This is a genomic window from Stenotrophomonas sp. SMYL8 (genome assembly GCF_036320065.1).
GTDB classification, from domain to species: domain Bacteria; phylum Pseudomonadota; class Gammaproteobacteria; order Xanthomonadales; family Xanthomonadaceae; genus Stenotrophomonas; species Stenotrophomonas maltophilia_A.
In genome coordinates this window covers 1-44,886 of sequence record NZ_JAWIRR010000019.1, presented here as the reverse complement: position 1 = coordinate 44,886, position 44,886 = coordinate 1, and the positions used below count along the sequence as shown (strand labels likewise).

The 44,886-nt window shown below is 68.3% G+C and carries 36 protein-coding genes and 2 pseudogenes; 17 read left to right on the top strand and 21 right to left on the bottom strand.

Features of this window, described 5'->3' with window-relative positions; translation table 11 throughout:
- Positions 1 to 95 precede the first annotated feature (95 nt).
- The 5 genes from V3B25_RS15030 to V3B25_RS15010 all read right to left on the bottom strand — a co-directional run bounded on the left by V3B25_RS15030 (position 96) and on the right by V3B25_RS15010 (position 4,437).
- The gene (locus tag V3B25_RS15030) at positions 96 to 1,523 is read right to left on the bottom strand and encodes an amino acid permease (RefSeq protein WP_329810908.1); all 1,428 of its coding nucleotides are present in this window, start codon (positions 1,521 to 1,523) and stop codon (positions 96 to 98) included.
- Between the two features lie 177 nt (positions 1,524 to 1,700).
- Positions 1,701 to 2,390 (bottom strand): suppressor of fused domain protein, encoded by a 690-nt coding sequence (locus V3B25_RS15025; RefSeq protein WP_236494398.1) that lies wholly within the window; start codon positions 2,388 to 2,390, stop codon positions 1,701 to 1,703.
- Between the two features lie 5 nt (positions 2,391 to 2,395).
- Entirely contained in the window at positions 2,396 to 2,824 is a 429-nt protein-coding gene (locus tag V3B25_RS15020; protein ID WP_201117706.1) for a hypothetical protein, read from the bottom strand.
- Entirely contained in the window at positions 2,821 to 3,450 is a 630-nt protein-coding gene (leuE, locus tag V3B25_RS15015; RefSeq protein WP_005411716.1) for a leucine efflux protein LeuE, read from the bottom strand. Before leuE ends, V3B25_RS15020 begins: the two co-directional genes overlap by 4 nt.
- A gap of 15 nt (positions 3,451 to 3,465) precedes the next feature.
- On the bottom strand, positions 3,466 to 4,437 hold the full coding sequence (locus tag V3B25_RS15010; protein WP_201117705.1) for a LysR family transcriptional regulator: 972 nt from the start codon (positions 4,435 to 4,437) through the stop codon (positions 3,466 to 3,468).
- A 91-nt stretch (positions 4,438 to 4,528) separates the two neighbouring features.
- Here V3B25_RS15010 and V3B25_RS15005 point away from each other — a divergent pair, with 91 nt between their 5' ends.
- Positions 4,529 to 5,536 (top strand): zinc-binding alcohol dehydrogenase family protein, encoded by a 1,008-nt coding sequence (locus V3B25_RS15005; RefSeq protein ID WP_049420932.1) that lies wholly within the window; start codon positions 4,529 to 4,531, stop codon positions 5,534 to 5,536.
- 121 nt (positions 5,537 to 5,657) lie between these two features.
- Here the strand turns inward: V3B25_RS15005 and V3B25_RS15000 are convergent, their stop codons facing one another.
- The gene (locus V3B25_RS15000) at positions 5,658 to 6,263 is read right to left on the bottom strand and encodes a glutathione S-transferase N-terminal domain-containing protein (protein WP_201117701.1); all 606 of its coding nucleotides are present in this window, start codon (positions 6,261 to 6,263) and stop codon (positions 5,658 to 5,660) included.
- Positions 6,264 to 6,307: 44 nt separating this feature from the next.
- Here V3B25_RS15000 and V3B25_RS14995 point away from each other — a divergent pair, with 44 nt between their 5' ends.
- From V3B25_RS14995 to V3B25_RS14985, 3 genes and pseudogenes are all read left to right on the top strand, one after another.
- Positions 6,308 to 7,867 carry a DNA recombination protein RmuC gene (locus V3B25_RS14995; RefSeq protein ID WP_201117700.1) on the top strand — a complete coding sequence of 520 codons (1,560 nt, stop codon included), beginning with the start codon at positions 6,308 to 6,310 and terminating at the stop codon, positions 7,865 to 7,867.
- A gap of 72 nt (positions 7,868 to 7,939) precedes the next feature.
- Positions 7,940 to 8,335: pseudogene (locus V3B25_RS14990) on the top strand (hypothetical protein); the annotation flags it as partial.
- Positions 8,336 to 8,475: 140 nt separating this feature from the next.
- On the top strand, positions 8,476 to 9,021 hold the full coding sequence (locus V3B25_RS14985; protein WP_010487473.1) for a glutathione peroxidase: 546 nt from the start codon (positions 8,476 to 8,478) through the stop codon (positions 9,019 to 9,021).
- 84 nt (positions 9,022 to 9,105) lie between these two features.
- On the opposite strand, the gene V3B25_RS14980 is transcribed toward V3B25_RS14985, so the two are convergent.
- The 6 genes and pseudogenes from V3B25_RS14980 to V3B25_RS14955 form a co-directional block, all read right to left on the bottom strand.
- Positions 9,106 to 10,119 (bottom strand): VacJ family lipoprotein, encoded by a 1,014-nt coding sequence (locus V3B25_RS14980; RefSeq protein WP_049420935.1) that lies wholly within the window; start codon positions 10,117 to 10,119, stop codon positions 9,106 to 9,108.
- A gap of 1 nt (position 10,120) precedes the next feature.
- Complete coding sequence (locus tag V3B25_RS14975) at positions 10,121 to 10,432, bottom strand: STAS domain-containing protein (RefSeq protein WP_032128488.1); 312 nt, start codon at positions 10,430 to 10,432, stop codon at positions 10,121 to 10,123.
- Entirely contained in the window at positions 10,422 to 11,084 is a 663-nt protein-coding gene (locus tag V3B25_RS14970; RefSeq protein WP_010487479.1) for an ABC transporter substrate-binding protein, read from the bottom strand. Before V3B25_RS14970 ends, V3B25_RS14975 begins: the two co-directional genes overlap by 11 nt.
- A 56-nt stretch (positions 11,085 to 11,140) precedes the next feature.
- Positions 11,141 to 11,605 (bottom strand): annotated as a pseudogene (gene mlaD, locus V3B25_RS14965) (outer membrane lipid asymmetry maintenance protein MlaD); the annotation flags it as partial.
- Positions 11,606 to 11,664: 59 nt separating this feature from the next.
- Positions 11,665 to 12,414 carry an MlaE family lipid ABC transporter permease subunit gene (locus V3B25_RS14960; RefSeq protein WP_005414955.1) on the bottom strand — a complete coding sequence of 250 codons (750 nt, stop codon included), beginning with the start codon at positions 12,412 to 12,414 and terminating at the stop codon, positions 11,665 to 11,667.
- Positions 12,414 to 13,202 (bottom strand): ATP-binding cassette domain-containing protein, encoded by a 789-nt coding sequence (locus V3B25_RS14955; protein ID WP_049462908.1) that lies wholly within the window; start codon positions 13,200 to 13,202, stop codon positions 12,414 to 12,416. Before V3B25_RS14955 ends, V3B25_RS14960 begins: the two co-directional genes overlap by 1 nt.
- Before the next feature lie 189 nt (positions 13,203 to 13,391).
- Here V3B25_RS14955 and recC point away from each other — a divergent pair, with 189 nt between their 5' ends.
- From recC to recD, 3 genes are read left to right on the top strand one after another with little or no spacing between them, the layout of a single operon-like run.
- The gene (gene recC / locus V3B25_RS14950) at positions 13,392 to 16,739 is read left to right on the top strand and encodes an exodeoxyribonuclease V subunit gamma (protein ID WP_329810907.1); all 3,348 of its coding nucleotides are present in this window, start codon (positions 13,392 to 13,394) and stop codon (positions 16,737 to 16,739) included.
- A complete protein-coding gene (gene recB / locus V3B25_RS14945; protein ID WP_329810906.1) occupies positions 16,736 to 20,416 on the top strand; it encodes an exodeoxyribonuclease V subunit beta in 3,681 nt (1,226 codons plus the stop codon). The genes recC and recB overlap by 4 nt, the downstream gene beginning before the upstream one ends.
- Complete coding sequence (gene recD, locus V3B25_RS14940) at positions 20,413 to 22,293, top strand: exodeoxyribonuclease V subunit alpha (protein WP_329810905.1); 1,881 nt, start codon at positions 20,413 to 20,415, stop codon at positions 22,291 to 22,293. Before recB ends, recD begins: the two co-directional genes overlap by 4 nt.
- 366 nt (positions 22,294 to 22,659) lie before the next feature.
- On the opposite strand, the gene V3B25_RS14935 is transcribed toward recD, so the two are convergent.
- The 6 genes from V3B25_RS14935 to V3B25_RS14910 all read right to left on the bottom strand — a co-directional run bounded on the left by V3B25_RS14935 (position 22,660) and on the right by V3B25_RS14910 (position 28,340).
- Positions 22,660 to 23,058, bottom strand: coding sequence for a hypothetical protein (locus V3B25_RS14935; protein ID WP_329810904.1), 399 nt, complete (start codon positions 23,056 to 23,058; stop codon positions 22,660 to 22,662).
- Between the two features lie 94 nt (positions 23,059 to 23,152).
- Positions 23,153 to 25,192 (bottom strand): FUSC family protein, encoded by a 2,040-nt coding sequence (locus V3B25_RS14930; RefSeq protein ID WP_201117695.1) that lies wholly within the window; start codon positions 25,190 to 25,192, stop codon positions 23,153 to 23,155.
- A gap of 3 nt (positions 25,193 to 25,195) precedes the next feature.
- Positions 25,196 to 26,656: an efflux transporter outer membrane subunit gene (locus V3B25_RS14925; RefSeq protein WP_049421033.1), complete on the bottom strand. Its 1,461-nt coding sequence runs from the start codon at positions 26,654 to 26,656 to the stop codon at positions 25,196 to 25,198.
- A complete protein-coding gene (locus tag V3B25_RS14920; protein ID WP_032973896.1) occupies positions 26,653 to 27,570 on the bottom strand; it encodes an HlyD family secretion protein in 918 nt (305 codons plus the stop codon). The genes V3B25_RS14925 and V3B25_RS14920 overlap by 4 nt, the downstream gene beginning before the upstream one ends.
- Positions 27,567 to 27,776, bottom strand: coding sequence for a DUF1656 domain-containing protein (locus V3B25_RS14915; RefSeq protein ID WP_010487502.1), 210 nt, complete (start codon positions 27,774 to 27,776; stop codon positions 27,567 to 27,569). Before V3B25_RS14915 ends, V3B25_RS14920 begins: the two co-directional genes overlap by 4 nt.
- Before the next feature lie 108 nt (positions 27,777 to 27,884).
- Positions 27,885 to 28,340 carry a MarR family transcriptional regulator gene (locus V3B25_RS14910; RefSeq protein ID WP_012481667.1) on the bottom strand — a complete coding sequence of 152 codons (456 nt, stop codon included), beginning with the start codon at positions 28,338 to 28,340 and terminating at the stop codon, positions 27,885 to 27,887.
- Between the two features lie 677 nt (positions 28,341 to 29,017).
- Here V3B25_RS14910 and folE point away from each other — a divergent pair.
- The 4 genes from folE (at position 29,018) to V3B25_RS14890 (ending at position 35,296) form a co-directional block, all read left to right on the top strand.
- Positions 29,018 to 29,629: a GTP cyclohydrolase I FolE gene (gene folE, locus V3B25_RS14905; protein ID WP_004141296.1), complete on the top strand. Its 612-nt coding sequence runs from the start codon at positions 29,018 to 29,020 to the stop codon at positions 29,627 to 29,629.
- Between the two features lie 112 nt (positions 29,630 to 29,741).
- Positions 29,742 to 31,211, top strand: a complete 1,470-nt coding sequence (locus tag V3B25_RS14900; RefSeq protein ID WP_121504949.1) for a DUF3375 domain-containing protein — start codon at positions 29,742 to 29,744, stop codon at positions 31,209 to 31,211.
- The gene (locus V3B25_RS14895; RefSeq protein ID WP_164139053.1) at positions 31,198 to 31,899 is read left to right on the top strand and encodes a DUF4194 domain-containing protein; all 702 of its coding nucleotides are present in this window, start codon (positions 31,198 to 31,200) and stop codon (positions 31,897 to 31,899) included. The genes V3B25_RS14900 and V3B25_RS14895 overlap by 14 nt, the downstream gene beginning before the upstream one ends.
- Before the next feature lie 16 nt (positions 31,900 to 31,915).
- Positions 31,916 to 35,296 carry an SbcC/MukB-like Walker B domain-containing protein gene (locus tag V3B25_RS14890; protein WP_329810903.1) on the top strand — a complete coding sequence of 1,127 codons (3,381 nt, stop codon included), beginning with the start codon at positions 31,916 to 31,918 and terminating at the stop codon, positions 35,294 to 35,296.
- A gap of 291 nt (positions 35,297 to 35,587) precedes the next feature.
- Here V3B25_RS14890 and V3B25_RS14885 read toward each other — a convergent pair whose 3' ends face one another.
- Positions 35,588 to 36,367: a TSUP family transporter gene (locus tag V3B25_RS14885; protein WP_032130226.1), complete on the bottom strand. Its 780-nt coding sequence runs from the start codon at positions 36,365 to 36,367 to the stop codon at positions 35,588 to 35,590.
- Positions 36,368 to 36,469: 102 nt separating this feature from the next.
- On the opposite strand from V3B25_RS14885, the gene V3B25_RS14880 reads away from it, so the two are divergent.
- Positions 36,470 to 36,862, top strand: coding sequence for a YchJ family protein (locus tag V3B25_RS14880; protein WP_329810902.1), 393 nt, complete (start codon positions 36,470 to 36,472; stop codon positions 36,860 to 36,862).
- A 3-nt stretch (positions 36,863 to 36,865) separates the two neighbouring features.
- Here V3B25_RS14880 and V3B25_RS14875 read toward each other — a convergent pair whose 3' ends face one another.
- Positions 36,866 to 38,146: a GGDEF domain-containing protein gene (locus V3B25_RS14875; protein WP_049421029.1), complete on the bottom strand. Its 1,281-nt coding sequence runs from the start codon at positions 38,144 to 38,146 to the stop codon at positions 36,866 to 36,868.
- 150 nt (positions 38,147 to 38,296) lie between these two features.
- Here V3B25_RS14875 and egtB point away from each other — a divergent pair, with 150 nt between their 5' ends.
- The 5 genes from egtB (at position 38,297) to V3B25_RS14850 (ending at position 43,625) form a co-directional block, all read left to right on the top strand.
- Positions 38,297 to 39,568, top strand: a complete 1,272-nt coding sequence (gene egtB, locus V3B25_RS14870) for an ergothioneine biosynthesis protein EgtB (RefSeq protein WP_049421028.1) — start codon at positions 38,297 to 38,299, stop codon at positions 39,566 to 39,568.
- Entirely contained in the window at positions 39,565 to 40,539 is a 975-nt protein-coding gene (egtD, locus tag V3B25_RS14865) for an L-histidine N(alpha)-methyltransferase (protein WP_049421027.1), read from the top strand. Before egtB ends, egtD begins: the two co-directional genes overlap by 4 nt.
- Positions 40,540 to 40,623: 84 nt before the next feature.
- On the top strand, positions 40,624 to 41,892 hold the full coding sequence (locus V3B25_RS14860; protein ID WP_049421026.1) for a lytic murein transglycosylase: 1,269 nt from the start codon (positions 40,624 to 40,626) through the stop codon (positions 41,890 to 41,892).
- 40 nt (positions 41,893 to 41,932) lie between these two features.
- Entirely contained in the window at positions 41,933 to 42,799 is an 867-nt protein-coding gene (locus V3B25_RS14855) for a D-hexose-6-phosphate mutarotase (protein ID WP_049421025.1), read from the top strand.
- 49 nt (positions 42,800 to 42,848) lie between these two features.
- Positions 42,849 to 43,625, top strand: coding sequence for a DUF2628 domain-containing protein (locus tag V3B25_RS14850; RefSeq protein WP_049421024.1), 777 nt, complete (start codon positions 42,849 to 42,851; stop codon positions 43,623 to 43,625).
- Between the two features lie 6 nt (positions 43,626 to 43,631).
- On the opposite strand, the gene V3B25_RS14845 is transcribed toward V3B25_RS14850, so the two are convergent.
- Positions 43,632 to 44,819, bottom strand: a complete 1,188-nt coding sequence (locus V3B25_RS14845; protein WP_049421023.1) for a benzoate/H(+) symporter BenE family transporter — start codon at positions 44,817 to 44,819, stop codon at positions 43,632 to 43,634.
- Positions 44,820 to 44,886: the final 67 nt, after the last annotated feature.

Below are 44,886 nucleotides of genomic sequence, written 5' to 3'. Positions count from 1 at the left end.
GGGTGATGCGCCAGGCGCAGGATTACGCTGCAAAGCAGGGCGGTTGACCGCCCTGCGGTAGTGCCGGCCAGCGGCCGGCACTACCGGTGATCCGGTTATTTCGCGATCAGCGCGTGGCGGCGGCTGTACAGGGAGTACAGCACCAGGCCGGCCAGGTTCCACAGCAGGAAGTACAGCTGGGTGCTGTGCGGCAGGCTGAGGAACAGATAGATGCAGCCCAGCGCGGCCAGCGGACCAACCACGAAGGCCAGCGGGGTACGGAAGGTACGTTCGCGGTTCGGCTCGCGCAGGCGCAGCACCACCAGGCAGATGCCCACGGCGGTGAACGCGGCCAGGGTGCCGGCATTGGCCAGCGCCGCGATCTCGTCCAGGCGGGCCACACCGGCCAGCGCCGACACCACCACCGCGGTGAACAGCGTGGTCGCCACCGGCGTGCCGGTACGTGCGTTGACCTTGGACAGGCCACGCGGCAGCAGGCCATCGCGGCTCATCACGAAGAAGATGCGGCTCTGGCCGTACAGGAAGGCCAGCAGCACCGTCGGCAGCGCGATGATCGCGATCACGCCGATCACCATCGCCGCGGTCGGATGGCCCAGCTGGCGCATGATCAGGGCCAGCGGCTCGGCGCTGTGGCCGAACACCGCGTAGCTCATCGCACCGACCGCGGCCAGCGCGACCAGCACGTAGACGATGGTGCAGCCGATCATCGAACCGATGATGCCGATCGACAGGTCGCGGCCGGGGTTCTTGGTTTCCTCGGCGGCGGTGGAGATCGCATCGAAGCCGTAGAAGGCGAAGAAGATGATCGCTGCCGCCGCCATTACGCCGTGTTCGACGCCATCAGGGCCCATCGACTTGGCAAAGCCATACGGCATGAACGGCTGCAGGTTGGCGCTGTCGAAGGCGGGCAGGGCCACGGCCACGAAGATGGCCAGCGCGATCAGCTTGAACACCACCAGGATGGCGTTGAGGGTGGCGCTTTCCTTGGTGCCGGCCATCAGCATGCCGGCCACCAGCCAGGTGATGACGATCGCCGGCAGGTTGATCATGCCGCCTTCCACGTGCGGGCCGGCCGCCAGCCAGGCGGGCAGGTGCACGTTCCAGCCGAACTGGGTGTGGACCCATTCGAGGAAGCCGACGAAGTAGCCGGACCAGCCCACCGCCACGGTACTCACCACCAGTGAGTACTCCAGGATCAGGCTCCAGCCCACCACCCAGGCGAACACCTCGCCCAGCGCGCTGTAGCTGTAGGTGTAGGCACTGCCGGCGGCCGGCATCATCGTCGACAGCTCGGCGTAGGACAGTGCCGCGCAGGCGCACACCGCACCGGCGATGGCGAAGGAGATCAGCACGGCCGGGCCGGCCAGGTTGGCACCGACGCCGATCAGCGTGTAGATGCCGGTGCCGACGATGGCGCCGATGCCCAGCGCGATCAGGTGCGGCCAGCTGAGCGTCGGGATCAGACGCCTGCCGGCTTCGTGGACGGTGACGGAATCTAGGGACTTGCGCCGGAACAGGGACATGCAGGCCTCGGAAGGGGTGACTAAGAACGACAAGTTCCCGAGTGTGACCGAACGCAGCGCAGCATTACCACTGACGGGGGGCATGCGAGGGTCAGATGCGTCACCGGCGCGGCTGTACTCCGAGCATTCTGCCGGAATCGGCACAAATGCTGGCAGGATTCGAAATGATTCGATCCCTCAAGGCGAGCCGGGAGGCGCTTGAAGCGTGAGAGCAGGGGCCAGATCGACGCTGATCCGCTGCGAATCAACCACTGGCGCCGCACCTTGGGTTCTCAACTGGGCCACCAGTACTTCGAAGCCCTGCGCGCGGCCGAACGCGTGCTCGTCCAGGGTCAACGGCAGCAGCTGCAGGAAGTCGAATCGTCCCGATGGCAGTTGCTGGGGTCCCGGGAAATGCAACGACGGAACGAAGACGGCCGCCTGCAGCATGCTCCCTGCGTGATCCACCGGCCCCCCCAGCTTCAGCCGGTCCCATGGCGCCAACGGATTGCCGGGCATGCGTGAGTGGCACAGCAGCAGGTGGTACGCGGTGAACCAGCGCAAGGTGGTCAGTGCCCAGGTCGCTTCTTCCTGCGTCTCAAGCATCAGTTCGATGCCCAACCCCGAATCGCCATCTTCGTGCCGCCCTTCCCAGGGGTTGGACAGGCCGGAGCTGACATAGATCCAGTGCCTTCGATCACCGTGCGGAGGGCAGGCATTGACGCCGACATGCAGCCAGCGCGGGTCGATCTGGTCCTGCTTGAAGACGTTGCGCAGCAGATCCATGTCGATCGGATAGATCCCCGGCCCGGTATCGCCGAACAACCGCCGGTACAGCGTCTCCTCCCGATATTCCCAGCTGCGCTCCAGCAGGGTGTCGTCGTCCATGGTGCTCACTCGGCCACCTTGCCGGGCCAGCGGCAGCCGTCTTCCTGCCAGGCCTCGACGTCATCGTGGAAGGTGGTGCGACGTCCGTCGCGGCTACGCTCGTAGCTCAGGTCCAGCACCAGCGCGCCCTGCGTGCTCAGCAGGTAGCGGCCATTGAGGCGCCCGTTGATGCGCTCTTCCCAGACGCTGTCGAACTGGTAGGGGCGGTCTTCGGCCAGCACCGTGGTCTCCATCGAAACCCGGCGCAGCAGCAGGCGTTCGCGCTGCCCGGCATAGCGAACGTCGGCCTGGCCGTCATCCAGCCAACGCCATTCCAGATGGATGCCGTCATTGCGGCCGCCGCTCAGGCAGCGATGATCCTGCGCGGTGGCCGCCGGGGCGGTCGTGTTGGCCAGAAGCAGCAGGGCGCCCATCGCCGCCGACCAGGGTTTCATCCGTTCAGCCCCAACCGGATGCCGAACCCCACCAGGAACAGGCCGGCCACGCGGCGCAGCGCATCGCTGATTCGCGGGTGCTGGATCAGGCGGCGGCGGGCCAGGTTGCCCACGCCGATCAACATCGAGCAGTAGGCGATGCTGACCACCAGGATGATGCCCGCCAGCGCCGCGAAGGTAGCAATGCCCTGATGCGCCTTCGGATCGATGAACAATGGCAGGAAGGCCATGTAGAACAGGATCGCCTTCGGATTGAGCAGGCTGACCAGGATCGCCTGCTGGAAGTAGCGGCCCGGCTGCATGCGGATCGGGCCGGCGTCGCCGCCCTCGTGCTTCGGCGTGCGCAGCAGGCTGATGCCGACCCACACCAGGTAGGCCGCACCCAGGTACTGCACCGCGTGGAACACCAGCGGGTTGGCCTTGAGCAGCGCCGCCACGCCCGCCAACGCCAGCCACATCAGGATCTGGTCGCCGACCAGCAGGCCGGCCAGGGCGGTGTAGCCGCCGCGCACGCCGCCACGGCCGGTGGCGGTCAGCAGGGTGAAGGTGCCGGGGCCGGGCAGGGCGAGAAACACCAGCACGGCGACCAGAAACGTCCACAGGTCCTGGATGCCCATCCACGGCATGGCGGCGTTCTCTTGTTACGGGGGGCCGCCATTGTCGGCCAGTGCCGCCGTTGGCGACAGGGGGCGGGTGAGGCCAGTGGGCATGCCAGACAGCAGCGGTTGCAGGTGCTGGCGCAGTTGCGCGTGCAGCTGCCGCACGGCCGGTGAGAACTGCTTGCGGTGCGGGCACACCAGCTGCAGCGGAATGCTGCTGCCAACACCGTCGAGCAGCAGCTGCAGGCGCCCGGCCTGCACGTCCTCGCGCAGGTCCAGCCAGGACTTGTAGGTGATGCCTTCGCCGGCCACGGCCCAGCGCCGGACGACGTCGGCATCGTCGCAGACCAGGGGGCCGCGCACCGGGATCACGCTGCGACGCCCTTCGACCTCGAATGACCAGCGATCGTAGGCGCGGCCGTTGAGTTGATAGACCAGGCAGTCGTGCTCGCGCAGATCCTCCAGGCGGGTGGGCGTGCCACGCCGCTGCAGGTAGCCGGGCGAGGCGGCCAGCACGCGTCGATTGCCTTCCAGCAGCGGCAGGGCGACGTAGTTGGCGTCGTCGAAGTGGCCGATGCGGATGGCCACGTCGACCGGGTCGCGGAATACATCGGCCACCTCGTCGGACAGGCGCAGGTGCAGGCGCAGCCGCGGGTGCGCAGCGCGGAAGGCGCTCAGCCAGGGCAGCAGCAGGTTGCGGCCGAGGTCCGAGGGCGCCGACAGCTGCAGGGTGCCGTGCAGCTCGGTGTCCTCGCCCTGCACGCGCGCCTGGCCCTCGCGCAGGGTGGCCAGTACCTCCTGCGCATACGGCAGGTACAGCGCGCCCTCGCCGGTGAGGCGCAGGCTGCGGGTGGTGCGCACGAACAGGCGCAGGTCCAGCTCGCGTTCCAGCCGCGCCACCGCCGCGGCGACCTGCCCGGGCAGCAGGTCGGCCTCGCGCGCCGCCTGCGAGAAGCTGCCCAGTGCGGCAGTGCGGACGAACAGCTGAAGATCGTCGAAGCGGATCATCTTCATTGCCAGAGTGAAAGTGCTGCCCGATTCTGCGCCTTTCTGCGGGAGCGCGTGCGGCGCAACCTGTCGCCTCCTTCCCCACTGGACCGCTGCCATGCGCGCCATTGCCTACACCCAAGCCGGCCTGCCGATCGATGATGCCCAGGCCCTGATCGACATCGAACTGGAGCTGCCGCAGCCCGGCCCGCGTGACCTGCGCGTGGCGGTGCGCGCGGTGGCGGTGAACCCGGTCGACACCAAGGTCCGTCGCGGCGTGGCCACCGATGGCCCGCGCGTGCTGGGCTGGGATGCGGTCGGCATCGTCGACGCGGTGGGCAGCGAGGTGACCCTGTTCCAGCCCGGCGATGCGGTCTACTACGCCGGCGTCATCGATCGCCCGGGCAGCAACGCCGAGTACCAGCTGGTGGACGAACGCAGCGTCGGCCGCAAGCCGGCCAGCCTCGACGATGCCGCCGCCGCCGCGCTGCCACTGACCGCGATCACCGCCTGGGAACTGCTGTTCGACCGCCTGCGCATCCCCGAGGGCGGTGGCGAAGGCCAGACCCTGCTGGTGATCGGCGCTGCCGGCGGTGTCGGTTCGATCCTGGTGCAGCTGGCGCGGAAGCTGACGAAACTGACGGTGATCGGCACCGCCTCGCGTCCGGATACCCAGGACTGGGCGTACGCAATGGGCGCACACCATGTGATCGACCACAGCCTGCCGCTGGCCGAGGGCCTGGCGCGGCTCGGCATCAGCGAGGTACAGCACGTGGCCAGCCTGACCCACTCCGACCAGCACTACGCGCAGATCGTGGAACTGCTGGCGCCGCAGGGCCAGCTGGGGCTGATCGATGATCCCGGCCAGGTCGACGTGATGGCGCTCAAGCGCAAGGCGTTGTCACTGCACTGGGAGTCGATGTTCACCCGGCCGCTGTACAAGACCGCCGACATGCAGCGCCAGCATGATCTGTTGAACCGGGTGGCCGAGCTGATCGACACAGGCGTGCTGCAGACCACCCTGGGCGAGCATTTCGGGCGCATCGACGCGGCCAACCTGCGGCGTGCCCACGCGCTGCTGGAGAGCCACCGCGCCAAGGGCAAGATCGTGCTGGAAGGCTGGTAAGGCCCGGTTTTTCCTGTGGAGCCGAGCCTGCGCCCGGCTCTACAGCGTTTCATCCACGCATGGCGTGGATCAGCCGTGTCGACCAAGGTCGACACCTACCAACAGCTGCGGAAGCCACTGCTCAGGCCACACCGTTGTCGACATACTCGGCGAAACCGGGCTGCTGGCGCAGGCGTTCGAACCAGGCATCTACGTGTGCCAGTACCGGCTTGCTGCCCGGCGTGCTGCGCCAGCGTTGGCTCGACAGCCCGAGCACGATGTCGGCCAGAGTGAAGGTGTTGCCCGCCACGTAGCCGTCGGTAGTGGCCAGCTGTGCATCAAGGACGCCCATCAGCCGGTTCCACTGCGCCAGGCTGGCCTCGGCACGGGCGTCATCCGGATAGTCCGGATGCTGGCGCACGCGCGCCATGAACACATGGCGCCATGCGCTGTTGAGGTCGCTGGCCTGCCAGTCCATCCACTGCTCCACCCGGGCCCGGTCCTTTGCTGCATGTGGCAGCAGATCCTCGCGACCGGCGCGTGCGGCCAGGTAGCGGCAGATGCTGTTGGATTCCCACAGCACGAAGTCGACATCACGCAGCACCGGCACCTGCCGGTTGGGGTTCAGCGTGGCCAGCAGGTCCGGCGAGGGGGCCGGTTCGTGGTGCAGGGGCAGATCCAGCCCCGCGCACAGCCACAGCACTTTACGCACATTGATGGAGGTGGGCTTACCGTACAGTTCGAGCATGGCCTGACGCAGCGTTTGAGACGGGGCCAGCCTACACTGGTGGCATGAACATCGAATTTCTCATGATCCTGGCCGTGGCCCTGCTGCTGGCGACACTGGTGGCACTGGTCATCCTGCTGCGCCGTGGGGCAGGCGACGCGTCCTCGGGTGATCTGCACCAGCAGCTGATCAGTGAACGCGAACAGCACCGGTTGGCCCTGGTCGATGCCGGCCAGCTGCGAGGCCGTCTGGACGCGCTGACTGCGGAGCTGGAAAGCGAGCGTCTGCGGGGACTGCAACACGCCGAGGCCATTACCACGCTGACCACGCAGGTCGCGCGTGAGACTGCCGTGTCAGCCAGCCGCGAGGCACTTCTGGCAGAACGCGAATCGGCCTTGGCTCAGACACGCACGGCGCTGAACGAATGCAGCGCGGAACTGCAACAGGCACAGCAGCGCTATCAGCAGCTGCACGGCGAACATGCGCGCGCGCTGGCGAACCTGCAGCATTCGGAGCAAGCCAGCACGGAACTGCGAAGCTATCTGGAGACTGCGAAGGAAAAGCTTTCGGGCGCCTTTGCTGAACTGGCCGGCAAGGTCTTCGAGGAGCGCGGACAGCAGTTCGAAAAGAACGTGCGCCAGGCCACGGTGCAGTCGCGTGCGGATATCGAAGGTCTGCTGAAGCCGTTCGCCGACAAGCTGGGTGATTTCCGCATCCGGGTCGATACCCTGTATGGCGAGGAAGCCCGCCAGCGGGCCAGCCTGCTCGGCGCCGTGGGCGAATTGAAGACGCTGAACCAGGATATGGCCGCGCAAGCGTCCGCCCTGACCAATGCGCTGAAGGGCAGCGCCAAGGTCCGCGGCGACTGGGGCGAACTGATGCTCGACAACGTGCTGCGTGGGTCGGGTCTGGAAGAGGGCGTGCACTATCAGCGGCAGAAGCACGCCGTGGACGATGACGGCGCACGTCTGCGCCCGGACGTGGTCGTGCAGTTCCCTGACGAACGCAGCGTAGTGATCGATAGCAAGGTCAATCTGATCGCTTGGCAGGAGGCGATGAACGCTGCCACTCCGGAGGAATCCGAAGATGCGCTGCGCCGCCATGCCGTCGCGCTGCGCCAGCACGTCAAGGATCTCGGCGAAAAGAACTACCCCAAAGCACTTGGCACCGAGACGCTGGACATCACCATCGCCTTCGTTCCCATCGAAGGTGCATTGTCCGCCGCGCTGGGTGCCGATGGCAGCCTGCAGGCCTACGCCTTTGACAACCGCGTGGTGTTTGCTTCGCCCAATACGTTGATGGCCCTGCTGCGCGTGGCCGAGCGCCTGTGGACGCGCGACAAGGTGCAGAAACAGGCACTGAAGATCAGTGAGGCAGGCGGGTTGGTGCTGGACGCACTGACGGGCTTCCTGAAGGACTTCAGTGACATGGGCAAGAAGCTGGACGATGCTGGCAAGGCCTACGCCGATGCACGCAACCGTCTGATCGATTCGCCGCAGTCGGCCATCAGCCGTGCGCGTCGACTTGCCGAACTGGGCAGCAAGGCCAAGCGCGCGCTGCCGCCGGAGTTGACCCCGGATCCGATGCAGCAGCTGACTGCCCCGGAGGGCGGCGAAGAGACCTGAGTGCACTGACACACCACCTGCACCATGCAATGCGTATGCTGGTGGTCTCGATTATCGCCTGCAGGTCCGACCATGCGTCTGCGCTTCCTTGCCAGCCTGGCCCTGGCCGTCCTGTTGTCGGCCTGCAGCAGCACGCCGCCCGCCGCCGATGCGGCGGCACAGCCGGCGGCGGCAGACACGCCGGAAGCCACCGAGGCCTACCAGGAGGCGCGCGACGTCGACTGCCAGGCCGCCGGTGGCAGCCTGCAGCGGCTCGGCCGGCTGCAGCGCGAGCAGTGCGTGATTCCCTATGCCGATGCCGGCAAGGCCTGCAGCCGCAAAAACGAGTGCACGGGCCAGTGCCTGGCCGGTCCCGAGGTGGCCGCTGGCAGCGCCGCTACCGGTACCTGCCAGCGCGATGTGCGCCAGAACTTCGGCTGCCGCCAGCGCATTGATGACGGCAAGGCGCAGGGCACGATCGGGGTGGAGTTCGGGTGGGCCGGCCCGCTGGCCGGCACCCGCTTCCACCCTTGCGAACGGTCGCACGATTGCCGGCCAGCGGCCGGCACTACCGCCATCGCGCGGCGCTATGCTGGTGGGCCATTCCCCGCTGTTGCCGGAGCCCCCGCGTGAGCACCCCGATCCAGGACATTTCCCTCACCACCATCGACGGCCAGCCGTCCTCGCTTGCCGACTACCAGGGCAAGGTACTGCTGCTGGTCAACGTCGCCTCCAAGTGCGGCCTGACCCCGCAGTACGAAGGCCTGCAGGCGCTGTATGCGGAAAAGCACGCGCAGGGTCTGGAAGTACTGGGCTTCCCCGCCAACAACTTCCTCGGCCAGGAGCCGGGCAGCGAGGCGGAGATCCAGCAGTTCTGCCAGCTCACCTACGACGTCAGCTTCCCGATGTTCTCCAAGATCAGCGTGGCCGGTGACGATACCCATCCGCTGTACCAGCAGCTGACCGCCGCCCAGCCGCAGTCGATCGGCGAAGGCCCGCTGCGTGAGCGCCTGGCCAGCAAGGAGATCCCGATCCACGCAGCACCGGCGGTGCTGTGGAACTTCGAGAAGTTCCTGGTTGGCCGCGACGGCAAGGTCATCGCGCGTTTCGCCCCGGACGTGGCTGCCGATGACGCGCGCCTGCGCGAGGCCATCGAGGCAGCGCTGGCGGCCTGAGGAAAGCGTGCCAACCAAGGTTGGCACCTACCGGAAAAGAAAAACCCCGCCGAGGCGGGGTTTTTCATGCGCTGCAGACCGGACTCAGTGCGTCCACTGCGGCATCGGCATCGCATCGACCGGGATCGGCGAATTGGCATCGTCGTGGCCACGGTCGCGCTTGCTGCGCAGATCGTTCTCGATCTGGTAGTTGCGGCGCTGCATCCACGCATCGCGTACCAGCGAGTACTCGTCCACGGCGGTGTCACGCAGGTCGTCGATTGCCAGCAGCTGCGCGCGGGTATCGACCAGCTGCATGCCCTGCAGGCCGATGCGGATCTTGTCCTCTTCGATGCGGCGGATCGGCGACAGCGGAATGTCACCGGCCAGGCCGAACACATCGCGCACGGTGCGAGGGCCGAAGAACGGCAGTTCCACGTAACGCGAACGACGCCAGCCCCAGGCACCCAGGGTCTGCCCGAAGTCCTCATTGCGACGCGGCACCATCGCCTTGCTGGCCGGATCGAACAGGCCGCCGATACCCAGCGTGCTGTTCATCAGGAAGCGGCCCAGGCTGTCCCACGCATCGGCACCACGGCCCTGCAGCAGCTGGTTGGTGATGGTCACCGGTGCGCGCAGGTTGCTGAAGAAGTTGCTGACGCCGGTGCGGGCGAAGCGCGGCACCACGTGAGTGTAGGCCGTGGCCAGCGGGCGGGCGATGCCACGGTCAACCGCGTTGTTGAACGTGTGCACCTTGCGGTTGAACGGTTCCCACGGATCGTAGGCTGCCGCGCTGCCAGTGTTGCCGGCACCGCCGTAGAGGGCATCGAAGTCGTCGTCACCACCGGGGGCGGTCGCCGCCGCGGCCCTGGCCGCATCGGTGTCGGCGCTGCGGGCCGGTGCGGATGGCGGCGTGGCCGGCGCAGGTGCGGCAACCACGGCTGTTGCCGGTGCGGCATCGACCGTAGCGGTATCGGCGGTGGCGGCAGAGGCCTCGGCGATGGTGCTGGCCGGGACCACGGTGCTGGCTGCGGGCGCATCGCTGCGTGCGGGCTTGCCGGCGCAGGCGGTCAGGGCGGTGGCCAGGACGATCAGGGGGAAAGTGCGTACGACGTTCATGTCAGCTCGCAGCAGAAGTAGCGTTGAAATCCAGGTCGGGCGACAGCCGGTAGGCTGCGCTCAGCTCGTTGTAGCCGGCCGGCGCGCCGGAGACTGCCAGCGGGTGACCGCTCTTGCGCGCACGTGCGGCCAGCTCGGCCAGCAGCGCCAGGCCGGCGCTGTCCACGCGTTCGACCTCACCCAGCTCCAGCCGTGACAGCTTTGCCGGCAGGGCCTGCAGCTGCGGCCACAGTGCGATCACCGCGGCACGGTCGAGCACCCCGCGCAGGCGCAGGGTGTCGCCTTCCAGCAGCGCCAGTGCGTTACTTGCCATTGCCCGCGGGCCCGGCCTGCATGCTGCCGCTGTGCAGTTCGTTGGCCACCTGCTTGATGCCCTTCTGGCGCAGCGGGGTGTCGAACTGGTTGCGGAAGGTCTGCACGTAGGAAATGCCTTCGATGTTGACGTCGAAGATCTTCCACTGGCCGTTCACGTTGCGCATCCAGTACTCGACCGGGGTCGGTTCGTTGCCGGCGCGCACCAGTTCGGTGCTCACGCGCACGCCACGATTGCCCGGCAGCGGGCTTTCACCCTTCAGGCGGAAGCTCGGCTTGCCCTGGATGTTGAGCAGGGTGGAGCCGTAGCGCTGCATCAGGCTGTCGGCCATGGCATCGGCGAACAGCTTGATGTCGGCGTCGGAGGCGCCGCGGGCGTGCGGGCCCAGCACCAAGCGCGCGGCGTAGTCGCGGTCGAAGGTGCGGGTCAGCTCGCTGTCGATGTAGCTGCGCAGGCTGGCCGGGTTGCTGGTGAACTCGCTCTTGCGCTGCTGCAGCGTGGACAGGATGCGGCTGCTGGCATCGATCACCACCTTGCCGGCCTGGCTCTGCGTTGCGGCAGCGGCCGGCGCAGCGGCCTGGGCCTGGGCCAGGAACGGGGTGGCCGCCAGCAGCGCCGAGGCGAGCAGGGCCGGGATCAGTTTCATCTTCATGGTTGCGGTTCCGTTGCAGGCGCCTGCGCGCCATCGTTGGGCTTCTGAGCAGCGCCGCCACCGGCACCGCCACTGAACATGTACTTGCCGACCAGCTGGATCAGGTCCACCGCTGGCTGGGTGAAGACGATCTCGTCACCGGCCTTCAGCACGTCCGGATCACCGCCCGGCTGCAGACCGATATAGCTCTCGCCGAGCAAACCGCTGGTGAAGATGCCGGCCGAGGTGTCCGCCGGCAGGTCCTTGACCTTGCTGTCCATGCGCAGGGTGACGATCGATTCGAACTTCACCGGGTCCAGGTCGATCGAAGCGACCTGGCCGACAGTGACGCCGCCGATCTTCACCGGTGCCTGCTTGCGCAGCTGGCCGACCTGGGAGAAGCGTGCCTTCAGGTCGTAGCCTTCGCTGCCCCAGCTCCAGCGCTGGTTGGTCGAGGCCACGGCCAGCACCATCAGCGAGGCCAGGGCCAGCAGCAGGAAGGCGCCGACGGAAAATTCGAGTCTGGGACCGCGGATGGCCATGTGGATTACCTGATCGAGTCGTTGTGGCCGCGCGCGCCTGCGCACCGCCGGTGGAGGGGTTAGGTGAACAACATTGCCGACAGCACGAAGTTGAACATCAGCACCAGCAATGAAGCGTTGACCACCGCACGGGTGGTCGCCACCGAAGTGCCTTCAATGGTCGGCTCGGCGTGGAAACCCACATAGGCGGCAACCAGCGCGGCAGTGCCGCCGAAGATCGCCGACTTCAGCATTGCCACGCCGAAGTCGTCCCAGAAGTCCACGCTGTTGCGCAGCGCCGACCAGAACACGCCATTGTCCAGGCCCAGCACGTGCACCGCTTCGAAGTAGCTGGCACTGATTGCAAGCGAACAGAAGATGCCGGTCAGCAGCGGCACGGTCAGCACCGCCGCCCAGAAGCGCGGCGCCACCGCCTTGGCAACCGGGTCGATCGCCATCAGCTCCAGCGCCTTGATCTGGTCGGTGGCACGCATCAGGCCCAGTTCGGCGGCGATCGAGCTGCCAGCGCGGCCAATGAACAGCAGCGCGGTCAGCACCGGTGCCAGCTCGCGGTACAGCGACAGCCCGAGCAGGGTCGACAGTGCGTCGGCCGCACCGAAGGTGGTCAGCGTGCGGTAGCCCTGCAGGGTCAGCACCAGGCCGACGAAGGCACCGCCGACGGCGATGATCGGCAGCGAGCGCGCACCGATCTTGTAGATTTCGCGGGTCAACTCGGCCAGGAAATCACGGGTCGGCAGCGAACCGCGCAGCACGGTCAGCGAGAACAGGCCGGCACGACCCAGCGAGCGGGTGGCTTGAACGAACGGCATCAGGCGACCCTCGCGCGCGGCGCGGCATCGAACGGGATGGGGCCATCGGGCTGGCCGTGCAGGAACTGCCGCAGCAGAGGGTCCTGGCTGGACTGCAGTGCCTCGGGCGTGCCCTGGAACACGATGCCGCCATTGGCGATCGCGATCACCTGGTCGCAGATCGGCAGGGTCTCGTGCACGTGGTGGCTGACGATGATGCTGGTCAGGCCCAGGCTGTGGTTGAGGCGCTGGATCAGGCTCATGATCACCCCCGAGGCGATCGGGTCCAGCCCGGTCAGCGGCTCGTCGTAGATCATCAGCGGCGGGTCCAGCGCCAGCGCGCGGGCCAGCGCCACGCGGCGCGCCATGCCACCTGACAGCTCGCGCGGCCAGGCATCGGCGGCGGCCAGCAGGCCCACCGAATGCAGCTTCATCTGCACCAGCCGGCGCAGCACGGCGGTCGGCAGGCGGGTGTGCGTACGCAGCGGCAGCGCCACGTTTTCCGCCACGGTCAGGTCGGTCAGCAGGCCGTTGCCCTGCAGCAGCACGCCCACGCTCTTGCGCATTTCCAGCAGCGCGCCGCTGTCATGCGGAATCGGCTTGCCGAACAGGGTGACCTCGCCGGCGACCGGGCGCAGTTCGCCGGTCAGCGCCGCCAGCAGGGTCGACTTGCCGCTGCCGGACGGACCCAGAACGGCGGTGATGCTGCCCTTGGGCACCTGCAGCGACACGTCGCGCAGGATCGTGCGTCCGCTCCGGTCGATGCGGACGTTGGATAACTGCACCAGACTGGAGGTGGAAGCCGACATGGGCACCATTAACGTTTTTTAGACATCGAAGGATCGGGCCCGTCGGCTGAACATAAGCAGACTGGACGGTGCAGTATTGTTGCACGACAAGCCTCGGCGGAGGCCGGGACAATCGGCCGGCGTCCCGGAACAATCCGTACCGCTCGCGGCCCAACCATTGAATACTGCCTGCGGTCCTGCACACTGTGCATGATGAGTGACCCAGGCAGCGATTTCCGCCTCTACCATTCCAACTCCCTGGACGTGCTGGCCGCGCTGCTGGCGCGCAATGTGCGTGCGCCCGTTCCTGGCCAGCCGCTGCTGGCACCGGAAGTGGTGCTGATCCCGCAGGTAGCGATGCGGCGTTGGCTGCAAGCGACACTGGCCGCCGAGTTCGGTGTGGCTGCGAACCTCGAATTCCTCACCCCGGGTGAGTTCGTGGCGCGCGCGCTGAAGGCCAACGTCAGCGGCGAGCAGGACGACCTGGACGCGGCCGGCCTGCATTGGAAGCTGTACCAGGCCCTGCGCGACCCGGCGTTGCTGGCGCAGCCACCGATGCGCGCGCTGCAGTCCTATCTTGCCGGCGATGACGCATTGAAGCCGTGGGCGCTGGCTGGCGAGCTGGCCTCGGTGTTCGAGAAGTACCAGGCGTGGCGCCGCGACTGGCTGCTGCGCTGGGCGGCCGGTGCCGATCCGTCCGATCCGCAGGCGATCCTGTGGCGCACCATCACCCACGGCCACGACTACCGCGCGCGCCGCATCCAGGAATACCTGGACCGTTTCGAAGGGGCCGGCCAACCCTTGCCGAAGGGCTTGCCACCGCGCATGTCTGCGTTCGCGACGCTCAACATCTCGCCCGATGTGCTGCGGGTGATGGCCACCCAGGCACGTGTTGGCGAGCTGCATTTCTATATGCCCACCCCGGTGCAGTCGTACTGGGGCGATCTGCAGACCCTGGCCGAGCGCCTGCGCAGCGGCGCGCCCGATCCCTTCGGCGAAGCAGCCGGCGAAAACCGCCTGCTGGAAGCTTGGGGCGCGGCCGGGCGCGACTTCATGGCGGTGCTGGGCAGTTACGAGGTGGTGCACCCGGCCGGCGAAATCGCCGCCTATTCCGATCCGGAGGACGACACCCGGCCGACCCTGGACGAAGGCGGCCTGTCCGACAGCCTGCTGCATCGCCTGCAGCGTGACCTGTTCCACCGCCGCGCACTGCCCTCGGGTGAGCTGCGTGCCGGGCTTCGCAGCGACGACCCCAGCCTGCAGGTACACGCCTGCCATACCCGCCTGCGCGAGTTGCAGGTGCTGCACGACCAGCTGCGCAGCCTGCTGCAGGACCCGCGCTTCGACCCGCCGCTGCAGGCGCGCGAGATCGCGGTGCTGGCGCCGGACATCGATCCCTACGTGCCGTACCTGGAAGCGGTGTTCGGCGGCCGTGGTGGCGAGGAGGAGGACATCCCCTATGCGCTGGCCGACAGCAGCCCGCTGGCCGGTGAACCGCTGGCTGATGTGTTCGTGCACCTGCTGGGCCTGCCTGTCTCGCGCTTTGGCCTGAATGAAGTGCTGGACCTGCTGGCCAGCGCGCCGCTGGCCGAAGCGGCCGGGCTGGAAGCGGTGGACTTCGACCGCCTGCATGGCTGGCTGCAGCAGGCCGGTGCACGCTGGGGCCTGGATGCGAAGCACCGCCACCAGCACCAGGCGCCGGCGGACGACGCCTACACCTGGCAGTTCGCGCTGGATCGCCTGGTGCTCGGCCATGCCACCGGCAGCGAGGCCGACCTGGCCGGTGTCGCACCGTGGATCGAACTGGAAGGCGGCGCGCTGGACGCGCTGGACCGGCTGCTGCGCCTGCTGCGCGTGCTGGCCATCTACCAGCGTCGCCTCGGCGAGCTGCTGACCCCGGCGCAATGGCGACAGCGCCTGCTGTCGTTGCTGGATGCACTGCTGCCCTCCGCGCCGAGTTCCCCCAACAGCCAGCGCGCGCTGGAGCGCCTGCGCAAGCTGCTCAACCAGTTCGCCGAGGATGCTGCCAAGGCCGGCTTCGCGGAAGGTGTGCCGCCGGAGGTGGTGCGTGCGCACTTCGCCGGCGCGCTGGGCGAGGCCGATACGCGCGCACCGCTGCTGACCGGTGGCATCAGTTTCGGCCGCATGGTGCCGATGCGCCTGCTGCCGTTCCGGGTGATCTGCGTGCTGGGCCTCAATGATGGCGATTTCCCGCGCCGTGACCCGGCGGCCGGTCTCAACCAGCTCACCGCCGAACTGGACACGCCGCGCCGCCGACCGGGCGACCGCTCCACCCGCGAAGACGACCGTTTCCTGTTCCTGCAGCTGTTCGCCGCCGCGCAGGAGGTGTTCTACCTCAGCTACCTCGGTGCCGATCCGCGCGATGGCAGCGTGCGCGAGCCGTCGGTGCTGGTCAGTGAACTGATCGATGCCGCCGCTGCGTATCACCTCGATCCGCCTGCGGCGGTCCGCAACTTCACCGTGCGCCATGCCTTGCAGCCGTTCTCGCCCGCCGCGTTCGGTGACGGCGACCCACGCCGCTTCAGCTATCGCCGCCAGTGGCATCCGGCGGCCGGTCGCCTCACCGGCCAGCGCGGTGGACTGCAGCCCTGGTTCGACGCACCGCTGCCGCCGCCGCTCGACGATGCGGTGGAGGACGAGGTCGCGCTCGATACCCTGCGCCGTTTCCTGTGCGATCCGGCCGGACAGTTCCTCGCACAGTCGCTGGGCCTGCGCCTGGCCGACGATGTCGAGGAGGTCGATGACCTGGAACCGCTGGTGCTGTCATCGCGCGGCCCGGAAAAGCGCAGCGTGCAGGCGGCGGTGGTGCGTGCCACGCTCAGCGGCGATACCGAGCCGTTGTACCCGCGGCTGCGCGCGCGCGGCCTGCTGCCGTCCGGCCCATTGGGCGAGCGCCAGTTCGAGGGGGAGCAGTTGAAGACGCGCCCGTATGCCAGTGCGTTGCTGGGCTGGATGCAGGGCGAACCGCTGGAAAGCCGTCGCTACGAAGTGGACATCGACGGCGTGCGCCTGCATGGCCGCGTGGCCGATCGGCATCCTGAAGGGCTGGTGCGCCTGCGCGCCGGCACGCTCAATGGCAATGCAGTGATCCGCCAGGGCCTGGACTGGCTGCTGGCCAACGCCGCCGGCGATGCGTTGCCGCTGGTGCAGTTCCACGATGGCGGTGACGCCGGGCCCGGCCCGCATGTGCTGCCAGCACTGAGCGCCCCCGCTGCACGCACCGCGCTGCGTGCGCTGCTGCAATTGCGCGAGCGCGGTCTGCGTGAGCCGCTGCGCTTTGCCCCGTATACCGGCTGGGTGCTGTACAACGCGCCAGCAGAAAAACAGCGCAGCGAAGGCTGGAAGCAGTGGCATGGCAGCGACCGCAGTTGGGGTGAATCCAGCAGCGACGCCTGGCAGCTGCTGCTGCGCGGTGCCGACCCGTTTGCCACCGATGCCAGCTATGCCGAGCTGCTGCGCAACAGCCAGGTGGTCTTCAGCGCGGTGCGCGAAGGCCGCACTCTCGGTACCGAAGCACGCCAGGAGGGCAACGCATGAACACCGCCATCGCTGATCAGGAAACCCAGCGTATGGCGGGCGATCCCTACCTGGCCCTGCCGCTGGACGGCATCCGCCTGATTGAAGCCAGCGCAGGCACCGGCAAGACCTTCACCCTGGCCACGTTGTTCACCCGACTGGTGGTGGAGCAGGGCCTGCGTATCGGCCAGATCCTGGCGGTGACCTTCACCGATGCCGCCACCCAGGAACTGCGCAAGCGCATCCGCGAGCGCCTGGCGCTGGCCGCGCGCCTGGTCGATCTGGAACCGGCCGAGGGCGAAGCGCCAGACCTGCGGTTGACCCGCGAGGTACTGCAGCGCCATCTACAGGGCGGAACCGAAAGCGCTGCCGCACTGAAACGCCGCCTGCAGGTGGCTGCCGACGAGATCGACCTGGCGTCCATCTTCACCATCCATGGCTTCTGCACCCGCGTGTTGCGCGAGCATGCGCTGGAAAGCGGCCACACCTTTGATCCGCCGGAACTGCTGGCCAGCGATCGTGAACTGCTGGAGGAGCTGGCCGCTGATCTGTGGCGCGTGCATGCCAACGACCCGGCCACGCTGGAGCCGCTGACCTGGCTGTGGTCCAACCCGGATGCGCTGGCCGCAGATCTGCGCGCGCTGCTGGGCACGCCGCCCCTGCACCCGTTGCCACAGCCGGTGACGCTGGCTGATCCACACCCGGCGCTGCAGAGCGCGGCCGAGGCACTGTCCGCAAGCGTGCGCGAACATGGCGATCAGTTCTTCATCGACCTCTGCGATGCGGTCGACAACAAGTGGATCAACGGCGTGTCCTACAAGCTGGGCTGGCTGCATCCGCTGGGCCGGCAGATGCTGGCCTGGGCCGAGCGCGGCGACCCGCGCGAGCTGCTGGCCAGCGAGCGCCTGCCGGCGCTGCTGCCGGAGGTGCTGGCCGACAAGACCAACAAGAAGTCCCCCGACCGCACGCCATCGTCGCCATTGCAGGCGCCGTTGGCGCGCTATGTCGCGCTGCTGGCCGAACGCGATGCATGGTTGCGTGGTACCGCGTTGAACTTCCTGCACGCGCTTCGCGCCGAAGCCACGCAACGCCTGCAGGCGCTGAAGCGCACGCGCCGGGTGCAGACCTACGACGATCTGATCGATGGCGTGGCGGTGGCGCTGGAAGGCCCGCAACGGCTGACACTGGTGAAACAACTGCGTGCGCAGTACCGCATCGCGCTGGTCGATGAGTTCCAGGACACCGACGATCGCCAGTGGGGCATCTTCCACACCGTGTTCGGCGATTCGCCGGAGGTGCGCGAACTCGGCCTGGCGCCGGCACTGTTCCTGATCGGCGACCCCAAGCAGGCGATCTACGGCTTCCGCGGCGGTGATATCCACACCTACCTGAAGGCCAAGCAGGTGGCACAGCAGGCGCCGGTGCTGGACCAGAACTTCCGCTCGCGACCGGCGGTGCTGCGTGCGTTGCAGGCGCTGTACGACAACGGTGGCGAAGACGCCTTCCTCGAGCGCGACATCCAGTTCGAGCCGGTGCGTCCCGGTGGCGTGCGCAGCGATGAGGACTACCAGCGTGATGGCCATACCGCCACGGCACTTACCCTGCGCGTGCTGCGCAGTGGCGGTGACAAGGCGATGAGCGCCGACGCCTCGCGTGAGGCCGCGACCCAGGCCTGCGTGGCTGCGATTCACCAGATCCTGGTCGAGGCGCGTGCGGGCAATGCCGTGTTGCGTGGGCGCCCGGTGCAGCCCGGTGATATCGCGGTGCTGGTGCGCTCGCATCGCGAGGCCACGCTGGTGCAGCGCGCGCTGGCAGCGGTCGGCATTCCCGCCGTGGCGGCCGGCAAGCAGAGCCTGTTCGCCACCAGCGAAGCGCGTGATCTGCGCGCGCTGCTGCTGGCACTGCTGCAACCCGCCGACGAAGGCCGCCTGCGTGCGGTGCTGGCCACCGTGCTGCTCGGTCAACGCGCCAGCGCGATCGCGGCGATGGAACGCGAGGGCGACCTGCAACGCGAGTTCCAGGCACAACTGCTGCACTGGCGTGAGCGCTGGCAGCGCGGCGGACCGTTCGCAGTGATCGCCGACGTCTGTGCCGCGCAGGGCGAACGCCTGTTGGCGCTGATCGATGGCGAGCGCCGCCTGACCAATTACCTGCAGCTGGGTGAACTCCTGCAGGAAGCCGCGGCGCAGGCGCTGGGCATGCATGGCCTGCTGGACTGGCTGCAGGGGCAGATGGCCAGCGCTGATCAGGATGACGAGCAGCAGTTGCTGCGCCTGGAATCGGATGCGCGCCGCGTACAGATCATCACCCTGCACAAGAGCAAGGGCCTAGAGTACCCGCTGGTGTTCCTGCCGTTCGTCGGTATCGACGGCGGCGCACCGAACACGGCCTCGCACTGCACTGTGCACGTCGGTGGCCAGCGCCAGCTGCACTGGAAGCTGGACAAGGACGATGCGTGGGCGGCGGCAAGTGCCCAGCGCGAGCGCGAGCAGCGCGCCGAGGATGCGCGCCTGCTGTATGTGGGACTGACCCGTGCCGAGCATGCGCTGTGGATCGCCGTGGGTGATCTGGCCGGGCTCGGCAAGACGCGGCTGGCGCCGCTGCTGGGTGACCTGCAGGCGCTGCGCGCGCACGCCGATGTGCACATCGATGACAGTGAGGCAGCGGCCGCGCTGCCGCAGCTGGCGGCCGAAGTGGAAGGCGACCTTCCGGCGGTGCGTGCCCTGACCCGGCGCGTCCCGCACGACTGGTGGGTGTACAGCTTCACCCAGCTGGCGCATGCCGATGCGGGCGCCGGCAGTGATATCGAGGCCGCCGCCACCGAGCTGCCGGCGCCCGCCGCCGACGAACCCGCGGGCCCGGAACTGCCGCTGGAGCCGGCGCTGCCGGAACCCGCTGCGGCGGCCGAGGAGAGCACACCGGTCGACCCGCGCTTCATGGGTAGTCGCTTCGGCAACGTGCTGCACGAAGCGATGGAGAACGTCGATTTCGCTGCCTGGAGTGACTGGAAGCCGGGTCTGGAAGCCCCGGAGGGCCAGGCCGAGGTGCTGCGCAAGGCGCTGCACGACGAAGGCTATGCCGATGCCGATCTGGACGATGGCGTGGCGGTGCTGGTGCCGCTGGTCGGCCACACGCTGACCGTGCCGCTGCCCGAAGGCGGCGCGCTGCACAGCCTGGGTGAAGGCGAGCGTCGCGCGGAAATCGACTTCCACTTCGCCATCGAACCGACCACGGTACCGGCGCTGCTGCAGGTGCTGCATGCACATGGGGTTTCCAGCACGCGCCGCGGCTTCGGCCAGCGCCGCCGCCTGGAAGGGCTGATGACCGGCATGATCGACCTGACCTACGTGCGCGACGGGCGCTGGTACGTGCTCGACTACAAATCCAACCGCCTGCCCGGCTACAGCCCGGACCTGCTGGCCATTGCCATGCGTCACAGCGAGTACGACCTGCAGGCGCTGATCTATACCGTGGCCCTGCATCGCTGGCTGCGTTTCCGCCTGGGCGCGGCCTACGACTACGAACGCGACATGGGCGGCATCCGCTACCTGTTCTGCCGCGGCCTGGACGCTGCCGGCAATGGCGTGCATGTGGACCGCTTCCCGCTGGCGCTGGTGGATGCGCTGGATGCATTGTTCGCCGGTGGAGAGCAGGCCCAGGCCGAACTGGCTGCGCGTGCCCGTGGAGCCAGCGCATGAGCCTGCTGCAGGAGCTGTATCGCAACGGCCAGCTGCGCACTCTCGATCACGCACTGGCGACCAGCCTGCAACGCTTGCGGGAGGACACCCCTGACAGCGTGGCAGTGGCGGCTGCGCTCGCTTCGCTGGCGGTGTCGCAGGGCCACGCTGCGTTCGATCCGGCACAACCGCAGCGGTTGCTGGAAGGCGTGCCTGTGTGGCCTGCCGCGCAGGACTGGCTGGCACAGCTGCGCGCATCGCCGTGGGTGGCGACGCCGGAGCAGGCCGTTGCCATCGCCGACGATGCGCCGCTGGTGCTGGAGAACGGCCTGCTCTACCTGCGCCGCTACCGCGAGTACGAGCGTCAGCTGGCGGCTGGGCTGCAGCGCATCGGCCGGCATCCGCTGCCGGCGCCGGACATGGCAGCGTTGGCGCCGTTGTTCGCGCAGCTGTTCCCGCAGGCACTGGGCGGCGAAGATCACCAGGCACGCGCCGCCGGCGTGACCCTGCGCCATCCGCTGGCACTGGTCACCGGCGGCCCCGGCACCGGCAAGACCACCACCATCGCGCGCCTGTTGCTGCTGCTGGCGGCGCAGGCCCGGCACGCCGGCCAGCCGCTGCCCGAAGTGGCGCTGGCCGCGCCTACCGGTCGCGCCGCCGAACGCATGGCCGAGAGCCTGCGCGTGGCCGTGCAGCGCCTGCAGGAACAAGGACTGGACCCGGCGCTGTGCACGGCGCTGCCCAGTACCGGCACCACCCTGCATCGCCTGCTCGGGGTGATTCCCGATTCGCCGCGCTTCCGCCACCACGCCGACAATCCGCTGCCGGTGGACGTGGTCGTAGTCGACGAAGCCTCGATGATCGATCTGCCGATGATGGCCAAGCTGGTCGACGCGATCGCCAGCGGCACCCGGCTGATCCTGCTCGGCGATCCCGATCAGTTGCCCTCGGTCGAGGCCGGCGACGTGCTCAGTGCGATCCTGCGCGCCAGCGGTGATGGCATCGGCACCCGCGCCGATGACGCGCAGGCACTGCATGGCCTGCTGGCACCGGCTACCTTGCAGCCGCGGGCCACACCACGCGCCTTCGCCGGGCGCCGCGTGCAGCTGCAGCGCGGCTACCGGCAGAGCAATGCGCTGGACCTGGCACCGCTGGCCCATGCCGTGCGCGAGGGCGACAGCAGCACCGCGCTGCAGCTGCTGCGCAGTGGTGAACTGGCCGGCGTGCATTTCCACGAAGGCGAAGCCGATCCGCTGCGTGGCCAGCGCGAGCACCTGCTGGGCCACTGGCGTGCACTGGCCGATGCGGCCGATCCAGTGCTTGCCCTGCAGCAGGCCGGGCGCCTGCGCGTGCTGACCGCACTGCGCGAAGGCCCGCAGGGCGCGCGTGGGCTCAACAGCCGCATCGAACAGCTGCTGGCCGGCAACACCCCCGGCTACTTCCAGGGTCGCCTGCTGCTGGTCACCGAGAACAGCTACCGTCATCGCCTGTTCAACGGCGATATCGGCATCTGCCTGCGCGATGGTAGCGGCGCGATGGTGGCCTGGTTCCCTGGCGACAGCGTCGACCAGCCGCGAGCGTTCCACCCGGCGGCACTGCCCGCGCACGAAAGCGCCTTCGCGATGACCGTGCACAAGGCACAGGGCTCGGAGTTCAACGAAGTGTGGTTGCAGCTGCCGCGCCAGGACAGCCGCGTGCTGTCACGCGAACTGGTCTATACCGGCCTGACCCGCGCCCGCCAGGTGCTGCATGTGGCCGGCAGCGCGGACGTGCTGCAGGCGGCGTTGAAGCGCCATGCCAGCCGGTTGGGTGGTCTGGCCTGGCGGCTGGGTGTGGAAGAAGTGGCCGAAGCACCGGCGCGTATTGAACAGCCCACGGTGCAGGGCACATTGTTCTGAAACGGGCGCGATGCGCCCCCTGTAGAGTCGAGCCATGCTCGGCTGATGGGCCATGGAGTCGAGCATGGCTCGACTCTACAAAAGCGTACTTCGATCATTCCGACGTTCATCCACGCATGGCGTGGATCTACCGTGTCGACCAAGGTCGACGCCCACCAGAGCAGAACGCCGTGCCGACAGATCGCAGGAAACTGTCGAAGGTGGGGTGGGTCCGGTTGCGGGGGCGTGAGCCGCATGGATGCGGCGACCGAGCTTACATGGACGTACTTGCAGCGTCCCCCGCAACCGGACCCACCTCGCCATCCCACGGATTGCAGGGTTTTGACGTTGATTCGGCAGGTGCAGGGCGCAGCCCTGCCGCCACGTTCATTCCGCGATCAGTACCAGGCCATCGGGGAAAACGATCGCCGCTTCATCAGCGCTCACGTCGAAGAAGCCCACACCGTGCTTCTCGGCCAGGTCCTGCACGCGGCCGTGCGCACGTTCGGCCACCGAATAGGCGAACGCGCCGTAGATCACCTGACTACCGATGCTGTACTCGGTCACCTCGGCACGTTCGTCATCGTCGTTGCTCAATGGGCCGTTCAACGGCGGGAATTCCTGCGCCATCTCCGCAAACCACGCCTGCAGCGCCGGGCTGCTCACCGCCGGGTCGTCGTACTCGTGGCGCTCGTTCCACTGCGTCTGCTTCTCGAACCAGGCGATGAAGGCCGCGGTCTCACGTGGAGCGGTGCTGGCCTCGAACACCATCATGTCGTAACTCATGGAACCGTCCTGTTGTCGGGGCGAAAGGCCGCGGGGCATGGCCCGGCGCCACCGGATGACGATGGTAGCGCCGGGCCATGCCCGGCGGATCGCATTACATGGACGGCGCGTCGGCATCCGCCAACCCCGGCGCCAATGCCTTCGCCTCCGGGAACAGCGCGAAGCGCAGGCCGATCAGGCCCATCAGGGCTTCATCGCGGGCCTTGCAGGCGGCCACACTGCCGACCCGACCCAGCGAGGTATCCAGCCGCTCCCGCAGCGCCTCGGCCGCCACAATCGGTTTGTGCGCGGCAATCTGACGGCGGTAATGCACGGCGATTTCTTCCAGGATGTGCTCGACCGCTTCGCGGCTGCGTTCGGGCAGTTCCAGCCGTGCGCGACGCAGCTGCAGGATGTTCAGGCCGATGCGCGCCTCGTTGAGCATGTCCACCGAGGCGATGTCGCTGCCCTCTGGCGTCGCCGCCAGGCGCGGTGCGAGCAGGCCCAGCAGGTCGAGCATGCGTGCGGCGAAGCGCTGGCGGTCCTGCTGGCCACGGCCTTCGGCAGCCTCGGCCAGCGTGGTCCAGCCCTGCCGCACCAGCCGGCGTGCAGTCCACTCGGCACCCACCGAGCGGAACAGGCGGGTCATCACCACCGCAAAGCCAATGCCGATGAACATCGCAATCGACGAGTTGAGGAAGGTCTGGATGTTGGCGCTGTAGGTGTTCTGCAGGCTCAGCAGCGCGGCCAGGTTCACCGTCAACGGCAACGCGAACAATGCGCTCTTGGGGTGGTGCAGCATCAAGCCCAGCGGCAGGAACGCCACCGCCAGCACCAATGCCAGCAGGCCGAAGTCGTGCACCGCCGGGAACACGCCGAACAGGTACACGCCAGCCACCACCGAGGCGACCATCGCCCACACCAGGAACGACACCATGCTCGGTGCCGGGTCGTCCTGTGCAGCGAAGAATGCAGCGGTCACCGCGGCCATCATCGCGCCGTTGCCACCACCTTCCCAACCCAGCGCGATCCACAGCACGCAGTAGCTCATCAGCGCCACGCCGGCACTGAGCGCGGAGAACAGCGCCATGCCGTAGTCGACGTGCTTGTCGGCGGCCACGCGTTCGGTGCGGATGCGGTAGTGCGCGCGGTCCAGCGGCGCGGTGCCGTGGTCGATCGCGTGCTGCAGGGTGCGGCAGTCCTGCCACAGGTCCACCAGTTCCTCCAGGCGCAGCAGCAGGCTGGCCAGCTGCAGGTGCTGCAGGTCGCGGTCCACCTGCGGCTTCAGTGCGCTGATGCGCGCGCGCAGGCGGGCGTACTCGCTGGCGTTGGTCGGCCCGTCCAGCCAGTCGTGGATATCGTCGACCAGTGCCGGCAGTCCTTCCGGCAGGGCCTGGCCATCGCTGCGCAGCGCGCTCAGGCGGTCGGCAATCGAGGACAGCACTGGCAACAGCAGCAGCATGCGCTCGCGCAGGCGCTCCATCGACACCGCCGAACCGGCATGGCGTGGATCATCGCGGCGCAGGAACTCGATCAGCGCCTCGAACTGCACCAGGTCGGCGGCCAGCCGGTTGCGCGGCGCATGCGCGCGGCCACGTTCAAGGATCTGCCGGCACCACTGCGCGGCGTCCTCCATCCAGTTGCCGATGCGCGCGCGCAGCATCGGACGTACCGAGGCCGGGAACAGCAGCGACGCGAACAGCACCGCCACCACCGTGCCAAGGATGATCTCCTCGCTGCGTGCCACCACCGTGTCGAAGATGGTTTCCGGCGAGGTCACCGCCGGGAAGCCGATGAAGGCCGTCGTGTAACCGGCCAGCAGGAAGGCGTAGCCGCGCGGGCCGCGGTTGAGCAGGGCCATGAACAGGCAGCCGGCCAGCCAGATCGACATCGCCGCGCTCAGCACCAGCGGCGTTTCCACCAGCGCCGGCAGCACCAGCAGGGTGGCCAGGCCGGCCACCAGGGTGCCGACGATGCGGTATACGCCCTTGGCCCGGGTTGGGCCCAGCAGCGGCTGGCTGACGATGTACACCGTGCCCATCGCCCAGTACGGGCGCGACAGGTTGCCGGCCATGGCGATGTACAGCGCGGCTACCGCGGCCAGGTAGGTCTTGATCGAGAACAGCCAGGCCTGGCGGTCGGTCAGCGCGTTCATGGCTTACTTCGCTGCGGTCGAGGCGTTGGGCGCGGCGGCGCTGGCCTGCCAGCCACCACCCAGCACCAGGAACAGGTGGATCTGGTCGCGCGAGACCTGCGCTTCGGCGGCCGCCAGGGTGGCATCGCTGGTGGCCAGGCTGCGGTCGGCATCCAGGCTGGACAGGTACGGCGTGCGGCCGCCCTGGTACAGCCGGCGGTTCTGCTCGGCGGCCAGTGCGGCCTGCTCCTGCGCGATGCGCAGCGACTGCAGCCGGCGCAGGTCCTGCGCATAGCGGTCCAGCGCGGTCTGGGTCTCGCGCAGCGCCTGCAGCACGGTGTGGTCAAACTCGGCCAGCGCGGCATCAGCACCGGCTTCGGCGGCGTGGATGCGCGCGTGGGTGCCCGAGGACGGTAGCGTCCACGAGATCAGTGGGCCGATCGACCACTGCTGGGTCATCGGCGTGCCGAAGTCTTCCAGCAGGCCGGCGGCACCGAGCGAAGCCCCCAGGCGGATGTCCGGGTACAGCTCGGCGGTGGCCACACCAATCCGCGCCGTGGCCGAGGCCAGCTTGCGCTCGGCCTGGCGCACGTCCGGGCGACGCTGCAGCAGTGCACGGCCATCACCGACCGGCAGCGGCTGCGCCAGCCTGGGTGCGTGCGCGCAGTCGATCACACCGGCCGGCAGCTGGCCCGGGGTCTGTCCAAGCAGGGCGGCCAACGAATAGGCGGCGGCCGAGCGCTGCGCCTGCAGCGGCGGGAGTGCAGCTTCCAGCAGCGCCACCTGGGCATTGGCGCGGGCCAGTTCCGGCGGCGTGCCACGGCCGGCCGCGATCAGGCGCTCAGTGACCGTGCGGCTGCGCTGCTGCAGCTGCAGCGAATGCTCGGCCACGTGCAGTTCGTGGTTGGCGTGGCAGATTTCCAGGTAGCTGTCGGCGACCTGCGCGACCACGCTGACTTGGGCCAGGTCGCGCGCCGCAGCGACCGACTGCTCGTCGGCACGCGCCGCTTCGGCGCCGCGCTTGAGCTTGCCGAACAGGTCGAACTGGTAGCTGACCGCGAACTTGCCATCGGCCAGGTTGATCACCGGCAGCTCGTGTTCCTGCAGGAACGATTCGGCCGACAGCTGCGCGCGGCTGACGCCGGCCTCGGCCTCGTACTCGAAGCCACCGGCGTCCAGCGCCTGTTCGTACACCGCCGCCGCACGACGCAGGTGCGCATCGGCGGCTTTCAGTTCAACGTTGTCGCGCAGCGCCTGGGTGATCAGGCCATCCAGCATCGGGTCGTTGTACAGCGACCACCAGCGGTCGGGCAGCGCCTGGTTGGCGGCGATCTGCGGGTTCTGGGTATCGATGAAGGCGGCATTGGCCTGCGGGCGCTTGAACGCCGAGCCCTCCGGCAATGCATAGTCCGGGCCGACGGTCCTGCACGCGGCCAGGCTGGCCAGCGCGACGATCAGGCCGAGACGGGGCAGGGCGGCGTTCACAGGCCCGCCTGTGTCGGCGCGGTGCCGGCCTTGTCGTTGTGCGGATGGCGGCCGGTGTCCACGGTCACCGTGGCGGTGCGGCCGGCGATCAGTTCCACGCCCTTGGGCACCTCGTCGATGGCGATGCGCACCGGGATGCGCTGGGCCAGGCGCACCCAATCGAAGGCCGGGGTCACGTTCGGCAGCAGGGTGCTGCCATTGCTGCGGTAACGGTCCTCGATGCCGGCGGCGATGCTTTCGACATGGCCACGCAGCGGGGTCGATTCGCCCATCAGGCGGATGTCCACGGCTTGTCCCGGGGCCACGCCACGCAGGCGGGTTTCCTCGAAGTAACCATCGATGCGGAACGAGCCGGTATCCAGCAGCGCCAGCACCGGCTTGCCGGCCACCACGTAGTCGCCCACGCGCATGGTGCGGTCGTTGACCCGGCCATCGGCCGGTGCGCGCACCTCGGTGCGGCCCAGGTTGAGCTCGGCCAGGTCGACCGCCGCCTGTGCGGTGGCCAGCGCGGCCTGTGCGGCCTGCAGCTTGGCGCGGCGCACTTCGGCGTCCTCGGCGGCGACCAGGTCCTGCAGGCTGCGGTCACGGCCGATCTCGCGGCGCAGCTGTGCCACCGAGGCCTGGCGCTCGCCCAGGCTGGCCTTGGCCTGCTCCAGCGCGATGCGGTAACGGGCACGGTCGACCACGAACAGCAGGTCGCCCTTCTTCACCGCCTGGTTGTCGGCCACCTGCACCGTTTCCACCAGTCCGGATACGTCCGGCGCCACCTGCACCACGTCGGCGCCGACATGGGCATCGCGGGTCCACGGCTCATCCATGTAATAGACCCACAGCTGGCGCAGCACCAGCAGGGCGACGATCACGGCTGCGCTGGTGAGCAGCACCGGCAGGGTCTTCTTCACGATCTTGTTCACGATTGCATCCAACGCAGGAGGTGGAACAGCAGGCCCAGCACGATTCCGTACAGCGCCAGGTTGAACAGCGCCGGGTGCCATACATGGCGATAGGCGCCGGCACGCTGCAGCAGCGCGTGCAGGCCGCTGTTGACCAGATAGGCCAACAACATCAACCCGAGCAGGGTCGGGACGAACACTCCGTGGAGACTGAATTCACCGGGCATCGGTAGGGGCGGGGGCGAGGTGGGGGAGGGGAGGAACAACGAATCAACAGCAACGGGCAAAAGCCGCTGGCGTGTGCACGGCAGCGGCGGTATTCGGGGGCAGCGCTCTTACGTGATGCGGTCGGCAGCCTCGGCCAGCAGGCGCCATGCCTTCAGCACGGCGTGCAGTTCATCCATGGAAAGCTCGCCGAACACGTCCTGGCGCAGGCCGATCAACTGGTCTTCCAGCTCGCTGACCAGCGCGTGTCCCGCGTCGGTCAGCCACAGCAGGTTGGCGCGGCGGTCGCTGGCGTCGCTCTCGCGGCGGACCAGGTCGCTGGCGCACAGCTTGTCCAGCAGGCGCACCAGGGAAGGCCCCTCCATGCCCAGCTGCTGGGCCAGCGCCACCTGGCGGATGCCACCGCCGGAGCGGCCGATCATCAGCAGGGGCATGGTGCAGGCGGTGGAGATGCCGTAGCTGCCGAGCCGGCTGTCGGCCAGGCGCTGCCACTGCCGCCCTGCGTACAGCAGGCCGGAGCTGAGCTGCATCTGCAGCACGGTGCGCTCGTCGAGGGGTCGGTCCATAAGAGATAGATAGGATACTACTAATTTCATTCCTATCAATGGGTTTTTCTGAATGGGCGGGGTGTAGTGAGGAAAGCGTTGCGCCACGTTGCTACGGGTGGGGCAGCGGGGGCCGGACGGGGCAGGACACGCCGTGAACCCATCCTTGGGGGCTCGGCCGCGGCTTGCTCGTGTGCGCGTCCTGCGCACACGGCAAGACCGGCGTTGGGCGTCCTGCCCAACCCGCCCGAGGCATGCCTCGGGCCCATGCTGCGGACGGTCCTGCCCCGCCCGGTCCCCGCTGCCCGCCCATCACCCCGCGGGCGCGGTGGGTTGGCTCTTTAAAGGCAGAAGCAGAAGCAGTGCGGACCAACGGTCCGCACCCACCAATGCCGCAGCGCGCGGTGCTTCCGGAGCCATGAACCCCAGCTTTTGCCCCCGCTTTCGGGTGGTCCGGCCGCGCCCGCAGGAAACCGTCAGGGAGGGGGACAGGGGACTGCGCAGGACCGTTGGCGCCATGGATGGCGCCATCGAGCCCCCAGGGACGGGTTTACGGCGTGTCCTGCGCAGTTCCCTGTCCCCCTCCAAACCGATAGCAACGACGCGCCAACAACGACCCCCCGATGAACCGTCCCAACAGGACGACCCACCCCCCGGTCGGGTACGATGCTCGCCCCCCGTTCGGGACGCTGTACGCAATGAGCAAGAACAACGAAAAGGCCGCCCCGCAGGGCGACGTGACCCAGGACCAGGCCGAGGATGCCGTGCGCACCCTGCTGCGCTGGGCCGGTGAGGACCCGTCCCGTGAAGGCCTGCTGGATACCCCCCGCCGTGTCGCCGAAGCCTATGGCGACTGGTTCAGCGGTTACCGCGACGACCCGCGCGCCTACATGGAGCGGACCTTCGAGGAAGTGGCCGGCTACGACGAACTGATCGTCCTGCGCGACATCGAGTACGAAAGCCACTGCGAACACCACATGGCGCCGATCATCGGCCGCGTGCACGTCGGCTACCTGCCGGCCGGCAAGGTGGTGGGCATCAGCAAGCTGGCCCGCGTCGTCGAAGCCTACGCCCGCCGTTTCCAGGTGCAGGAGAAGATGACCGCGCAGATCGCCCAGTGCATCCAGGATGTGCTGCAGCCGATCGGTGTCGGCGTGGTCGTCGAAGGCGCCCACGAATGCATGACCACCCGTGGCATCCACAAGCGCGGCGTCAGCATGGTCACCTCGAAGATGCTGGGCAGCTTCCGCGACGACGCGCGTACCCGCGCCGAGTTCCTGCGCTTCATCGAAGTGGGCGGCAAGCGCTGAGCCGCTTGCCTGCACCCCGCCGGCCGCTGCGGGCCGGCATGCCCACGGCTGCCCGCGCGGCAGCCGTGCGTGGCGGCTCGTCCCTGTCAGCCCAACAGACCTCTTTCGCTGCATGAAGCATCGCGAACGCATCTCCCGTTACCGCCATCTGCGCGAACAGCCCCAGTGGAAGCTGCTCGCCGCCGACCACGCTCCGGAAATCATCGGCCTGCTGCAGGGGCTGCTGATGGACGGCGAGCGCACGCTGTCGTCGTCGGTGCTCAACGAGCGCCTGCAACGTGCGCTGGACCAGCTCAACGGCGACGAACTGTCGCGCGACCTGCCGCGTACCGCGCAGGCTTACATCGCGCACTGGCTGGCCCAGGGTTGGCTGGAACGCCGTTTGCCCGAAGGCGCAGACCAGGAGCAGTACGAGCTGTCGACCGCGGCACTGCAGGCGATCCGCTTCGCCGATGGCCTCGAGCAGGCCCGCGTGGCCGCCACCGAAAGCCGGCTGGCGCTGGTCATCGAACAGCTCTCGCAGCTGGCCGCGCAGACCGAGTCCGATCCGGATGCGCGCCTGTCGGCGCTGCGCGACGAGCGCGACCGCATCGACGCCGAGATCGCCCGCGTCGGCGCTGGCCGCGTGATCGCGCTGGATGGCAAGCGCGCGCTGGAACGTGCGCGCCAGATCATCGGCCTGGCCGACGAGCTGACCGAGGACTTCCGCCGCGTGCGCGACGACTTCGAGCAGCTCAACCGCGATTTCCGCGAACGCATCATCGACGATGAGGGTGAGCGCGGCGACGTGCTGTCGCAGCTGTTCGAAGGCGTGGATGTGATCGGCGAGAGCGATGCCGGCCGCAGCTTCCAGGCGTTCTGGCGCCTGCTCAACGACGCCGAACAGAGCGCACAGCTTGATGCTGCGCTGGAAGCGGTGCTGGCGCGTGGCTTTGCGCGCCGCCTGGACCGCAACGAGCGCAACTTCCTGCGTGGCTTCACCAGCACCATGCTCGAGCGCGGTGGCCAGGTACACGATGTGCTGCAGAACTTCGCGCGCAGCCTGCGCGGCTTCGTGCAGAGCCGTGGCTACCTGGAACAGCGCCGCCTCAACCAGCTGCTGAAGCAGGCGCAGTCCGAAGCACTGGCCCTGCGCGACGAGTTCCCCGCACAGCGCGGCATCGGCCGTGACCTGCAGCTGACCACCAGCCGCCTGCGCTCGTGGTCGCAGTGGAGGCTGCACGATCCACGCAGTGCCCAAGTCGATGGCAACGTCGAGTACAACGACGCGGCCGCGATCAGCCTGGAAAGCGTCGGCGATCTGGTCGCTTCGTCCGAAATCGACTTCCGCACCCTGCGCCGTGACCTGCACGACCTGCTCGATGCACAGCCGCGGCTCAGCATCGCCCAGGCCCTGTCGCAGCGCGAGGCGCCGCAGGGTCTTGGCAGCGTCATCGGCTATCTGTCGCTGGGCACGCGCTTCGGCAACGTGGTCGCCGGCGAGCAGGAGCTTGCCGAATGGCGTGGTGGCGACGGCCAGATCCGTCGCGCCCGCATCCCGCTGGTTTGGTTTACCCAGGAGAGACGCCATGAGCTGGCATGAAGATCCCATCGACGCAGCGCAGGCCGACGTGGCGGAAGACGCCTACGAAGCCGAGCCGGTGGCGGCCGTGGCGCAGCCCCGCCGTGGCAACGACGTGTACTACCTCGGCGATACCGGGCGCCTGCCGCTTGATGCACGCCGCGCGCTGTGCCAGCTGCTGATCGGCCCCAGCATCGACCAGCTGCGCCACGCCAAGCTGTGGCCGGCGCTGATCCGCAGCGAGGCGGCCATCCGCTCGGCGCTGGCGGACCTGTTCCTGGAACTGGTGCTCGACCGTGACAGCGGCGTGGCGTTCACCCGCCAGGCCGATACCGAAGACGTGGATGCGCCGGTGCTGCTGCGCACCTCGCCGCTGACCTTCATCGATTCGGTGCTGTTGTTGTACCTGCGCCAGCAGCTGGCCGAGGCCGATGCGCGCGGCAACCGCGCGGTGGTCGCCGACGCCGAGATGGCCGAAGCGCTGGCCATCTACGAAAAGAACCTGTCCACCGACCGCGCCGGCTTCAACCGCCGCGTCGCCTCGGCGGTGCAGAAGATGAAGGACAACCACATCCTGACCCGCCTCAGCGGCCAGGAAGACCGCCACGAAGTCTCGCCGGCGCTGAAGCTGCTGTTCTCCGCCGAAGACGTGTCCCAGCTTTCGGCGGTGTACCGCCAGCTGCGCGAAACCCCGGCCGCCGAGGCCTGAGAGACCCGACCATCGCATGGCTATCTCCAAGCACACTCCCGCACTGTTCAACGAAGGCCTGCCGGACCCGCGCCTGCAGCAGTTCCGCATGCGCCGCCTGCAGGTGCACAACTGGGGCACCTTCAACGGCCTGACCGAAGTGCCGATCGCCGAGCGCGGCTTCCTGTTCGTCGGCCGTTCCGGCTCGGGCAAGTCGACCCTGCTCGATGCCATGTCCGCGCTGCTGACGCCGCCGGCCATCGTCGACTTCAACGCCGCCGCGCGTGAAGCCGAGCGCAGCGGCCGCGACCGCAACCTGGTGTCCTACGTGCGTGGCGCGTGGGCTGACCAGCAGGACAGCGGCACCGGCGAAATCGCTACCCAGTACCTGCGCAAGGGAGCGACCTGGACCGCACTGGTGCTGGAGTACCGCGCCGGCGATGGCCGCGTGGTCAGCCTGGTGCGCCTGCTGTGGATCTCCGGCAACGGCACCTCGGCCGGTGACGTGCGCAAGCACTACATGATTGCCGAGCGCCCGTTCGACATCGCCAAGGATCTCGGCGGCTTCGATCTGGACCTGCGCAAGCTCAAGCAGAAGCTGTCCGACCTGCACCACTTCGACACCTTCTCCGGCTACGCCGAGCGCTTCCGCGACCTGCTCGGCATCGACAACGAGATGGCGCTGCGCCTGCTGCACAAGACGCAGTCGGCGAAGAACCTGGGCGACCTCAACGTCTTCCTGCGCGACTTCATGCTCGACACGCCGAAGACCTTCGACGCCGCCGAGCGCCTGGTCAGCGACTTCGCCGAGCTCGATGGCGCGCACCAGGCCGTGGTCACCGCGCGCCGCCAGGTGGAAACCCTGCTGCCAGCACGCGCCTACTACAACGACCTGAAGGAAATGCACCGCCAGCGCGGCGACGACGAAGCGCTGAAGCTCGGCGTCGACAGCTTCCGCGAAAGCCGCCGCCAGGCGCTGATCGAAGCGCGCCTGCGCGAGATGGACGTGCGTGACCGTGGCCTGCTCGGCGAAGAGGCCCAGCGCCGCGCCGCGCTCGACAACCACACCGAGCGCCTGGCCGAACTGGAACTGCAGCGCCGCCAGCAGGGCGGTGAGCGCATCGAGGAACTGGAACGCGAGCAGGGCCGCGCCGAAGCCGAGCGCGACCGGCGCAAGGCCAAGCGTGACCAGGCCCAGGAAGCGGCACAGCAGCTGCAGGCCGAACTGCCCGACGATGCCCATGGTTTCGCCGAGCTGGTCGAGCGCGCGCAGAACGAACTGCAGGACCGCCAGCGTGCCTCGGCGGCACTGGACGATGCGATCAGCGATCGCCTCGGCGGCAAGCGCGATGACGAGCGCCGCTTCGGTGAAGTGCGCGTCGAACTCGAAGCGATGCAGCGCACGCCGTCCAACATTCCGGCGCCGATGCAGAAGCTGCGCGCACGCCTGGCCGAGGAAACCGGCATCGCCGAAGCGGCGCTGCCCTTCGTCGGCGAGCTGATCCAGGTCCGCTCGGAAGAGCAGGGCTGGCAGGGCGCCATCGAACGCGTGCTGGGTGGCTTCGCGCTGTCGCTGCTGGTCGATGACAAGCACTACAACGACGTCGCCGAGTGGGTGAACCGTACCCATCTGGGCATGCGCTTCACCTACTACCGCGTGCGCCGCAACGATGATGCGTTCGCGCGCGAGCCGTCGGCGAAGTCGCTGCTGCACAAGCTGGAGCTGCGCGAGCATGTGTTCGAAAGCTGGCTGCGGCGCGAGCTCGGCAAGCGCTTCGACTACGAGTGCGTGGATGCCAAGCAGCTGCGCAACGTCGACCGCGGCATCACCCGCGAAGGCCAGGTCAAGCATCCGGGCGACCGCTTCGAGAAGGACGACCGCAGTGCGGTGGGCGACCGCCGTCGCTGGATCCTCGGCTTCAACAACCACGACAAGGTGGGCGCCTTCGAGCGCGAAGCACAGGAACTGGCCAAGCGCATCGCCAGCTGCGAGACCGACATCGCACGCCTGCGCGGCCAGCGCGACCGCGACAACGAGCGCCGCCTGGCCTGCCACGAACTGGTCAGCATCAGCTGGAACGAGATCGACATCGCCGCTCCGCAGCAGCGCCTGAGCGACATCGAGGCCACCCTGCGTGACCTGCGCGAAGGCAATGCCGATCTGGCCAAGCTGGCCAAGCAGATCGACGCCGTGCGCGCCGACATCGAGCAGTCCCGCCGCACCTATGAGGACGTCCGCGTCGAGCGCGGCCAGCTGGTCAAGGAGCGCGATCGCCTCGACCGCGCCCGCCAGCAGAGCCGTGCGCTGGTGCTGCCGAGCCTGGCCCAGGAGCAGGAAGCCGGCCTCGCCGAGCGCCTGCAGGAGCAGGGCCCGCTCAGCCTGGAAACGCTGGAAGCGCACATGCGCCAGGTCAGCAACGCGCTGAACGAGCAGCTGTCGTCCTCGCAGCAGGACCTCAACCGCATCGAGAACCAGCTGATCGGCTGCTTCCGTCGCTTCATCCAGCAGTGGCCGGAGGAATCGGGCGACTTCACCGTATCGGTGGCCTCGGCCGAAGACTTCCTCGCCCGCCTCGAACGCCTGGAGCGCGACGGCCTGCCGCAGCACGAAGAGCGCTTCTTCGATCTGCTGCAGAACCAGAGCAAGAACAACCTGCTGGCCCTGCAGCGCCACAGCGCCGAGGCCCGCAAGTCGATCGGCCAGCGCCTGGACGAGGTGAACGCCAGCCTGGAACAGGTGCCGTTCAACCGTGGCACGCTGCTGACCATCGAACTGAGCGACCGCCGCCTGCCGGAAGTCGGCGAGTTCCAGCTGCAGCTGCGCGAGGTGCTGTCGCAGCAGCAGACCGAGCAGCGCGAGTTGGCCGAATCGCAGTTCACCGTGCTGCGCCAGCTGGTCAACCGCCTCGGTTCGCAGGAAGGCGAGGACAAGCGCTGGCGCGAGCTGGTGCTGGACGTGCGCATGCACGTGGAGTTCATCGGCGTCGAGCTGGATGCGGAAACGCGCCAGCAGGTCGAGATCTACCGCAGCGGTGCCGGCAAGTCCGGTGGCCAGCGCCAGAAACTGGCCACCACCTGCCTGGCCGCGGCACTGCGCTACCAGCTCGGCGGTGCCGACAGCCAGCTGCCCAGCTACGCCGCGGTCGTGCTCGACGAAGCCTTCGACAAGGCCGACAACGAGTTCACCGCACTGGCGATGAACATCTTCGACAACTTCGGCTTCCAGATGGTGGTCGCCACCCCGCTGAAGTCGGTGATGACGCTGGAGCCATTCATCGGTGGCGCCTGCTTCGTCGAAATCAGCGGCCGCCACGACTCCGGCGTGCTGCTGATCGAGTACGACGAAGAAGGCAAGCGCCTGAAGCTGCCCGAGCGCAGCCGCCAGCAGGCCAACGAACCGGAAGAAGCCGAGGCCTGACCGCCTCGGTCCAGCGACCTGTAGAGCCGAGCCATGCTCGGCTGCTCTTCGCGATCGGAGACCGCGTGCCAACCAAGGTTGGCACCTACCGGAAGTCGCTCTGCTCTTGCCCTTGCTCCTAGCTTCCGCGCTCGCGCAGAGGCCGGGTAGCGGTTGGGTGAGGGGGCATGGCAGGACCGCGAGCGCCATGGATGGCGCTCACGAGCCCCCATGGACGGGTTCACGGCGTGTCCTGCCATGCCCCCTCATCCGATCGCCCACATGGGAGTCAGGCGCCAGCGACGCGGTGGATCACGCTCCGCGCAACGTATCCCACGCCATCCGCGCGATCAGCACCACCACCAGCCCCACGAACAGCTTGCGGATGAACGGCGTGCCGCCCTTCAGCGCCAACCGCGTGCCCACCACCGAACCGATGATGTTGGCCGCCGCCATCGGCAGCGCGAACAGCCACAGGATGTTGCCGGTCGGCACGAAGAACGAGATCGCCGCCACATTGGTCGCCAGGTTCACCACCTTCGACGCGGCCGACGCGCGCAGAAAATCCAGGCCGAAGAAGCGCACGAACAGGAAGATCAGGAAGCTGCCGGTGCCCGGCCCGAAGAAGCCATCGTAGAAGCCGATCGCTGCACCGATCGCCAGCGCGATCACCAGCTCGCGGCGGCCGATTTCCTGCGGCCGGTGCAGCGCGCCGAAGTCCTTTTTCCACAACGTGTAGGCCAGCATCGCGATCAGCAGCACCAGCACCAGTGGGCGCACCGCGTCCTTGGGCAGCAGGCTCACCGCGGTGGCCCCGGCGAAGGAGAAGATGAAGGCGGTGCCGGCCGCGAACAGCACCGGCTTCCACGGGAAGCGCACGTTGCGCGCATAGCGCCAGGCCGCTGCACCGGTGCCGAACATCGAGCTGAACTTGTTAGTACCGAACAGCATCGCCGGCGTCTGCTGCGGCAGCACCGTGAACAGGCCGGGCAGCTGCACCAGGCCACCGCCACCCACGGCGGCATCCACAAGACCGGCGATGAAGGCGATCACCACCAGCCACCACAACTCAGGGGGAACCAGTTCCAGCACGGCGATCAATCAAGGTGGGGGCGCGACAGCATACGCCTGTCCTGCTTCAGCTGGCCCGTGCCGCGCGTGGATCAATCCATGCAACCCGGCGACAATGCCGGCATGAGCCGAAAACCCGCCGATCCCTGTCCCTGCGGCCTGGCCGCCGACTACACCGCCTGCTGCGGCCGTTTTCACGCCGGCGAGGCCGCGCCCGATGCCGAGCGCCTGATGCGTTCGCGCTACAGCGCCTACGTGCGCGGTCTGGCTGACTACCTGCGCCAGAGCTGGCATCCGGACACGCGTCCGGCCGAGTTGACGCTGGATGATGCACCCGGCCAGCGTACCCATTGGCTGGGCCTGACCGTGCACGAGCACACCGTCACCGGTGCTGACAGCGCCGATGTCCGCTTCACCGCGCGCTATCGCGTCGGCGGCGGCAGTGCGGTCAAGATGACCGAACACAGCCGCTTCCAGCGCATCGACGGCCGCTGGTACTACCTCGACGCGGCCTGAGCCCTACACGCTGCGCGCAGCCGGCACGCGCTGGCCGCCGTGCGCGTGCACCTGGTTGCGGCCGCCGTCCTTGGCCACATACAGGGCCTGGTCGGCGGCCTTGACCACCGCCATCGGGCGCGGATCCACATGGCTGTCGGCCAGGCCGATGCTCACCGTCACCTGTACCACCTGGCCGCTGCCACCGCGTCCGCGCTGCTGGCGGCCGGCTTCGTCATCACGGCTGCGGGTGCTGCGGTCGCGCAGCTGCATGCGGGTCTCCTCGATGCTCTGCCGCAGCGCCTCCACGGCATCCATGCAGGCCGCCGCAGGGCGGTCCAGGAACACCACCGCGAACTCCTCACCGCCATAGCGGAATGCACGGCCACCGTCGCCCACCCGCGCCAGCCGCGAGGCCACCAGGCGCAGTACATCGTCTCCGGTGTCGTGGCCATGGGTGTCGTTGAATGACTTGAAGTGGTCCACGTCCACCATCGCGATGCTGTAGGTGCCGCGTGCCCGCTGCAGGGTCTCGTTGAATGCCCGTCGCCCCGGCAGGCCGGTCAACTCATCGCGGAAGGCCATGTGGAAGGACTCCTGCAGCATCGCGCCCAGCATCAGCAGCAGGGCGGCGCTGCTCAGCGCCGGCAGCAGCACCGGGTGCAGGAAGATCCGCGGCAGCATCCACCACAGGCACAGCAGGGCCAGCAGCATCGCCGTGTGCAGTGGCCGAGGATGCCGCCACGCCTGCCAGCCCAACGCTGCGGTCGCCAGCAGGAACAGCAGCGCCGGCAGCTGCGCCAGCGCGTTCCAGTCGGCGGGAATCCAGGCCCAGTGACGGTTCGACAGCAGATCGTGCATGCCGCGCGGCTGCTGTGTGGCTAGCAGCAGGAAGATCATCACCGCGGTGCCGATGGCAATACCGCGCAGCAGCAGGTCCTGGCGCCGCCGTCCGCGCTCCGGCCACAACGCAAGGCCGGCAGACAACAGCGGCAACCAGGCCGAGATGGCGTGGAAGCGCAGCGGTGTCAGCGTGGTGACATGGCCATTGCGCAGGTAGCCAGCGACGTCCTGGTGCAGCAGCGCGAACATCACCGCCACAACCATCAGCAGGCACAACGTGCGCACCTGGTGGTAGAGCAGGGCCAGGCCGGCACCGAGGCAGGCCAGCAGCCAGGGCAGGACGCGCTGCGCCGGGCTGGCCACGTCTGCGGTATCCAATGCGGTCCACACCACCACGGCAACCAGCACAGCGGGCAGCACGAACAGGTAATGCGCAGGCTGGCGGAGCGGATGCAGGGGCAAGCAGGAATTCCAGCGCGGTGACGACGCGGCCGCAGCACTGCCGTTAGCGGCGTGCGTGCCTGCATCTTGAATGCGGCAGGCTCATCCATGTGAACGAAGTGACGCCGAACCATGACATCGCACTCACCGTCCAGCGCCGATGCTGCCCACATGGACAGCGTACCCGCCGCCGTCGCTGCCCCGCAGCACGATCTCGCCCGCCAGTTCGCCCATGTACGGACGCGCAGCCTGCAGCTGGCCGCGCCGCTCAGTGCCGAGGACGCCATGCTGCAGAGCATGGCTGACGCCAGCCCGAGCAAATGGCACCTGGCCCACACCACCTGGTTCTTCGAACGCTTCGTGCTGGCGGGTTTCGCCACCGCGCCAGCGCATGACCCGGGCTGGGACTACCTGTTCAACAGCTACTACAAGAGCATCGGCCCGGCGCATGCGCGGCCACAGCGCGGGTTGCTGTCGCGCCCGTCGCTGCAGCAGGTGCGCGACTACCGCCAGCAGGTCGATGCACAGGTGCAATCGCGGTTGGCGGCGGGCGATCTCGATGAACAGGCACTGCAACATCTGCAGCTGGGCCTGCAGCACGAGCAGCAGCACCAGGAGCTGCTGCTCACCGACATCAAGCATGCGTTCTGGTGCAACCCGCTGCAGCCCACCTACCGCGAGGACCTGCAGCCTGCCGCCAGCGCTGCCAGTGCGCAGGGCTGGATCGAATCACCCGAGCGCATCGTCACCGTCGGCGCCGCGGCATGGCCGCAGCAGGCCGCGTTCGCCTACGACAACGAATCGCCAGCGCACCGCGTGCTGCTCCCCGCGCACACATTGGCCGAGCGTCCCGTCAGCAATGCCGAGTATCGGGCCTTCATCGACGCCGGCGGCTACCGCGAACCGCGCTGGTGGCTCAGCGAAGGCTGGGCGCTGCGCGAAGCCGAGGGCTGGCAGCACCCGCTGTACTGGGATGACGCCCTGCAGCGCGAGTACACCCTGGGCGGTTGGCGCGAACTGGATCCGCACGCGCCGGTCTGCCACCTCAGCTACTACGAGGCCGATGCCTGCGCCCGCTGGTCCGGCGCGCGCCTGCCCAGCGAGTACGAATGGGAAGCCGCCGCTGCGTTGCAGCCGCTGCGCGGCCATTTCGCTGACGACGACCGGCTGCACCCGCAGGCAGCGCAGGGCAGTGGAATACGGCAGCTGTTCGGCGATGTCTGGGAGTGGACCCACAGCGCGTATGGCGCCTATCCGGGCTTCCGTCCCTTCGCCGGCAACCTCGGTGAGTACAACGGCAAGTTCATGTGCGGGCAGTGGGTGCTGCGTGGCGGCAGCTGCGCGACACCCCGCGGCCATGTGCGTGCCAGCTACCGCAACTTCTTCATGCCGCCGGCGCGCTGGCAGTTCTCCGGGCTGCGCCTGGCCAGGGACCTCACATGAGCACCGTGCATGACGCGCTGCAGGCATTGACCGATCTCACCCCCGGGCGGCAGCAGATCCTCTCCGACGTGGTGGCCGGGCTCTCACGTACGCCGCGGCAGCTGCCGTCCAAGTACTTCTACGATGCGCGTGGCTCGCGCCTGTTCGAGCAGATCACGCAGACCCCCGAGTACTACCCCACGCGCACCGAGCTGGCCCTGCTGAAGCGTGTGCTGCCGGACATCGCCCGCAGCGTTGGCCCGCGTCTGCACGTGGTGGAGCTGGGCAGCGGCAGCGGACGCAAGACCGCGCTGCTGCTGGCCGCACTTCACGACCCGGTGGCCTATACGCCGATTGAAATCTCGCGGGCCGCGCTGCTGTCCAGCATCGATCATCTGGCGCCGGCGTTGCCGGAGGTGGAGATGCTGCCGGTCTGTGCCGACTTCACCCGCCCCGTCGCCGTTCCCATGCCCGAGCGCGAACCCGCGCGACGGCTGCTGTTCTTCCCCGGTTCCACGCTGGGCAACTTTGAAGGCGAAGACGCGGTCGCACTGCTGCGGGCGATGCGCCAGACGATGGGCCGCGACGGCCTGGCCCTGGTCGGCATCGATCTGCATAAGGACCCGGCGCTGATCGAAGCGGCCTACAACGACGCGCAGGGCGTCACCGCCGCGTTCACTCTCAACCTGCTGGCCCGGCTCAATCGCGAGATCAGCAGCGACTTCGACCTCGACGGCTTCCACCACCGTGCCTGCTACAGCACCGCGCGGCTGCGCATCGAAACCGATCTGGTCAGCCGCTGGGCGCAGGATGTGCATCTGGACGGCCGCACCTTCCACTTTGCCGCCGACGAACCGATCCGTGTGGAGTACAGCCACAAGTACACCGACGACAGCTTCGAGGCGCTGCTGCAGCACGCGGGCCTGCAGGTCACGCAGCGCTGGAATGCTGACAGTCCCGCCTACGGCCTGCGCCTGCTGCGTGCCATCTAGGGCGGCCGGCCAGCCGGTACCCCTTCAGGTTCTGCAGCACCGCTACCCCTAAGATGGCCGTGCAACGGCAACACGGAGGACGCCATGCCCATTCTGACCACCCTCGGCCTGGCGGCCGCTCTCGCCTCGCCCCCCGCGCTGCCTGCAGCACCGGATGCCAGCGTCGATCCGGCCTTCAGCCGCTGCCTTTCGGGCCTGCAGGCCACGGCCGCCAGCCAGGGCATCAGCGCCGAGCGCTTCAACGAAATCACCGCCGGCCTCACCCCGGACCCCAGTGTGCTCGGCCTGCTCGACGCGCAGCCGGAATTCACCACGCCGATCTGGGACTACCTGGCCGCGCTGGTCGATCGCCAGCGCGTGGCTGATGGTCGCGCCATGCTGCAGCAGCATCGCGACCTGCTCGATCGAGTGTCGGCGCAGTACGGCGTCGATCCGGCCACCATCGTCGCGGTCTGGGGCGTGGAGAGCGACTACGGCCGCGTGTTCGGCAAGCGCCCCCTGCTGCAGTCACTGGCCACGCTGTCCTGCGCCGGCCGTCGCCAACCCTTCTTCCGCGGTGAATTGCTGGCACTGCTCAAGCTGATCGACCGCGGCGACCTGCAGGCGCAGGGCCTCACCGGTTCCTGGGCCGGTGCCTTCGGGCATACGCAGTTCATGCCCAGCACCTACGCACGCATCGCCGTGGACGGTGATGGCGATGGCCGCCGCGATCTGGTCGGCAGCATTCCCGATGCGCTGGCCTCCACTGCCAACTACCTCAAGCGTGCCGGCTGGCGCAGTGGCGAGCCGTGGGGCATGGAAGTTCTTGTTCCCGCTGGCTTCAACGCCAGCCAGGCCGGACGTACCCAGCGTCGCGCCCTGGCCGACTGGCGTGCGCAGGGCCTGACCGCGCTGGATGGCAGTGTGCTGGCTCCGGCCAACCTGCCGGCGGATGCGCGCGCCGCCCTGCTGCTGCCGGCCGGCAACAAGGGCCCGGCGTTGCTGGTGTTCCGCAACTACGACGCGATCTACAGCTACAACGCCGCCGAAAGCTATGCGCTGGCGATCGCCACGCTGGCCGACCAGCTGCGTGGCGGCAATGGGCTGGCCACCGCCTGGCCGACCGATGATCCCGGCATCGGCCGCGATGAACGCCGTCAGCTGCAGACCCTGCTGCTGGCGCGTGGCCACGACATCGGTACCGCCGACGGCATGATCGGTACTGCCACCCGTCGCGCGATCCAGTCCGAGCAGCAGCGCCTGGGCTGGGCCAATGCCGATGGGCGTGCCGGCCAGCGCATCCTGCGCGCGCTGCAGGAAGAGGCGACCGCCATCGCACCCGCTGCGCAGAAGGCCTTGCCCCAGGCACGCTGACCGCGACATCATCGCCGCGGTCTTCAAGGAGCGTCATCGCATGCAGTCGGATCCGGACATCAGCAGCGGCCTGTATCATGGGCTGGAGGCCTGGCACGTGCGCACCCCCAGCGCGACGGCGGTCATCAGCGTGTTCGGCGGACAGCTGCTGTCGTTCATTCCCGATGGGCAGCCCGATGTACTGTGGCTTTCGCCCACGCGCGCCGAGCTGCCCACGCCCATCCGCGGTGGCGTCCCGGTGTGCTGGCCGTGGTTCGGCCGCCAGGGCCAGAACAATGATGTGCCCGCGCATGGCCTGGTGCGCACCGCGCGTTGGGAGCTTCTGCAGGCCAGCCAGAGCGATGACGGTGAGGTCGAGCTGCAGTTGGCACCTGCACCCTGCGCCGATCCCGGCCTGCGCCTGCAGATGCAGTTGCGCATCGGCCGCCAGCTGCGTCAGCAGCTCGTCACCGAGAACACCGGAACCTCGCCGGTGACCTTCACCCAGGCCCTGCACAGCTATTTCCGGGTGGGCGATGCCAACCAGGTCGAGGTCGAGGGCCTTGACGGCCTGCAGTACCTGGACAAGTACGAGGACTATGCGCAGTTGCGCCTGCAACAGGGACCGTGGTCATTGCGCGATCCGCGTGACCCCGGTCGCAGCGATCGCATCTATACCGGTGCCGGAGGCCATTACGTGCTGCGTGATCCAGTACTGCAGCGGCGGATCGAGATCCGCAGCGAAGGCAGCCAGACGCTGGTGGCCTGGAATCCCGGTGCGGAGGCGGCAGCGAAAATGGCCGATGTCGGCGATGGCTGGCACGATTACGTTTGCCTGGAAGTGGCCAACGCAGGCGCGGAGCAGATTACGCTTGCGCCGGGTGAGCGCCATCAGCTGGTGCAGACCCTGGCCAGTACCGCGCTGTAGGCGCTGGCAGCGGTTTCAGTTTGTCGATGCAGTAGCAAGGACGGAAAACATGCAGGAAGCACAATGGTGGTACGCCAATGGCAGGCAGAGCAGTGGGCCGGTGGATCTGGCCGGTCTTCGCCAGCTGCAGCGGGAAGGGACGGTCACGGCGCGAACGCTGCTCTGGTGCGAGGGCATGCCCTCGTGGCGGCCGTTGGCGGAGCTGGATCAGGCCTCAACGCAGGTCGAGGTGGCTCCGGTCCTGGATATCGACGCAGCGCCTGCGGCCGAGGGCATTGCGCCGAGCGTCGGCGATCCGTCCGACCCCTATCGTGCGCCGGTCGCTGCACCGGATGTGGCTGCGGCTGCAGGGCTGGAGGGCGAGATGGCCTTGTACGCCAGCGTGGTCGGTGGCAATTTCCCGATCTATCGCCAGCGCTGGCGGCTGGATCAGGGCGGCATCGCCACGGGCAGTGGCACCTGGCACTGGCCGGCCTTCCTGCTCGGCCTGATCTGGATGATGTACCGCAAGATGTACCGCCTGGCGGCGATGTGGGCTGGCCTGCTGCTGTTGATCAGTGTGGTGGAGACCTTGCTGGATGTGCCGGATGGCCTGTCGCTGGTCATCACCTTCGCGCTCAGCATCACCACCGGCATCTTTGGCAACAGCTGGTACCTGGCACACTGCCAGCGCCTGATCGCCCAGGCCCGTGCCGTCACCGGCGGCGATGACGCACGGCTGCGCAGCGAGCTGACCGCGCGCGGCGGCACCAGCGTGGTCGCCACACTGATCGCCATCGTCATCGCGATGGTGCTGAGCACCGCCGGCGCCGCATTGGCGGGGTAGGGCAGGTCAGCGTCCCTGACGGGGCCGCAGCACGACCAGGCACAGCGCACCGGCCACCAGGCCCCAGAACGCCGAGCCGATGCCGGCCAGTGATACGCCCGAGGCGGTGACCAGGAAGGTGACCAGTGCCGCCTCGCGGTCCCGCTCTACTGCCAGCGCACTGGCCAGGCTGTTGGCGATGGTGCCGAACAGCGCAATACCGGCCACGCAGGCCACCAGCTCTTTCGGGAACGCCGCGAACAGTGCGGCCACGGTGGCGCCGAACAGCCCGACGACAATGTAGAAGGCGCCGGCCGCCATCGCTGCGGTATAGCGTCGTGCCGGGTCCTCATGCGCATCGCGGCCCATGCAGATCGCTGCGGTGATTGCCGCCAGGTTCAGTGCGTATGCACCGAACGGTGCCAGCAGCGTATTGACCACACCGATCCAGCCGATCAGCGGTGACACCGGGGCGTCGTAGCCGGATGCGCGCATCACCGCCACGCCCGGAATGTTCTGCGAGGCCATGGTGACCACGAACAGGGGCAGGGCGATGCCAGCCACTGCAGTCCAGGACAGGGATGGGGTCACCCATTGCGGTACCGCCAGTTGCAGCTGCACCTGCTGTGCGTGCAGCAGGCCACGGCTGGCCGCCACCGCGATGCCGACCAGCAGGGTGGCGATGACCGCATAGCGCGGGAACAGGCGGCGTCCGCCCAGCCAGGTGGCGAACATGGCCAGCGCCAGTACCAGTTGGGTGTTCATGGCCACGAACACGTCCAGGCCGAAGCGCAGCAGCACCCCGGCCAGCATGCCGGCGGCCAGCGCCATCGGCACCCGCTGCATCAACCGGGCGAAGATGCCGGAGAAGCCTGCCAGCATGCCAAGCACCGCAGCGAGCAGGAATGCACCGGTGGCTTCAGCGAGCGAGGCACCGCCTGCACCGACCACCAGCATCGCCGCGCCCGGGGTTGACCACGCGGTCACCACCGGCACGCGATAGCGCAGCGACAGCCCGATGCAGGTGACACCCATGCCCAGTCCCAGTGCCCACATCCATGAGGCGATCTGTGCCTGGTTGGCACCGACGGCTTGTGCAGCCTGGAACACGATGACGGCCGAACTGGCGAAGCCGACCAGCACAGTAATGAAGCCGGCAACGAGGGCCGGTACTGAAAGGTCGCGCCACCACGCTTGCCGCACCTGCATGTTCATTGCCGTCTCTCCACTGTGCATCCGTGCATTGATAGCCCTTGTGGCGGGGGGGGGGGGGGCGCCCCGC

Coding starts and splice junctions, on each gene's coding strand:
- V3B25_RS15030 (WP_329810908.1), bottom strand. CDS start 1,523: ATGTCCCTGTTCCGGCGCAAGTCCCTAGATTCCGTCACCGTCCACGAA.
- V3B25_RS15025 (WP_236494398.1), bottom strand. CDS start 2,390: ATGGACGACGACACCCTGCTGGAGCGCAGCTGGGAATATCGGGAGGAG.
- V3B25_RS15020 (WP_201117706.1), bottom strand. CDS start 2,824: ATGAAACCCTGGTCGGCGGCGATGGGCGCCCTGCTGCTTCTGGCCAAC.
- leuE (WP_005411716.1), bottom strand. CDS start 3,450: ATGCCGTGGATGGGCATCCAGGACCTGTGGACGTTTCTGGTCGCCGTG.
- V3B25_RS15010 (WP_201117705.1), bottom strand. CDS start 4,437: ATGAAGATGATCCGCTTCGACGATCTTCAGCTGTTCGTCCGCACTGCC.
- V3B25_RS15005 (WP_049420932.1), top strand. CDS start 4,529: ATGCGCGCCATTGCCTACACCCAAGCCGGCCTGCCGATCGATGATGCC.
- V3B25_RS15000 (WP_201117701.1), bottom strand. CDS start 6,263: ATGCTCGAACTGTACGGTAAGCCCACCTCCATCAATGTGCGTAAAGTG.
- V3B25_RS14995 (WP_201117700.1), top strand. CDS start 6,308: ATGAACATCGAATTTCTCATGATCCTGGCCGTGGCCCTGCTGCTGGCG.
- V3B25_RS14980 (WP_049420935.1), bottom strand. CDS start 10,119: ATGAACGTCGTACGCACTTTCCCCCTGATCGTCCTGGCCACCGCCCTG.
- V3B25_RS14975 (WP_032128488.1), bottom strand. CDS start 10,432: ATGGCAAGTAACGCACTGGCGCTGCTGGAAGGCGACACCCTGCGCCTG.
- V3B25_RS14970 (WP_010487479.1), bottom strand. CDS start 11,084: ATGAAGATGAAACTGATCCCGGCCCTGCTCGCCTCGGCGCTGCTGGCG.
- V3B25_RS14960 (WP_005414955.1), bottom strand. CDS start 12,414: ATGCCGTTCGTTCAAGCCACCCGCTCGCTGGGTCGTGCCGGCCTGTTC.
- V3B25_RS14955 (WP_049462908.1), bottom strand. CDS start 13,202: ATGTCGGCTTCCACCTCCAGTCTGGTGCAGTTATCCAACGTCCGCATC.
- recC (WP_329810907.1), top strand. CDS start 13,392: ATGATGAGTGACCCAGGCAGCGATTTCCGCCTCTACCATTCCAACTCC.
- recB (WP_329810906.1), top strand. CDS start 16,736: ATGAACACCGCCATCGCTGATCAGGAAACCCAGCGTATGGCGGGCGAT.
- recD (WP_329810905.1), top strand. CDS start 20,413: ATGAGCCTGCTGCAGGAGCTGTATCGCAACGGCCAGCTGCGCACTCTC.
- V3B25_RS14935 (WP_329810904.1), bottom strand. CDS start 23,058: ATGAGTTACGACATGATGGTGTTCGAGGCCAGCACCGCTCCACGTGAG.
- V3B25_RS14930 (WP_201117695.1), bottom strand. CDS start 25,192: ATGAACGCGCTGACCGACCGCCAGGCCTGGCTGTTCTCGATCAAGACC.
- V3B25_RS14915 (WP_010487502.1), bottom strand. CDS start 27,776: ATGCCCGGTGAATTCAGTCTCCACGGAGTGTTCGTCCCGACCCTGCTC.
- V3B25_RS14910 (WP_012481667.1), bottom strand. CDS start 28,340: ATGGACCGACCCCTCGACGAGCGCACCGTGCTGCAGATGCAGCTCAGC.
- folE (WP_004141296.1), top strand. CDS start 29,018: ATGAGCAAGAACAACGAAAAGGCCGCCCCGCAGGGCGACGTGACCCAG.
- V3B25_RS14900 (WP_121504949.1), top strand. CDS start 29,742: ATGAAGCATCGCGAACGCATCTCCCGTTACCGCCATCTGCGCGAACAG.
- V3B25_RS14895 (WP_164139053.1), top strand. CDS start 31,198: ATGAGCTGGCATGAAGATCCCATCGACGCAGCGCAGGCCGACGTGGCG.
- V3B25_RS14890 (WP_329810903.1), top strand. CDS start 31,916: ATGGCTATCTCCAAGCACACTCCCGCACTGTTCAACGAAGGCCTGCCG.
- V3B25_RS14880 (WP_329810902.1), top strand. CDS start 36,470: ATGAGCCGAAAACCCGCCGATCCCTGTCCCTGCGGCCTGGCCGCCGAC.
- egtB (WP_049421028.1), top strand. CDS start 38,297: ATGGACAGCGTACCCGCCGCCGTCGCTGCCCCGCAGCACGATCTCGCC.
- egtD (WP_049421027.1), top strand. CDS start 39,565: ATGAGCACCGTGCATGACGCGCTGCAGGCATTGACCGATCTCACCCCC.
- V3B25_RS14860 (WP_049421026.1), top strand. CDS start 40,624: ATGCCCATTCTGACCACCCTCGGCCTGGCGGCCGCTCTCGCCTCGCCC.
- V3B25_RS14855 (WP_049421025.1), top strand. CDS start 41,933: ATGCAGTCGGATCCGGACATCAGCAGCGGCCTGTATCATGGGCTGGAG.
- V3B25_RS14850 (WP_049421024.1), top strand. CDS start 42,849: ATGCAGGAAGCACAATGGTGGTACGCCAATGGCAGGCAGAGCAGTGGG.
- V3B25_RS14845 (WP_049421023.1), bottom strand. CDS start 44,819: ATGAACATGCAGGTGCGGCAAGCGTGGTGGCGCGACCTTTCAGTACCG.